62 protein-coding genes (1 of these 62 cut by a window edge) are annotated in these 54,751 nt (G+C 73.4%); 14 read left to right on the top strand and 48 right to left on the bottom strand.

Annotation, left to right across the window (positions count from 1 at the left end; all coding sequences use genetic code 11):
• The 15 genes from ACWEPX_RS30360 to ACWEPX_RS30290 all read right to left on the bottom strand — a co-directional run.
• On the bottom strand, nt 1-691 hold the 5' end (the start) of the coding sequence (locus ACWEPX_RS30360; RefSeq protein WP_451900692.1) for an NADH-quinone oxidoreductase subunit M. It extends 911 nt beyond the left edge of the window; the window shows 691 of its 1,602 coding nt (coding positions 1-691); the start codon lies at nt 689-691; its stop codon lies off the left edge, out of view.
• On the bottom strand, nt 688-2,637 hold the full coding sequence (nuoL, locus tag ACWEPX_RS30355; RefSeq protein ID WP_451900718.1) for an NADH-quinone oxidoreductase subunit L: 1,950 nt from the start codon (nt 2,635-2,637) through the stop codon (nt 688-690). The genes ACWEPX_RS30360 and nuoL overlap by 4 nt, the downstream gene beginning before the upstream one ends.
• A 16-nt stretch (nt 2,638-2,653) precedes the next feature.
• Entirely contained in the window at nt 2,654-2,953 is a 300-nt protein-coding gene (gene nuoK, locus ACWEPX_RS30350; RefSeq protein ID WP_189209429.1) for an NADH-quinone oxidoreductase subunit NuoK, read from the bottom strand.
• Nucleotides 2,950-3,780, bottom strand: a complete 831-nt coding sequence (locus ACWEPX_RS30345) for an NADH-quinone oxidoreductase subunit J (RefSeq protein ID WP_451900691.1) — start codon at nt 3,778-3,780, stop codon at nt 2,950-2,952. Before ACWEPX_RS30345 ends, nuoK begins: the two co-directional genes overlap by 4 nt.
• Nucleotides 3,777-4,301 carry an NADH-quinone oxidoreductase subunit NuoI gene (nuoI, locus tag ACWEPX_RS30340; RefSeq protein ID WP_451900690.1) on the bottom strand — a complete coding sequence of 175 codons (525 nt, stop codon included), beginning with the start codon at nt 4,299-4,301 and terminating at the stop codon, nt 3,777-3,779. Before nuoI ends, ACWEPX_RS30345 begins: the two co-directional genes overlap by 4 nt.
• On the bottom strand, nt 4,298-5,596 hold the full coding sequence (nuoH, locus tag ACWEPX_RS30335; RefSeq protein WP_451900689.1) for an NADH-quinone oxidoreductase subunit NuoH: 1,299 nt from the start codon (nt 5,594-5,596) through the stop codon (nt 4,298-4,300). Before nuoH ends, nuoI begins: the two co-directional genes overlap by 4 nt.
• On the bottom strand, nt 5,593-8,052 hold the full coding sequence (locus tag ACWEPX_RS30330) for an NADH-quinone oxidoreductase subunit G (protein ID WP_451900688.1): 2,460 nt from the start codon (nt 8,050-8,052) through the stop codon (nt 5,593-5,595). Before ACWEPX_RS30330 ends, nuoH begins: the two co-directional genes overlap by 4 nt.
• Nucleotides 8,049-9,347: an NADH-quinone oxidoreductase subunit NuoF gene (gene nuoF / locus ACWEPX_RS30325; RefSeq protein ID WP_451900687.1), complete on the bottom strand. Its 1,299-nt coding sequence runs from the start codon at nt 9,345-9,347 to the stop codon at nt 8,049-8,051. Before nuoF ends, ACWEPX_RS30330 begins: the two co-directional genes overlap by 4 nt.
• Nucleotides 9,344-10,078, bottom strand: coding sequence for an NADH-quinone oxidoreductase subunit NuoE (gene nuoE / locus ACWEPX_RS30320; protein WP_451900717.1), 735 nt, complete (start codon nt 10,076-10,078; stop codon nt 9,344-9,346). Before nuoE ends, nuoF begins: the two co-directional genes overlap by 4 nt.
• Before the next feature lie 137 nt (nt 10,079-10,215).
• The gene (locus ACWEPX_RS30315; protein WP_451900686.1) at nt 10,216-11,544 is read right to left on the bottom strand and encodes an NADH-quinone oxidoreductase subunit D; all 1,329 of its coding nucleotides are present in this window, start codon (nt 11,542-11,544) and stop codon (nt 10,216-10,218) included.
• Nucleotides 11,541-12,350, bottom strand: coding sequence for an NADH-quinone oxidoreductase subunit C (locus tag ACWEPX_RS30310; RefSeq protein WP_451900685.1), 810 nt, complete (start codon nt 12,348-12,350; stop codon nt 11,541-11,543). Before ACWEPX_RS30310 ends, ACWEPX_RS30315 begins: the two co-directional genes overlap by 4 nt.
• A 3-nt stretch (nt 12,351-12,353) precedes the next feature.
• Complete coding sequence (locus tag ACWEPX_RS30305) at nt 12,354-12,902, bottom strand: NuoB/complex I 20 kDa subunit family protein (RefSeq protein WP_451900684.1); 549 nt, start codon at nt 12,900-12,902, stop codon at nt 12,354-12,356.
• Between the two features lie 12 nt (nt 12,903-12,914).
• Nucleotides 12,915-13,313, bottom strand: coding sequence for an NADH-quinone oxidoreductase subunit A (locus ACWEPX_RS30300; protein WP_451900683.1), 399 nt, complete (start codon nt 13,311-13,313; stop codon nt 12,915-12,917).
• A 236-nt stretch (nt 13,314-13,549) separates the two neighbouring features.
• Nucleotides 13,550-14,845, bottom strand: coding sequence for a geranylgeranyl reductase family protein (locus ACWEPX_RS30295; RefSeq protein ID WP_451900682.1), 1,296 nt, complete (start codon nt 14,843-14,845; stop codon nt 13,550-13,552).
• 34 nt (nt 14,846-14,879) lie between these two features.
• Nucleotides 14,880-16,220: a peptidoglycan DD-metalloendopeptidase family protein gene (locus tag ACWEPX_RS30290; RefSeq protein WP_451900681.1), complete on the bottom strand. Its 1,341-nt coding sequence runs from the start codon at nt 16,218-16,220 to the stop codon at nt 14,880-14,882.
• A gap of 224 nt (nt 16,221-16,444) precedes the next feature.
• Between ACWEPX_RS30290 and ACWEPX_RS30285 the strand changes: the two genes are divergently transcribed.
• Nucleotides 16,445-17,374: a hypothetical protein gene (locus tag ACWEPX_RS30285; protein WP_451900680.1), complete on the top strand. Its 930-nt coding sequence runs from the start codon at nt 16,445-16,447 to the stop codon at nt 17,372-17,374.
• Here ACWEPX_RS30285 and ACWEPX_RS30280 read toward each other — a convergent pair.
• A complete protein-coding gene (locus ACWEPX_RS30280; protein ID WP_451900679.1) occupies nt 17,371-18,057 on the bottom strand; it encodes a demethylmenaquinone methyltransferase in 687 nt (228 codons plus the stop codon). The genes ACWEPX_RS30285 and ACWEPX_RS30280 overlap by 4 nt on opposite strands.
• Nucleotides 18,058-18,257: 200 nt before the next feature.
• Between ACWEPX_RS30280 and ACWEPX_RS30275 the strand changes: the two genes are divergently transcribed.
• A complete protein-coding gene (locus ACWEPX_RS30275; RefSeq protein WP_451900678.1) occupies nt 18,258-19,100 on the top strand; it encodes an inositol monophosphatase family protein in 843 nt (280 codons plus the stop codon).
• On the opposite strand, the gene ACWEPX_RS30270 is transcribed toward ACWEPX_RS30275, so the two are convergent.
• The 9 genes from ACWEPX_RS30270 to menD form a co-directional block, all read right to left on the bottom strand.
• Nucleotides 19,060-19,731 (bottom strand): DUF4328 domain-containing protein, encoded by a 672-nt coding sequence (locus ACWEPX_RS30270; RefSeq protein WP_451900677.1) that lies wholly within the window; start codon nt 19,729-19,731, stop codon nt 19,060-19,062. The two genes, ACWEPX_RS30275 and ACWEPX_RS30270, sit on opposite strands and share 41 nt — an antisense overlap.
• Before the next feature lie 82 nt (nt 19,732-19,813).
• Complete coding sequence (paaE, locus tag ACWEPX_RS30265; RefSeq protein ID WP_451900676.1) at nt 19,814-20,869, bottom strand: 1,2-phenylacetyl-CoA epoxidase subunit PaaE; 1,056 nt, start codon at nt 20,867-20,869, stop codon at nt 19,814-19,816.
• A 2-nt stretch (nt 20,870-20,871) separates the two neighbouring features.
• Nucleotides 20,872-21,360 (bottom strand): 1,2-phenylacetyl-CoA epoxidase subunit PaaD, encoded by a 489-nt coding sequence (paaD, locus tag ACWEPX_RS30260; RefSeq protein ID WP_451900675.1) that lies wholly within the window; start codon nt 21,358-21,360, stop codon nt 20,872-20,874.
• Entirely contained in the window at nt 21,354-22,229 is an 876-nt protein-coding gene (paaC, locus tag ACWEPX_RS30255; protein WP_451900674.1) for a 1,2-phenylacetyl-CoA epoxidase subunit PaaC, read from the bottom strand. The genes paaD and paaC overlap by 7 nt, the downstream gene beginning before the upstream one ends.
• Nucleotides 22,226-22,519, bottom strand: a complete 294-nt coding sequence (paaB, locus tag ACWEPX_RS30250; RefSeq protein ID WP_451900673.1) for a 1,2-phenylacetyl-CoA epoxidase subunit PaaB — start codon at nt 22,517-22,519, stop codon at nt 22,226-22,228. The genes paaC and paaB overlap by 4 nt, the downstream gene beginning before the upstream one ends.
• Nucleotides 22,516-23,457 (bottom strand): 1,2-phenylacetyl-CoA epoxidase subunit PaaA, encoded by a 942-nt coding sequence (gene paaA, locus ACWEPX_RS30245; RefSeq protein ID WP_451900672.1) that lies wholly within the window; start codon nt 23,455-23,457, stop codon nt 22,516-22,518. The genes paaB and paaA overlap by 4 nt, the downstream gene beginning before the upstream one ends.
• Nucleotides 23,458-23,481: 24 nt before the next feature.
• Nucleotides 23,482-23,943 (bottom strand): DUF3592 domain-containing protein, encoded by a 462-nt coding sequence (locus tag ACWEPX_RS30240; protein WP_451900671.1) that lies wholly within the window; start codon nt 23,941-23,943, stop codon nt 23,482-23,484.
• 10 nt (nt 23,944-23,953) lie between these two features.
• On the bottom strand, nt 23,954-24,499 hold the full coding sequence (locus ACWEPX_RS30235; RefSeq protein ID WP_451900670.1) for a TetR/AcrR family transcriptional regulator: 546 nt from the start codon (nt 24,497-24,499) through the stop codon (nt 23,954-23,956).
• A complete protein-coding gene (gene menD, locus ACWEPX_RS30230) occupies nt 24,499-26,172 on the bottom strand; it encodes a 2-succinyl-5-enolpyruvyl-6-hydroxy-3-cyclohexene-1-carboxylic-acid synthase (RefSeq protein WP_451900669.1) in 1,674 nt (557 codons plus the stop codon). The genes ACWEPX_RS30235 and menD overlap by 1 nt, the downstream gene beginning before the upstream one ends.
• Nucleotides 26,173-26,206: 34 nt before the next feature.
• Between menD and ACWEPX_RS30225 the strand changes: the two genes are divergently transcribed.
• The 5 genes from ACWEPX_RS30225 (at nt 26,207) to ACWEPX_RS30205 (ending at nt 30,150) form a co-directional block, all read left to right on the top strand.
• Nucleotides 26,207-27,118 carry a 1,4-dihydroxy-2-naphthoyl-CoA synthase gene (locus ACWEPX_RS30225; RefSeq protein WP_451900668.1) on the top strand — a complete coding sequence of 304 codons (912 nt, stop codon included), beginning with the start codon at nt 26,207-26,209 and terminating at the stop codon, nt 27,116-27,118.
• A complete protein-coding gene (gene menE, locus ACWEPX_RS30220; protein WP_451900667.1) occupies nt 27,118-28,086 on the top strand; it encodes an o-succinylbenzoate--CoA ligase in 969 nt (322 codons plus the stop codon). The genes ACWEPX_RS30225 and menE overlap by 1 nt, the downstream gene beginning before the upstream one ends.
• Before the next feature lie 10 nt (nt 28,087-28,096).
• Nucleotides 28,097-28,837 carry an N-acetyltransferase gene (locus ACWEPX_RS30215; RefSeq protein WP_451900666.1) on the top strand — a complete coding sequence of 247 codons (741 nt, stop codon included), beginning with the start codon at nt 28,097-28,099 and terminating at the stop codon, nt 28,835-28,837.
• Between the two features lie 94 nt (nt 28,838-28,931).
• Complete coding sequence (locus ACWEPX_RS30210) at nt 28,932-29,213, top strand: hypothetical protein (protein WP_451900665.1); 282 nt, start codon at nt 28,932-28,934, stop codon at nt 29,211-29,213.
• 70 nt (nt 29,214-29,283) lie between these two features.
• Entirely contained in the window at nt 29,284-30,150 is an 867-nt protein-coding gene (locus tag ACWEPX_RS30205) for a 1,4-dihydroxy-2-naphthoate polyprenyltransferase (protein WP_451900664.1), read from the top strand.
• Nucleotides 30,151-30,232: 82 nt separating this feature from the next.
• On the opposite strand, the gene ACWEPX_RS30200 is transcribed toward ACWEPX_RS30205, so the two are convergent.
• Both ACWEPX_RS30200 and ACWEPX_RS30195 read right to left on the bottom strand, forming a co-directional pair.
• The gene (locus ACWEPX_RS30200) at nt 30,233-30,424 is read right to left on the bottom strand and encodes a hypothetical protein (protein WP_451900663.1); all 192 of its coding nucleotides are present in this window, start codon (nt 30,422-30,424) and stop codon (nt 30,233-30,235) included.
• 62 nt (nt 30,425-30,486) lie between these two features.
• Nucleotides 30,487-30,690, bottom strand: coding sequence for a BldC family transcriptional regulator (locus ACWEPX_RS30195; protein WP_189209400.1), 204 nt, complete (start codon nt 30,688-30,690; stop codon nt 30,487-30,489).
• 154 nt (nt 30,691-30,844) lie between these two features.
• On the opposite strand from ACWEPX_RS30195, the gene ACWEPX_RS30190 reads away from it, so the two are divergent.
• The 4 genes from ACWEPX_RS30190 to ACWEPX_RS30175 are packed head-to-tail and all read left to right on the top strand — an operon-like array spanning nt 30,845 to nt 32,940.
• Entirely contained in the window at nt 30,845-31,306 is a 462-nt protein-coding gene (locus ACWEPX_RS30190; protein WP_451900662.1) for an Lrp/AsnC family transcriptional regulator, read from the top strand.
• A 10-nt stretch (nt 31,307-31,316) separates the two neighbouring features.
• Nucleotides 31,317-31,586, top strand: a complete 270-nt coding sequence (locus ACWEPX_RS30185) for a DUF4229 domain-containing protein (protein WP_451900661.1) — start codon at nt 31,317-31,319, stop codon at nt 31,584-31,586.
• Entirely contained in the window at nt 31,583-32,671 is a 1,089-nt protein-coding gene (locus ACWEPX_RS30180; RefSeq protein ID WP_451900660.1) for a PLP-dependent cysteine synthase family protein, read from the top strand. The genes ACWEPX_RS30185 and ACWEPX_RS30180 overlap by 4 nt, the downstream gene beginning before the upstream one ends.
• 59 nt (nt 32,672-32,730) lie before the next feature.
• Complete coding sequence (locus tag ACWEPX_RS30175; protein WP_451900659.1) at nt 32,731-32,940, top strand: hypothetical protein; 210 nt, start codon at nt 32,731-32,733, stop codon at nt 32,938-32,940.
• 8 nt (nt 32,941-32,948) lie between these two features.
• Here the strand turns inward: ACWEPX_RS30175 and ACWEPX_RS30170 are convergent, their stop codons facing one another.
• The 4 genes from ACWEPX_RS30170 to ACWEPX_RS30155 form a co-directional block, all read right to left on the bottom strand.
• Nucleotides 32,949-34,433 carry an AAA family ATPase gene (locus tag ACWEPX_RS30170; protein ID WP_451900658.1) on the bottom strand — a complete coding sequence of 495 codons (1,485 nt, stop codon included), beginning with the start codon at nt 34,431-34,433 and terminating at the stop codon, nt 32,949-32,951.
• A 76-nt stretch (nt 34,434-34,509) separates the two neighbouring features.
• A complete protein-coding gene (ccsB, locus tag ACWEPX_RS30165; RefSeq protein WP_451900657.1) occupies nt 34,510-35,460 on the bottom strand; it encodes a c-type cytochrome biogenesis protein CcsB in 951 nt (316 codons plus the stop codon).
• Between the two features lies 1 nt (nt 35,461).
• Complete coding sequence (gene resB / locus ACWEPX_RS30160; protein ID WP_451900656.1) at nt 35,462-36,991, bottom strand: cytochrome c biogenesis protein ResB; 1,530 nt, start codon at nt 36,989-36,991, stop codon at nt 35,462-35,464.
• Nucleotides 36,988-37,758 carry a cytochrome c biogenesis CcdA family protein gene (locus tag ACWEPX_RS30155; RefSeq protein WP_451900655.1) on the bottom strand — a complete coding sequence of 257 codons (771 nt, stop codon included), beginning with the start codon at nt 37,756-37,758 and terminating at the stop codon, nt 36,988-36,990. The genes resB and ACWEPX_RS30155 overlap by 4 nt, the downstream gene beginning before the upstream one ends.
• 269 nt (nt 37,759-38,027) lie before the next feature.
• Between ACWEPX_RS30155 and shbA the strand changes: the two genes are divergently transcribed.
• Nucleotides 38,028-38,594: an RNA polymerase sigma factor ShbA gene (shbA, locus tag ACWEPX_RS30150; protein WP_451900716.1), complete on the top strand. Its 567-nt coding sequence runs from the start codon at nt 38,028-38,030 to the stop codon at nt 38,592-38,594.
• Between the two features lie 13 nt (nt 38,595-38,607).
• Here the strand turns inward: shbA and ACWEPX_RS30145 are convergent, their stop codons facing one another.
• From ACWEPX_RS30145 to hemL, 3 genes are read right to left on the bottom strand one after another with little or no spacing between them, the layout of a single operon-like run.
• On the bottom strand, nt 38,608-39,171 hold the full coding sequence (locus ACWEPX_RS30145; RefSeq protein ID WP_451900654.1) for a TlpA family protein disulfide reductase: 564 nt from the start codon (nt 39,169-39,171) through the stop codon (nt 38,608-38,610).
• The gene (locus tag ACWEPX_RS30140) at nt 39,168-39,797 is read right to left on the bottom strand and encodes a histidine phosphatase family protein (RefSeq protein WP_451900653.1); all 630 of its coding nucleotides are present in this window, start codon (nt 39,795-39,797) and stop codon (nt 39,168-39,170) included. Before ACWEPX_RS30140 ends, ACWEPX_RS30145 begins: the two co-directional genes overlap by 4 nt.
• Entirely contained in the window at nt 39,794-41,110 is a 1,317-nt protein-coding gene (hemL, locus tag ACWEPX_RS30135) for a glutamate-1-semialdehyde 2,1-aminomutase (protein ID WP_451900652.1), read from the bottom strand. Before hemL ends, ACWEPX_RS30140 begins: the two co-directional genes overlap by 4 nt.
• A gap of 58 nt (nt 41,111-41,168) precedes the next feature.
• On the opposite strand from hemL, the gene ACWEPX_RS30130 reads away from it, so the two are divergent.
• Both ACWEPX_RS30130 and ACWEPX_RS30125 read left to right on the top strand, forming a co-directional pair.
• Complete coding sequence (locus ACWEPX_RS30130; RefSeq protein ID WP_451900651.1) at nt 41,169-43,076, top strand: TPM domain-containing protein; 1,908 nt, start codon at nt 41,169-41,171, stop codon at nt 43,074-43,076.
• Between the two features lie 57 nt (nt 43,077-43,133).
• Nucleotides 43,134-43,355 (top strand): hypothetical protein, encoded by a 222-nt coding sequence (locus ACWEPX_RS30125; RefSeq protein WP_451900650.1) that lies wholly within the window; start codon nt 43,134-43,136, stop codon nt 43,353-43,355.
• A gap of 7 nt (nt 43,356-43,362) precedes the next feature.
• Here the strand turns inward: ACWEPX_RS30125 and ACWEPX_RS30120 are convergent, their stop codons facing one another.
• From ACWEPX_RS30120 to ACWEPX_RS30055, 14 genes are all read right to left on the bottom strand, one after another.
• Nucleotides 43,363-43,704 carry a hypothetical protein gene (locus ACWEPX_RS30120; protein ID WP_451900649.1) on the bottom strand — a complete coding sequence of 114 codons (342 nt, stop codon included), beginning with the start codon at nt 43,702-43,704 and terminating at the stop codon, nt 43,363-43,365.
• Nucleotides 43,701-44,063: a hypothetical protein gene (locus ACWEPX_RS30115; protein ID WP_451900648.1), complete on the bottom strand. Its 363-nt coding sequence runs from the start codon at nt 44,061-44,063 to the stop codon at nt 43,701-43,703. Before ACWEPX_RS30115 ends, ACWEPX_RS30120 begins: the two co-directional genes overlap by 4 nt.
• 85 nt (nt 44,064-44,148) lie before the next feature.
• On the bottom strand, nt 44,149-44,658 hold the full coding sequence (locus ACWEPX_RS30110) for a hypothetical protein (protein WP_451900647.1): 510 nt from the start codon (nt 44,656-44,658) through the stop codon (nt 44,149-44,151).
• A gap of 18 nt (nt 44,659-44,676) precedes the next feature.
• Nucleotides 44,677-45,168, bottom strand: coding sequence for a hypothetical protein (locus ACWEPX_RS30105; RefSeq protein WP_451900646.1), 492 nt, complete (start codon nt 45,166-45,168; stop codon nt 44,677-44,679).
• A complete protein-coding gene (locus ACWEPX_RS30100) occupies nt 45,165-45,602 on the bottom strand; it encodes a hypothetical protein (RefSeq protein ID WP_451900645.1) in 438 nt (145 codons plus the stop codon). Before ACWEPX_RS30100 ends, ACWEPX_RS30105 begins: the two co-directional genes overlap by 4 nt.
• Nucleotides 45,599-46,075 carry a hypothetical protein gene (locus tag ACWEPX_RS30095; protein WP_451900644.1) on the bottom strand — a complete coding sequence of 159 codons (477 nt, stop codon included), beginning with the start codon at nt 46,073-46,075 and terminating at the stop codon, nt 45,599-45,601. The genes ACWEPX_RS30100 and ACWEPX_RS30095 overlap by 4 nt, the downstream gene beginning before the upstream one ends.
• 13 nt (nt 46,076-46,088) lie before the next feature.
• The gene (hemB, locus tag ACWEPX_RS30090) at nt 46,089-47,060 is read right to left on the bottom strand and encodes a porphobilinogen synthase (RefSeq protein ID WP_451900643.1); all 972 of its coding nucleotides are present in this window, start codon (nt 47,058-47,060) and stop codon (nt 46,089-46,091) included.
• Nucleotides 47,061-47,136: 76 nt separating this feature from the next.
• Nucleotides 47,137-48,669 carry a uroporphyrinogen-III synthase gene (locus tag ACWEPX_RS30085; RefSeq protein WP_451900642.1) on the bottom strand — a complete coding sequence of 511 codons (1,533 nt, stop codon included), beginning with the start codon at nt 48,667-48,669 and terminating at the stop codon, nt 47,137-47,139.
• A 21-nt stretch (nt 48,670-48,690) separates the two neighbouring features.
• Entirely contained in the window at nt 48,691-49,653 is a 963-nt protein-coding gene (hemC, locus tag ACWEPX_RS30080) for a hydroxymethylbilane synthase (protein WP_451900715.1), read from the bottom strand.
• On the bottom strand, nt 49,647-50,960 hold the full coding sequence (locus ACWEPX_RS30075; RefSeq protein ID WP_451900641.1) for a glutamyl-tRNA reductase: 1,314 nt from the start codon (nt 50,958-50,960) through the stop codon (nt 49,647-49,649). The genes hemC and ACWEPX_RS30075 overlap by 7 nt, the downstream gene beginning before the upstream one ends.
• A complete protein-coding gene (locus ACWEPX_RS30070) occupies nt 50,957-51,751 on the bottom strand; it encodes a redox-sensing transcriptional repressor Rex (protein ID WP_451900640.1) in 795 nt (264 codons plus the stop codon). The genes ACWEPX_RS30075 and ACWEPX_RS30070 overlap by 4 nt, the downstream gene beginning before the upstream one ends.
• Before the next feature lie 180 nt (nt 51,752-51,931).
• Nucleotides 51,932-52,594 (bottom strand): fasciclin domain-containing protein, encoded by a 663-nt coding sequence (locus tag ACWEPX_RS30065; RefSeq protein ID WP_451900639.1) that lies wholly within the window; start codon nt 52,592-52,594, stop codon nt 51,932-51,934.
• A gap of 93 nt (nt 52,595-52,687) precedes the next feature.
• Nucleotides 52,688-54,202, bottom strand: coding sequence for a molybdopterin-dependent oxidoreductase (locus ACWEPX_RS30060; protein WP_451900638.1), 1,515 nt, complete (start codon nt 54,200-54,202; stop codon nt 52,688-52,690).
• 36 nt (nt 54,203-54,238) lie between these two features.
• Nucleotides 54,239-54,457 carry a glutaredoxin family protein gene (locus ACWEPX_RS30055; RefSeq protein ID WP_451900714.1) on the bottom strand — a complete coding sequence of 73 codons (219 nt, stop codon included), beginning with the start codon at nt 54,455-54,457 and terminating at the stop codon, nt 54,239-54,241.
• Nucleotides 54,458-54,751 lie beyond the last annotated feature (294 nt).

The following is a 54,751-nucleotide window of genomic DNA, read 5'->3' as shown; positions in this document are numbered from 1 at the left end:
AGGCGATGAAGAAGCCGAAGAAGATCCAGATCTGGGTGGTCAGCGGCGCGGCCGAGACGACCGGGACCAGCTCCTCCCACAGGAAGGTGCCCTGGCCCAGGGTGTCGGCGGCCAGCGAGTAGGCCGCGATCACCGAGGCCAGCATGATCAGGCCGCCGAGGAAGGAGTACAGGAAGAACTTGACCGCGGCGTACTGGCGGTTCGCCCCGCCGTAGGACCCGATCAGGAAGTACATCGGGATCAGCATGATCTCGAACAGCACGTAGAACAGGAACACGTCGGTCGCGGCGAACACGCCGACGGTCAGCGCCTGCTCCAGCAGGATCAGCGCGAAGAACCCGCCCTTGGTGCGGCCCTCGGGCAGCCGGTCGGCCCAGCCCGCCCCGATCACGATCGGCACCAGCAGCGCGATGACGGCGATCATCACCAGCGCGATGCCGTCCACGCCCCAGGCGATGTGCACGCCGAAGGCGGGGATCCAGTCCAGCGTGGACCCCAGCTGCAGCCGCTCGCCCGCCGGGTCGTAGAGCGACCAGGCGACCCCGGCGAGCACCAGCTCGACGAGGCTGAACGCCAGCGCGGCGAGCTTGGCCGCGCGGTCGCTGCCGCGCAGGGCGACGGTGACCGCCGCGCCCACCAGCGGGACGACCAGCAGCGCCCAGAGCACCCAGGAGTCGGCCGTTGATGTCATGCGAACCTCACCATCAGCAGTGCGGCGACCACCAGGATCGATCCGCCGAGCATGGACAGCGCGTAGGAGCGCACGAAGCCCGTCTGCGTGCGGCGCAGCCTGCCCGAGCTGCCGCCCAAGCCCGCCGCGATGCCGTTGACCAGGCCGTCGACGCCGCGGTTGTCGACGAAGACCAGCGCCCGGGTCAGCCAGGTGCCCGGCTTGGCGAACAGCGCCTCGTTCAGGTGGTTGCCGTAGAGGTCGGCGCGCGCGGCGCGGACCGGCCAGGACACCCGGACCGGGCGCTCGACCGGCTGCTCACCGCGGCCGAAGAGCAGGTACGCCAGGCCTGCGCCGAGCACCATCGCAACGGTGGCCAGCACGGCGACCAGGCCGTGGGAGACCAGGCCCTCGCGCTCGACGACCGCGCCGACGCTGGGCTCCAGCCACTCCGGCAGCATCGTGGCGAGGATGCCGCCCGCCGCGACCGAGCCGAACGCCAGGATGATCATCGGGATGGTCATCGTCGACGGCGACTCGTGCGGGTGGTAGGCCGTGCCGTCCTCGCTCTTGAGGTTCTCCCAGCGCGGCTTGCCGAGGAAGACCAGGACCAGCAGGCGGGTCATGTAGAACGCGGTCAGCAGGGCGCCCAGCAGCGCCGCGCCGCCGAAGACCCAGCCGCGCCAGCCCTCCTCGCCGAAGGCGGCGTAGATGATCTCGTCCTTGGAGAAGTACCCGGACAGGAACGGGAAGCCGATCAGCGCGAGGTAGCCCAGGGCGAAGGTGGCGAAGGTGATCGGCATCTTCTTCCACAGCCCGCCCATGCGGCGGATGTCGCCCTCGTCGTTCATGCCGTGCATGACCGAGCCCGCGCCGAGGAACAGCCCGGCCTTGAAGAAGCCGTGCGTGAGCAGGTGCAGGATGCCGAAGGCGTACCCGGCCGGGCCCAGGCCCACGGCCAGCATCATGTAGCCGATCTGGCTGACCGTGGAGTACGCCAGGACCTTCTTGAAGTCGTCGTAGGCGCAGCCGATGATGCAGCCCAGCAGCAGCGTGAACGCGCCGACGCACATCACGACCAGGCGCGCGTCCGCGGCCTGCGGCAGCGAGTAGATCGGGCTGGACCGGGCGATCAGGTAGACACCGGCGGTGACCATCGTCGCGGCGTGGATGAGCGCCGAGACCGGCGTCGGACCGGCCATCGCGTCGGGCAACCACGCCTGCAGCGGGAACTGGCCGGACTTGCCGCACGCGCCGAGCAGCAGCAGCAGGCCGATGGCCACCACGACCGCGGTCGACTGCTCGCCGATCTGGTCGAACACCCCCGCGTAGGAGGTGGTGCCCATCGTCTTGAACATGATGAAGATCGCCAGGGCCAGGCCGACGTCGCCGACCCGGTTCATCAGGAACGCCTTCTTGGCGGCCGTGGCCGCGTAGCCGCGGCCCTGGTACCAGCCGATCAGCAGGTAGGACGCCAGGCCGACGCCCTCCCAGCCGAAGTACAGCGTCACGAACCCGTTGCCCAGCACCAGCAGCAGCATCGCCGCGACGAACAGGTTCAGGTACGCGAAGAACCGGCTGCGGTCGGCGCGCTCGTGGCCCATGTAGCCGATCGAGTAGATGTGGATCAGCGACCCGACACCGGTGATCAGCAGCACGAACGTCAGCGACAGCGGGTCGATCCGCAGGGCCATGTCGACGTCGAGCGAGCCCACCGGGATCCACTCGAACAGCAGCAGGTCCTGCGAGCGCTGGGCCGGGTCCAGGCCGGTGCTCTCGAAGAACAGCACCAGGCCGTAGACGAACGCGCCCAGGACGGTCGCGCTGCCGAGCAGGTGCCCCCAGCGCTCGGCCCGCCTGCGCCCGGCCAGCAGCAGCACGGCCGCGCCGAAGGCGGGCAGCGCCAGCAGGAGCCAGGCGTGCGCCGCGGCCCCGGTCGCGGGGGCGACCTCAGCAGCGAGGTTGATGCTCACCGAGTTCCCCTTAGTACTTCAGCAGGTTCGCGTCGTCGACCGACGCGGTCCGGCGGGTGCGGAAGATCGACATGATGATCGCCAGGCCGACCACGACCTCGGCGGCGGCCACGACCATCACGAAGAACGCCATCACCTGGCCGTCCAGCGACCCGTTGATCCGGGCGAAGGTGACCAGGGAGAGGTTCACGGCGTTGAGCATCAGCTCGATGCACATGAACACCACGATCGCGTTGCGCCGGACCAGCACGCCGACCGCGCCGATCGTGAACAGCAGCGCCGAGAGCAGCAAGTAGTAGGTCGGAGTCACTTCCCGTCCTCCTCACCGGGGGCCAGCGCCCGCGCGTCGGGCCCCGCGCCGGTCCCGGCGACGGCCTTGCGGTCGTCGTCGAGGGTCTCGGCGACGGTGGCGTCGATCAGGCGCGAGAGCGACTCCGGGGCGACCGAGCCGTCGGGCAGCAGCGCCGGGGTGGCCACCGAGTTGGCGGTGGCGAACACGCCGGGGCCCGGCAGCGGCGACGGGCGGTCGTGCTCGCCGCGGAAGCGGGCGATGACCAGCTCGCGCTGGGTGCGCTTGCCCGCGCGGGAGCGGTCGATGTAGCCCAGGATCATCGCGCCGACGGCCGCGGTGATCAGCAGCGCGGAGGTCAGCTCGAAGGGCAGCAGGTAGTCGGTGAAGATCAGCCTGCCCAGGCTCTCGACGTTGCCGCCGTTGGCGTTGGGCTCGCCCAGGCCCAGCGGGGTCACCTCGGTCAGCGAGCGGGCCAGCGCGCCGACGATCAGCACGGCCATGCCCACGCCCAGGACGGTGGCCCACAGCCGCTGCCCGCGCAGCACCTCGACCACCGAGTCCGACGAGTCGCGCCCGACGAGCATCAGCACGAACAGGAACAGCATCATGATCGCGCCGGTGTAGACGATGATCTGCACGAACCCGAGGAACGGGGCCTGCTGGACCATGTAGAGCACGCCCAGGCTCAGCATGGTCATCACCAGGAACAGCGCCGAGTGCACGGCGTTGCGGGCGAAGATCATGCCGAGCCCGCCCGCGAGGGCCAGCGGCCCGAGGATCCAGAACGCCACGGCCTCACCGGTGGTGACCGCCGCCGCCTCCTGGGCGAGGAGCACCGCGCTCACTTCGCCTCACCGCCCTTGGCCAGCTCCGGCCCGCGGACGTAGTAGTCCTGCTCGCTCTCGCCCAGGCGCATCGGGTGCGGCGGCTGCTCCATTCCGGGCAGCAGCGGCGCGAGCAGCTGCTCCTTGGTGTAGATCAGCCGCTGCCGGTCGTCGTCGGCCAGCTCGAACTCGGTGATCATGGTCAGCGAGCGGGTCGGGCACGCCTCGACGCACAGGCCGCAGCCGATGCACCGCAGGTAGTTGATCTGGTAGTCGGCGCCGTAGCGCTCCCCCGGGGAGTAGCGCTCCTCGTCGGTGTTGTCGCCGCCCTCGACGAAGATCGCGTCCGCCGGGCAGGCCCAGGCGCACAGCTCGCACCCGACGCACTTCTCCAGCCCGTCGGGGTGCCGGTTGAGCTGGTGGCGGCCGTGGTAGCGGGGCGCGGCCCCCGGCCAGTCCTCGGGGTACTCCTCGGTCACGACCTTCTTGAACATCGTGCCGAAGGTGACCCCGAACCCCTTGAGCGGATCCAAGATGCTCACTGGTCGGTCTCCTTCTCGGCGGGCGCGCCCACCGCGGCAGGCTGGCGGCGCTTGCGGGCGCGCACCGCCTTGGCGCTGTTCTTGTCCGGCACCTGCAGGTCCAGCGGCGGGACCGGGAAGCCGCCGCCGGTCAGCTCGACCGGCTTCGGGCCCTGCTGCACGTTCTTCTCCGGCAGCAGGAAGCTCAGGCCGATCAGCAGGAGCAGCAGCACCCCGCCCGCGACCAGGATGGTGGTCGTGCTGATCTCGCCCTCGGCGCGGAAGGCGCGGATGGCGGTCACGCCGACGATCCACACCAGGTTGGCCGGGACGAGGAACTTCCAGCCCAGGCGCATGAACTGGTCGTAGCGCAGCCGGGGCAGCGTGCCGCGCAGCCAGATGAAGACGAACAGCAGCGCCAGCGTCTTGCCGAAGAACCAGATCAGCGGCCACCAGCCGGAGTTGAACATGTTGTCGCCGATCAGCGAGATCGGCCACGGCGCCATGTACCCGCCGAGGAACAGCGTGGTGCACATCGCCGAGACGATGACCATGTTCACGTACTCGGCCAGGAAGAACAGCGCGAACTTCATCGAGCTGTACTCGGTGTGGAAGCCGCCGACCAGCTCCGACTCGGCCTCGGGGAGGTCGAACGGGGCGCGGTTGGTCTCGCCGACCATCGACACGAAGAAGATCAGGAAGCTGGGCACCAGGGTGACCGCGAACCAGATGCTCGTCTGCGCGTCCACGATGTCGCCTGTGGACAGCGACCCGGCGTGCAGGATCACCGCGACGATGGACAGGCCCAGCGCGATCTCGTAGGAGATCACCTGCGCCGCCGAGCGCAGCCCGCCGAGCAGCGGGTACGGCGAGCCGGAGGACCAGCCCGCCAGGACGATGCCGTAGACGCCCAGCGAGGAGCAGGCCAGCACGACCAGCACGCCGACCGGCAGGTCGACCAGCTGCAGCACGGTGCGCTCGCCGAAGATGCTGACCTCGGGGCCGAACGGGATCACCGAGAAGGCCAGGAACGCGGGCACCGTGGACACGATCGGCGCCAGGAAGTACACCTTCCGGTCGGCCGAGTCCGGGATGATCTGCTCCTTGAACGGCAGCTTGATCGCGTCCGCCAGGGACTGCAGCCAGCCGCCGGGGCCGACCCGGTTGGGGCCGGGCCGGTGCTGCATGCGGGCGACGACCTTGCGCTCCCAGATGATCATGAACATGGTCATCAGGGCGCCCAGCAGGAGCAGGGCGACGCACTTGATCAGGATCAGCCAGAACGGGTCATCGGCCAGGAGTTCAGCGCGGGTCATGTGTTGTCTCCCTCGGAGCCGGCCACCGCGACGACATCGCCGTGGCCCGCACCCAGCCGCGCGCGCAGCGCCGAGCCGGGTGAGTTCGCTGGCAGCCAGACCACGCCGTCGGGCAGGTCGGCCACGTGCACCGGGACGTCGACCGCCCCGCGCGGGGTGGACACCCGGGCGGTGCCGGTGACGGACACGCCCAGCGCGGTCGCCGTCGCCAGCGACATCCGGGCGTACACCGGGCGCCGGGTGCCCGCCAGGTGCGGCTCGCCGTCCTGCAGCGAGCCCTCGTCCAGCAGCATCCGCCAGGACGCGAGCACGGCCTCGCCCGGGCCCGCGGCGCGCGGCGCGGCCGCGACGTCCGGGGCGCTCGCGGTCCGCTCGACGGCGTTCGGCCCGGTCAGCTTGGCCAGGTCGGCGGCGGCGGCCTCCGGGGTCTGGGTGAACAGGTCGGCGTCCATCTCCACGGCCAGGGTGTCGAGCACCCGGCAGTCCGGCAGCTTCCCGGTGGTCTCCAGGGTGTTGCCGAACGGGCGGCTGCGGCCCTCCCAGTTGAGGAAGGTGCCCGACTTCTCCACCGCGGCCGCGACCGGCAGGACCACGTCGGCCAGCGCGGTGACCGCGCTGCGGCGCAGCTCCAGGCTGACCACGAAGCCCACCTCGGCCAGCGCCCGCAGCGCCAGCTCCGGATCGGCCAGGTCGTGCGGGTCCACCCCGCCGACCACCAGGCCGCCGAGCTGGCCCGCCGCGGCGGCGGCCAGGATCGCGTCGGTGTCGCGCCCGGGCATCGACGGCAGCGCGCCCTCGGCCAGGCCCCACACCTGCTCGACGGCGGCCCGCGCCTTGGCGTCGGACACCGCCCGCCCGCCGGGCAGCAGCGTCGGGGCGACGCCCGCGTCCAGCGCGCCGCGCTCACCGGCGCGCCGCGGGATCCAGGCGACCTTCGCCCCCGTGCTGCCCGCCAGCCGCAGGACCGCGCTGAACAGGCCGGGGATCGCCGCGGCCCGCTCGCCGACCAGGATCACCGCGCCCGGGGCGCCCAGCGCCTGGCTGACGTCCGGGGCGTGCTGGGCCAGCGCGTCCAGCGTCCGCGGCTCGTCGCCGGGGGTGCAGGCCAGCAGCGAGCCGAAGGTCTTGCTGACGCCCGGGCTGGTCCACTGCCCGACGTGGAACACCTTGGCGCGCTTGGTGCGCGCCGCCTTGCGCAGCCGCAGGAAGACGATCGGCGCCTCCTCCTCCGGCTCGAACGCCACGCACAGCACGGCGGGGGCGTTCTCGATCGCGGCGAAGGTGACCCCGTCGGCAGGCGAGGTGTTGACGATGGTCGAGGCGAGGAAGTCCAGCTCCTCGGCCGAGTGCGGCCGGGCCCGGAAGTCCACGTCGTTGGTGCCCAGGGCGATGCGGGCGAACTTGCCGTAGGCGTAGGCGTCCTCGACGGTCAGCCGACCGCCCGCCAGCACGCCGACGCCCTTGGCCTTGGCGGCCAGCAGGCCGTCGGCGGCCACCCGCAGCGCCTCGGTCCAGCTGGACTCGACCAGCTCACCGGTCTTGGCGTCGCGCACCATCGGCCGGGTGATGCGGTCGGCCGCGGTGACGTAGCGGAAGGCGAAGCGGCCCTTGTCGCAGATCCACTCCTCGTTGACCTCCGGGTCCTCGCCCGCCAGCTTGCGCATGACCTTGCCGCGGCGCCAGTCGGTGCGCTCGGCGCAGCCGGAGGAGCAGTGCTCGCACACGCTCGGGGTGGACACCAGGTCGAACGGGCGCGACCGGAACCGGTAGGCGGCGCTGGTGAGCGCGCCGACCGGGCAGATCTGGATGGTGTTGCCGGAGAAGTAGCTCTGGAAGGGCTTCTCCTCGGCGATGCCGATCTGCTGCTGCGCGCCGCGCTCCAGCAGCTCGATGAACGGGTCGCCCGCGATCTGGCTGGAGAAGCGGGTGCACCGCTGGCAGAGCACGCAGCGCTCGCGGTCGAGCAGCACCTGCGTGCTGATCGGGATCGGCTTGGCGAAGGTCCGCTTGGTCTCGACGAAGCGCGACTCGGCCCGGCCGTTGGACATCGCCTGGTTCTGCAGCGGGCACTCGCCGCCCTTGTCGCAGATCGGGCAGTCCAGCGGGTGGTTGATGAGCAGCAGCTCCATCACGCCCTGCTGGGCCTTGTCGGCGACCGGCGAGGTGTGCTGGGTCTTGACGACCATGCCGTCCGCGACCGTGATCGTGCAGCTGGCCTGCGGCTTGGGCATCGGCCTGCCGCCCATCTCGACCTCGACCAGGCACTGGCGGCAGGCGCCTGCCGGGTCGAGCAGCGGGTGGTCGCAGAACCGCGGGATCATGATCCCCAGCCGCTCCGCGGTGCGGATGACCAGCTCGCCCTTGGGCGCGTCGACCTCGATCCCGTCGATGGTCAGCCGCACGTGCCCCTCGGGCACGGGCTTGTCGGTCTTGGGGTTCTCCGGGGCGATCGTCATGACTGAACTCCAGCCATCGCGGGCTTGCGGTTCCGCTCGCACAGCGCGAGGAACTCATCGCGGAAGTACTTGATGCCGCTGGTGATCGGGCTGACCGCGCCGTCGCCGAGGGCGCAGAAGCTGCGGCCGAGGATGTTGTCGCAGATGTCGAGCAGCGTGTCGATGTCGGACTCGGTGCCCTCACCGGCGACCATCCGCTCCAGGATGCCGGTCAGCCAGTAGGTGCCCTCGCGGCACGGGGTGCACTTGCCGCAGGACTCGTGCTCGTAGAACTGGGTCCACTTCATGACCGCCCACGGCACGGAGACGGTCTCGTTGAAGACCATGACCGCGGTGGTGCCCAGCATCGAGCCCGCCTCGGCCGCGCCCTCGAAGTCCAGCGGGACGTCGAGGTGCTCGGCGGTGAACATCGGGGTCGACGAGCCGCCCGGGGTCCAGAACTTCAGCGGGATGCCGTCCTTCATCCCGCCCGCCAGCTCCAGCAGCTCGCGCAGCGTGGTGCCCAGCGGGGCCTCGTACTGGCCGGGGTTGGTCACGTGCCCGGAGATCGAGTAGATCTTCGGGCCGGGCGACTTCTCGGTGCCCATGGTGCGGAACCAGTCGCTGCCGCCGTTGACGATGAACGGCACGCTGGCGATGGTCTCGACGTTGTTCACCGTCGTCGGCGCGGCGTAGAGCCCGGCGGCGGCGGGGAACGGCGGCTTGAGCCGGGGCTGGCCGCGGCGGCCCTCCAGGGAGTCCAGCAGCGCGGTCTCCTCGCCGCAGATGTAGGCGCCCGCGCCCGCGTGCACGACGATGTCGAGGTCGTAGCCCGAGCCGAGGATGTCCTTGCCCAGGTAGCCCGCGGCGTACGCCTCGCGCACCGCGGCGTTGAGCCTGCGGATGCAGTGCAGCGCCTCACCGCGCACGTAGATGAAGCAGTGGTGCGCCCGCATCGCGTAGGAGGCGATGATGCAGCCCTCGATGAGCGAGTGCGGGTCGGCCATCATCAGCGGGATGTCCTTGCACGTGCCCGGCTCGCCCTCGTCGGCGTTGATCACCAGGTAGTGCGGCTTGTCCTCGTTGGGCGGCATGAACGACCACTTGACGCCCGCGGGGAACCCCGCGCCGCCGCGGCCGCGCAGCCCGGACGCCTTGACCAGCTCGACCAGCTGCTCGGGGGTGCCGCGCAGCGCCTTGCGGATGGCGGTGTAGCCCTCCAGCTGCTCGTAGGTCTTGATGGACCACGAGTTGGGCGACAGCCACCGCTTGGTCAGCACCGGCGTGACCGGAGCGGGCTTGTTGGGAGTGCTCACTTCTTCTGCACCTCCGGGAGCGGGGCGTCGTCCGGCATGGCGGGGGCGACCCAGCCGCGCTCGTTGGCCAGCTTCGCCCCGCGCAGGGTCTCCACCGCGGCGGACGGACCGTCCACCCCGGCGCGGTACTGCGCCTCGTCCTCGGGGAAGAACCCGGCCAGCTCCAGCTCGGCGGTGCGGAAGTCGCGCAGCGGCGCGCCGCGGGTGGGCGCGGGCCGCTCGCCGTTGCGGAGCTGGTCGACCAGGGCGACCGCGGAGTCGACGGTCTGGTTGTCGAAGTACTCGTAGTTGACCTGGATGACCGGCCCGAGGTCGCAGGCCGCCAGGCACTCGGCGTGCTCCAGGGTGATCGAGCCGGGCGCACCCGGCTCGCCCGCGGTCTCGTTGTGCCCCAGCGGCTTGCCCTCGGCGCCCAGGTGCTCGCCGAGCTTGCGGTAGATGTCGTCGCCGCCCAGCACCGCGCACAGGGTGTTGGTGCACACCGACACCAGGTGCTCGCCGCAGGTCTTGCGCTTGTACATCGTGTAGAACGTGGCCACCGCGCTGACCTCGGCGGGGGTCAGGTCCAGCTGCTGGGCGCAGAAGTGGATGCCCGCCTGGCTGACCCGGCCCTCGACCGACTGCACCAGGTGCAGCATCGGCAGCAGGGCCGAGCGCGACTGCGGGTACCGGGCGATGATCGCCTGGGCGCGCTCGACGGTGAGCGCGTCGAACACGCTCAGGTCCGGCACGCCCTCCTCGACCAGCTGCTCGGCCGGGACCGGCGCGATCTTCACCACGTCGACCTCCGGCGCGGTCTCCTGGTGGGTCGGGCCGCCGCCGACGCTGGAACCGCCGTAGGTCTTGCCGGTGCTCAGGGACTCGGCGCTCACCGGTCACAACCCCCCATCACGGGATCGATAGAGGCGATGGCCGCGATCACGTCGGCGACCATGCCGCCCTCGCTCATCGCGGGCATCGACTGCAGGTTCACGAAGCTGGGCTCGCGCACGTGCACGCGGACCGGGCGGGTGCCGCCGTCGGAGACCAGGTGGTAGCCCAGCTCGCCGCGCGGGGACTCCACCGGCACGTACACCTGGCCCGCGGGGACCTTGAAGCCCTCGGTGACCAGCTTGAAGTGGTGGATCAGCGACTCCATCGACTGGCCCATGATCTTGCGGACATGCTCGAGGGAGTTGCCCATGCCGTCGGAGCCGATGGTCAGCTTCGCGGGCCAGGCGATCTTGGCGTCCTCGACCATCACCGGGCCCGGCTCCAGCTTGCGCAGCGCCTGCTCGATGATCCGCAGCGACTGGTGCATCTCCTCCAGCCGCAGCAGGTACCGGGCGAAGGCGTCGGCGTCGGTGGAGGTGGGCACCTCGAAGTCGTAGTCCTCGTAGCCCAGGTACGGCTCGGTCTTGCGCAGGTCCCAGGCCAGCCCGGCCGAGCGCAGCACCGGGCCGGTGATGCCCAGCGCGAGGCAGGCGTCCACCGGCAGGTAGCCGACGTCCTTGAGGCGGTTGCGCCAGATCGGCTGCCCGGTGAGCAGCCGGTCGTAGTCGGGCAGCCGCTTGCGCATCACCTTGATGAAGTCGGTGACGTGCTGGTGGTAGTCGTCGGGCAGGTCCTGGGCGACGCCGCCGGGGCGGATGAAGGCGTGGTTCATCCGCAGCCCGGTCAGGTGCTCCAGCAGGTGCAGCGCCTCCTCGCGCTCGCGGAACCCGGAGGTCATCGCGGTCAGCGAGCCCAGCTCCATGCCGCCGGTGGCCAGCGCGACCAGGTGCGAGGAGATGCGGTTGATCTCCATCAGCATGACCCGGATGGTTTGCGCCCGCGGCGGGGCCTCGATGCCCAGCAGCTTCTCCACCGCCAGGCAGTAGGCGGCCTCGTTGTGCAGCGGCGCGAGGTAGTCCATGCGCGTCACGAACGTGACGCCCTGGGTCCAGGTGCGGTACTCGCAGTTCTTCTCGATGCCGGTGTGCAGGTAGCCGATGACCGAGCGGGCCTGGGTGACCGTCTCGCCCTCCAGCTCCAGCACCAGCCGCAGCACGCCGTGGGTGGACGGGTGCTGGGGGCCCATGTTGATGACGATGCGCTCGTCGTGCTGGGCGTCCTCGAGCACCTCGTCCCAGTCGCCGCCGGTGACGGTGTAGACCTTGCCCTCGGTGGTGCGGCGCTCCTCGGCGTACGCGGTCTCGTTGTCGCTGTGGGTGGTCACGAGTACGACCTCCGCTGGTCGGGCGGAGGGATCTCCGCGCCCTTGTACTCCACCGGGATGCCGCCCAGCGGGTAGTCCTTGCGCTGCGGGTGGCCGTCCCAGTCGTCCGGCATGAGGATGCGGGTCAGCGCGGGGTGGCCGTCGTAGACGATGCCGAACATGTCCCACGCCTCCCGCTCCTGCCAGTCGGCGGTCGGGTAGACCTCGACCACCGACGGGATGTGCGGGTCGTCGACGTCCACGGCGACCTCCAGGCGGATGCGCCGCCGGTAGGTCATCGACGTCAGGTGGTAGACGCTGTGCAGGCGCTGCGGGACGTCCACGCCGTAGTCCACACCGGACACCGAGCTGCACAGCTCGAAGCGCAGCGCGGGCTCGTCGCGCAGCGCCCAGCACAGCGCGACCAGGTGCTCGCGGCCGACGTAGAGGGTGATCTCGCCGCGGTCGACGGTGACCTGCTGGATGGCCTCGGCGGGGATGCCCCGGGCGGCCATCGCGGCGTGCAGGTCGTCGGCGAACTCGTCGAACCAGCCGCCGTAGGGCCGCTCGGCCGGGACCGGGCTGTAGGCGGGCAGCTGCAGGCCGCCGAAGCCGGAGGTGTCCCCGGAGCCGGAGACGTGGAACATGCCCTTGCGGGTGCGCCCGGCGACGACGGGCTCGGCGGGGACCGGCTCGCGGTGCTCGGCGGGGCGGGCGAGGCCGGTGTCGGCCTCGATGCCGGTGTCCGGCCGCGCGGCGCTGGAGCCCTCGGCGCCGACCGGCGGGGTGGCCTCGGACGCCGGGGTGGTGGGGTTCTCGTCAGGCATGGGTCACTTCTTCGCGAACTTGACCGAGGACGGGATCAGCGGGGTGCGCAGGCCCTGCTCGGCGCGGATGGCGGCGCGGGTGGCGTTGATCGGCTCGTCGGCGATCTTGGCGTGCAGCTTCAGGATCGCGTCGAGCAGCATCTCCGGGCGCGGCGGGCAGCCCGGCAGGTACATGTCGACCGGGACGATGTGGTCGACCCCCTGGACGACGGCGTAGTTGTTGAACATGCCGCCGGAGGAGGCGCAGACACCCATCGCCAGCACCCAGCGGGGCTCGGCCATCTGGTCGTAGATCTGGCGCAGCACCGGGGCCATCTTGTTGGTGACCCGGCCCGCGACGATCATCAGGTCCGCCTGGCGGGGGGAGGCGCGGAAGGCCTCCATGCCGAAGCGGGCGATGTCGTAGCGCGGGCCGCCGGTGGTCATCATCTCGATGGCGCAGCAGGCCAGCCCGAAGGTGGCGGGCCACAGCGAGTTCTTGCGGCCCCAGTTGACCAGCTTCTCCAGGCTGGCCAGCAGGATGCCGTTCGGGAGCTTCTCCTCAAGACCCATTGGTTTCTCCCGTCAGTTCCAGTCCAGGCCGCCGCGGCGCCACACGTAGGCGTAGGCGAAGCCGACGGTGGCGATGAAAAGGAAGATCTCCACCAGGCCGAACAGGCCCAGCACGTCCGCCGACACCGCGAAGGGGTAGAGGAACACCATCTCGATGTCGAACAGGATGAAGAGCATGGCGGTCAGGTAGTACGCCACCGGCACGCGACCGCCGCCGACGATCGGCTGCGGCGACGGCTCGATCCCGCACTCGTAGGCCTCGAACTTGGCCCGGTTGTACCGGGACGGCCCGACCAGCGGCCCCAGCAGCGCGGAGAAGACGGCGAAGGCCGCCGCCAGCGCGAACATGACCACCAGAGGGAGATAGATGCCCAGGTCGTTCGTCACGTCCTGGGCGAGTTGCACCGACACCCTCGCGTCCTTTCCCCGGCGTCCTCCGGCCGAACCCTAGGGGCCCGCGATCTCGCCAATGGTCATTAGGCGGACCTAACCGGACGGGTCAGCGCTTGTGAAAACGTTCACAAGCGAGACCGCTCACCTGTGAACGCCTTCACAGCACCTGGCCCAGTCTAGGACTTGGCTCACAGCCGCTTTCGCGCCCCCCTGGGCGCGCCTGAGCTGCGCTAACGCGATGCTTGCGTGAGCAATCAGACAGCCGGGGCCAGCCGCGTGGCGGCCGTGATGATCCGGTCGAAGGCGTCGCCGTCGCGCTCGTCGTAGAGGCCGGCGAGGAGCTTGAGGACCAGCTTCATGAGCGTCTTGCGCGGCAGGCCGTACTTGGTCGCCGTGCGCATGATCGTCGGGTTGCCGATCAGCTTGGAGAAGATGTTGCCCAGCCGGTAGTAGCTGCCGAGGGCGTCCCGCATCGCCGCCGGGTAGCCCTCCAGGGCGCGCTCGCGCGCCGGACCCTCCTGCCGCGCCATCGCCTGCACGACGATCTCGGCCGCGATGCTCGCCGACTCCATCGCGTAACCGATGCCCTCGCCGTTGAACGGGTTGACCATCCCGCCCGCGTCGCCGACCAGCAGCAGGCCGGGGGTGTAGTGCGGGGTGCGGTTGAAGCCCATCGGCAGGGCCGCGCCGCCGATCTTGCCCCGGGCGTTGTGCTCGCGCAGGCCCCACTCCTCGGGGGTGCCGTCCAACCAGGACCGCATGAGCTTGCGGTAGTCGGTGGTGCCGAACGCCTTGGAGGTCGAGAGGATGCCCAGCCCGGCGTTGATCGTGCCGTCGCCCATGCCGAAGATCCAGCCGTAGCCGGGCAGCAGGACGGGGTTGTCCGGGTCGGAGCGGTCCCACAGCTCCAGGTGCGACTCCAGGTAGTCGTCCTTGCTGCGCGGGGACTCGTAGTAGCGGCGCACGGCCACGCCCATCGGCCGCTTGTCGATCTTCTCAAGGCCGACGCTCAGGGCGAGCCGGGCCGAGACGCCGTCGCAGGCGAGGACCAGGGGCGCCTTGTAGGTGACGGGGACCTTGTCCGGCCCCGCCTTGGCGTTGACGCCGATCACCCGCCCGGTGGCGTCGGTGATGGCGGAGTTGACGGTGGTGTTCTCCAGCAGCCGCGCACCCGCGCGCTGCGCGGTGCGGGCCAGCATCTCGTCGAAGTCCTGCCGCGGCCGCACGACCCCGTACGGCGGGAAGGAGGCCAGGTCGGGCCAGTCGAGTTCGAGGGTGACCCCGCCGCCGACCACGCGCAGACCGCGGTTGTGCAGCCAGCCCGCCTGCTCGCGGGTGTCGATGCCGAGGTCGATCAGCTGCTTGACGCCGCGCGGGGTGAGCCCGTCGCCGCAGACCTTCTCCCGGGGGAAGGTGGACTTCTCCAGCAGCAGCACATCGAGCCCCGCCCGCGCCAGGTAGGTCGCGGCAGTGGACCCCGCAGGCCCCGCCCCCACGACGATGACCTCGGCATCCTCGCCCGCCTTGCGCCGACTGATCGACGTGCTCACAGGACCCTCCTAGCCTCCGCCTACGCGGCCGAGTCTAGAGGTGGCCCGAGTCGCTCCTCCCGTCGCCGACAACCCGCGACGACACCCGCCTCAGCCGCGCCCACCTTGTTTCCGGCACCACCATCAAGGTCGACGGAAGGCGGGTGCGCCCGCGGAGTTGATTCCCGCGGGCGCACCCTTCCCCATCCCTTAGCAGGCCGGGGCCACCGGGCCGTTCGAGCCGGTGTTGACGAAGCCGTCGCTGATCCAGGAGCCGTCGGGGAGGCGGTTCCACAGGTCGGTCGGGCCCCAGAGGACCTTCGACGGTGCCGCCGCGGGAGGTGCAGGCGATGGAGATGACCGCGCCGTCGGCGGCCTGGCCGACGACCGCGTAGTTCAGGCCGGGGCCCGAGCGCAGGTTGACGCTGGTGTTCGTGCCCGCGTCGACGGTGCCGGTCGGGTAGCCGGGGTTGCTGTCGCTGGGGCCGTAGTTGGTCACGCGGCCGTTGCCCGGGTACACGCGGGTGCCGCCGCGCTCGGCGTAGCCGCCGTAGGCGGCCGAGCCCTCGTAGAACGTCCAGCCGCCGAAGGTCTTGCCGTGCACGCTGACCTCGGTGGTGCCGCGCAGCAGCGAGAAGTGCACGTGGGCGCCGGAGCTGGAGCCGCCGCACGGCAGCTCGTTGCCGATGTTGCCCAGGTAGGTCCCGGTGTTCACCGCGCTGCCGTCGGCCAGCGTGGTCAGGTTGTACATGTGGTAGTACGTCGTGCTCCACCCGTTGTCGTGCACGACCTTCACCAGCGCGCTGCGCCCGCGCACGCAGCTCTTGTAGACCCGGCCGGGCCCCGCCGACAGCACGCGGCCGTCGCCGCCGTTGAAGTCGATGGAGTTGAACGGCCTGCTGCTGCCGCTGTGGCCGTGCGGGCCGCCGCCCATCCACCAGGCGACGCCGCGGGCCCAGGGCAGGCCGAGGCCGGTGTCGGTGGCCGCGGCGGCCTGGGAGCCCGCGTAGTTCGACGCGAACGTGCGCTTCTCGCCGTCGCTGAGCACCGGGGCCTTGCTGGCGAGCCGGACGAAGCCCTCGGTGCCGTCGAGCTCGACCTGCCAGCGCCCGCGGTCGCGGTGGGCGATGAACAGGGCCATCTTCGGCGACTGGTGCTCGTCGGTGGCCGACAGCGGGATCGTCGTGCTGCCGAACACCCAGTTGCCCGCCGACCGCGTGGGCTCGACCAGCGGCTCGCGGGCGGTGGACAGGGTGCTCGGGCCCTGGCGGTCCAGCATGGCCGTCCGGACCGCGGTCGGCAGGTCGGGCGCGGCGTTGGCCGACGGCATCGCCACCACCAGGGCGGCGCCGACGGCGGCGGCCGCGAGCGCGGCCTTGATCGGAGTTCGGGACATCTGCCCTCCATCTCGCAGGGTCGACGGCGGATGCAGGGGGACGCCGTCGCGGAGCAGATGACAACCGCGGCCGGTCTGGGCGGTCAAGGCCGCGGCCTCCGCCGCGCGCCCGACTGTGATGCCGTACGGCAATACTGTGAAGCGATACCCACCCCGTCAGGGCTTTCCGCAGCGGGGGCGCGCTCCTACTCTCTGATATTCCACAGTCGATGCTGGAGCGGCCCGTGGCGACCACCGGAACCGATGTCGACGCGCTGCTGCGCACCGGACCGTTCCACGCCGCCCTGCGCGCCGCGATCGACCGCAGCGGGCTGACCCTGGACCGGCTGCGCGAGCGGCTGGCCCGCCGCGGCATCCACGTGAGCCTGGCCAGCCTGAGCTACTGGCGGCTGGGCCGCAGCCGCCCGGAGCGCCCGGACTCGCTGCGCGCGGTGGCCGCCATCGAGGTGATCCTCGGCCTGCCGCGGCACTCGCTGGAGGCCCTGCTCGGCCCGCCCCGCCCGCGCGGGCGCTGGGTCGGCCGGGAGCCGCAGGGCAAGCGGTACGGCTCGCTGCTGGAGCCCGCCCAGTCCCTGGCCGAGACGGTCGAGGCGCTGGCCGGGCCCTCCGACGGCAAGCTGCGGCCGTGGTGGCTGGACGAGTCGGTCACCGTGGACCGCGCGGGCGCGCTGCGGCGGGTGCGGGCCCGGCAGGTGGTCCGCGCGGTCGCCGACGGCCCGGACCGCCACCTGGCGGTGTACTGCGGCGAGCCGGGCGAGGACCCGGCCGCGATCAGCTACGCCGCGCTCGCCGGGTGCAGGCTGGGCCGGGTGCGCAGGCACCGCACGGCCCCCGTGGTGGCCGCGGAGCTGCTGTTCGACCGCGTGCTGCTGGCGGGCCAGACGCACCTGTTCGAGTACGACGTGGTGATCACCGGGGGCAGGCAGGCCACCGACTACCGCAGGGCGTTCCGCTACCCGGCCGACTCCTACGTGCTCAGCGTGCGCTTCCACGGCCGCAGGCTGCCCGCGCGCTGCTCCGGGTTCGTCCAGCGCGGCGAGGACACCGCGCAGGTCAGCGACGAGGAGCTGGGGATGACCGCGGGGCACCTGGTGCACATCGCCGAGCGGGACGTGCGCCCGGGCGTGCTGGGCATCGCCTGGGAGTGGGCCTAGACCTTGACCGCGCGGTGCAGGGCGACCACGCCGAAGGTCAGGTTCAGCCACTCGACCTCGCCCCAGCCCGCCGCGGCGATCAGCTCGGCGACGGCGCGCTGGTCGGGCCAGTCCCGCATGGACTCGGCCAGGTACCGGTAGGCCTCGGGGTTGGACGAGACCGGGCGGGTGATCAGCGGCAGCCCGCGCAGCACGACGTTGCGGTAGAGCCAGCGGATGGGCCGCCACGGCGGCTGGGAGACCTCGCAGACCACCAGCCTGCCGCCGGGGCGGGTGACCCGGGCCATCTCGCGCAGCGCGGCAACCGTCGGGGCCATGTTGCGCAGGCCGAAGGAGACGGTCACCGCGTCGAAGGCGTCGTCGGCGAAGGGCAGGTGGAAGGCGTCGGCCGCCACCCGCGGCACGTCGCGGTGGGCGCCGTGGCGCAGCATCTGCAGGGAGAAGTCCGCCGCGACGCACCACGCGCCGGAGCGGGCGTACTCGACGGTGGAGACCGCGGTGCCCGCGGCCAGGTCGAGCACCTTCTCCCCGGGCGATGCGTCCAGCGCGCGGCGGGTCAGCTCCCGCCAGCGCCGGTCGAAGCCCAGGGTCATGACCGTGTTGGTGCGGTCGTAGCGCTTCGCCACCCCGTCGAACATCGATGCGATGTCGGCGGGGTCCTTGTCCAGCCCGGCGCGGCCCATGTCCGAACTGTACGACCCCACCCCCCGCGCAGCGCGGCCAGCATGCCCGCACCGGCCCCCGGCCCGCCGGGGCCTGCGCATGGCCGCCCGGCGAACACCTGCCGAACACGCGGGGCGGGGGGCAACCTTGGCCAGAAGGTGGACGGGCGGTCACCTCGCGGTTGGGTGGTGGACACCGAGCGTGGTCAATCTAGGTCGGCATGACGCTCTTGTCCTCCCGCCCCGTCGACCCGGGCCTGCTCTCCCGCGCCCTGGAGGTGGCGGGCAGGCTGGCCAACGACGCCACCGACGTGATCACCGCCACCGCGGGCCGCGGCGCCCGGCCGGGCGCCGAGGACAGCCCCTTCGACTGGGTGACCGACACCGACCGCACCCTCGAACGCCACACCCGCCGCGTGCTGACCGCCGAGTTCCCCGGCATCCCGGTCATCGGCGAGGAGTCGGGCGGCGACGCCGCGGACGCGGAGTTCCACTGGGTGGTCGACCCCGTCGACGGCACGGCGAACTACGTCGCCGGGTTGCCGTGGTGCGCCTACAGCCTGGCCCTGGTCGACGTGGCCGGCCCCGTGGTCGGGGTGGTGGCCGATCCGTACCGGGGGCAGATCTACGCCGCCGCACGGGGTCGGGGGGCGCGGGCCAACGGGCAGCGCGTGTCCCTTGTGGACCGACCCGATCTCGCCGGGGCGGTCGTGTGCACGGAGCTGTCCCCGACCGGGGCGTGGCCGGGGATGGGGGCGTTCATCGAGCAGGCCGCGGCGGCACACGCCGGGGTGCGGGTGCTCGGCTCGGCGGCGCTGGCGATCGCGCAGGTGGCCCTGGGGCACGCCGCCGCCGCGGTCCTGCACAGCTACCACGCCTGGGACGTCGCCGGTTCCCTGGCCTTCGCCCTGGAGGCGGGCGCGGTGGTCCTCGACCGCAGCGGCGGGGACGCGGCGATGCCGATGGACGGCCTGCTGGTCGCCGCGCCGGGCGTCGCCGCGCAGGTGCTGGCGTGGTGGCTGGCTACCCGACGCCCAGACGCGCCTGCTCCTGCCACCCGCTGATCCGCCCCATCACCTGGAACAGGACGGCACCGGCGGCGACCAGGAGCAGCGTCGCCACGGTGTCGACGACGACCGCCGTGCGCAAGCCGTCCAGCGACCGCACGTCGCGGAGCATCAGGACGACCAGGACGCGGTCGGCGACCACGGCGGCGATCCACAGGGCCCACCAGGTGTTGACCTGCGCGCTGCCGGGCAGCAGGTCGAGCGAGTTCACCCCGCGCGCGTCGGGCCTGCTGCCCCGCCACACGTCCCGCACGACCTGGTAGGGGAACCAGAGGTTGACCACCGGCACCAGCCAGCTCCCGACGACCCACCCCCGCCCGTGGCGGTGCGGCGCAATCGTCAGCCGCGCGGCGTTGTCCCACGCCCGCCACAGCCACCCGACGAACCCGACCCCGGCGACGACCAGCGCCCCGAAGTAGACCCACGCGAGCACCTGCGTCCGCTCGTCGCCCGCCAGCACCTCGGAGTAGGAGACCGAACGGTCCTCGAGGTAGGCCTCGACGAGGAAGTACCCCGCCCGGTGGGCCCAGGTGGACGCCACTCCCGCGGCGCAGGCCACCGCGATCAGCGCGGTGGCGGTCCACCGCGCGCCGGAAACGGGCAACAGCGCAGAGCGCACCACAGACATGCGGCAATCCCCCAGAGTCGGAACACCTGATCATCGCGGCAGGCGCCGACCCCGTTTCACCGGGCAGCGGCGGATCCCGGGCTCAGGCGTCGAAGTCGACGGTCACCTGGTCGGTCACCGGCAGGGACTGGCAGGTCAGGACGAAGCCCGCGGCCAGTTCGTGCTGTTCGAGCGCGTAGTTGCGGCGCATCGACACCTCCCCGGAGACCACCTTCGCGCGGCAGGTCCCGCAGACCCCGCCCTTGCACGCGAACGGCAGGTCGCCGCGGACCCGTTGGGCGCCGTCGAGGATCGGCTCGTCGAAGGCCAGGGCGACCTCGGTCTCCCGGCCGTCGAGCAGCACCGTCACCGACGCGACCGGTCCGTCCGGCCGTTCCTCGACCCGCTTGGGCTCCGGCGGCGGCTCGTCGACGTAGAACAGCTCGCGGTGGACGCGGTCGGCGGCCACCCCGCGCGCGGCGAGCACCCCGGTGGCCGCCTCCACCAAGCCGAACGGCCCGCACAGCCACCAGTGGTCCACGTCCTCGGCGGGCACCACGGACTCCAGCAGCGCGTTCAGCCGATCACCGTCGAGCCGCCCGGAGAACAGCTCCACATCGCCGGGTTCCCGCGACAGCACGTGGACCAGCTGCACCCGGTCCGGGTACCGGTCCTTCAGATCCGACAGCTCCTCGGCGAACATCACGGTGTCGGTGCGCCGGTTCCCGTACAGCACGGTCACCCGGTTCCCGGGCTCGGCGAGCAGGGTCGCCGCGATGGAGAGCACCGGCGTGATCCCGGACCCCGCGGCGATCATCGCGTGGTGGCCGGGCGAGTCCAGCGGCGGCGTGAAGCTCCCCAGCGGCGGCAGCACCTCCAGCACGTCCCCGGGCCGCAGCGAGTCCACCAGCTGGGCCGAGAACAGCCCGCCGTCGACCCGGCGCACGCCAATGCGCGGCGGCGCGCCGACGGGCGCGCAGATCGAGTAGGAGCGCCGCTCCTCGCGGCCCTCGACCACCTGCCGCAGGGTCAGGTACTGCCCCGCCCGGAACTGGAACTCCGGGCGCAACGCCTCGGGCACGTCGAAGGTGACCGCCACCGCGTCGGCGCAGAGGCGGTCCACCCGCGCGACCGGCAGTTCGTGGAACGTCCGCCGCAACTTCAGATCTCCTTGATGTGCTCGAACGGTTCCTTGCAGTCCTCGCAGGCCCGCAGCGCCTTGCAGGCGGTGGACCCGAACCGCGACAGCTCCCGGGTGCGCGGCGACCCGCAGCGGGGGCAGGCGACCCGGGCCGCGGGCGGCTCCAGGTTCAGCGGCACCGGGCCGCGGGCGCGGCCCAGCCGCGCGGGCGGGGCGATGCCGTGCTCGGCCAGCTTGCGCAGGCCGTCCTCGCTGATCCAGTCGGTCGTCCACGCGGGCGCGAGCACGGTCCTGACCTCCACCGAGGTGTACCCGGCCGCGGTCAGCGAGCGGGTCAGGTCGGCGCGCATCTCCTCCAGCGCCGGGCAGCCGGAGTAGGTGGGGGTGATGGTGACGACCACCCGGTCGCCGACCTCCTCCACCGAGCGCAGCACGCCGAGGTCGGCCAGGGTCAGCACCGGCAGCTCGGGGTCGAGCACCGCGGCGGCGACCTCCCGCGCGCTCACCACACCGCCCCCGGCATCGAGCGGTGGATGTGCTGCATCTCCGCCAGCAGGTAGCCCATCGCCTCGGTGTGCACGCCGTCGCGGCCGCCGGGGCCCGCGATCGGGTTGACCGACGGGCGCTCCAGCGCCGCGGCGGCGAAGACCGTGCCCAGCACCTCGTCCACCTCGTCGCGCAGCGCCGCGGAGTCCACGGCGATGCCGGGCAGCCGCTGCTCCACCGGGTGCGCGGCGAACAGCTCGTCGACGAACGGCCAGACCCGGTCCAGCCCGGCGACCATGCGCTCCCGCGAGTGGTCGGTGCCGCCCGCGAGCCGCAGCGTCCACTGGGCGGCGTGGTCGCGGTGGTAGGCGACCTCCTTGACGCCCTTGGCCGCCACCGCCGCCAGCACGGGGTCTGCAGAGTCGGTCAGCCGTTGCAGCAGCGCGAGGCGGTAGGTCGAGAAGACCAGCAGGCGGGCGATCGTGGTGGCGAAGTCGCCGCCGGGGCCGGGCCCGCAGTCGATCTCGACCAGCCGGGTGTTGCGGAACTCGTGCTCGTCGCGGGTGAAGGCCAGCGCGTCCTCGTCGCGGCCCGCGCCCTCGGCCTCGGCGGCCCTGGTCAGCAGCAGCCGGGCCTGCCCGAGCAGGTCGAGGGCGATGTTGGCCAGCGCGACGTCCTCCTCCAGCTCGGGGGCGCGCGAGCACCACTCGGCCACCCGCTGGGACAGGATGAGCGCGTCGTCGCCGAGCATCAGGCAGTAGGCGGCCAGGTCGTCGCGGTCGACCTCGGCGGGCAGCGCGCGGTCCACCCCGGACAGCGCCGCGGTGAAGCCGGTGCCGAAGGCCCAGTGGCGCTCCTCACCGGCATCGACGAGTCCTTCGTAGGCGTTCACAGGTGCGGCACGTCTTCCGGGATCGAGTAGAACGTGGGGTGGCGGTAGACCTTGTCGCCGCTGGGGGCGAAGAACGGGTCCTTCTCGTCCGGGCTGGACGCGGTGATCGCCGCGGCGGGCACCACCCAGATGCTCACGCCCTCGTTGCGCCGGGTGTAGAGGTCGCGCGCGTTGCGCAGGGCCATCTCGTCGTCCGGGGCGTGCAGCGAGCCCACGTGCACGTGGTTGAGGCCGCGCTTGCCGCGCACGAACACCTCGTACAAGGGCCACGACGACCGGGGACCGCTCACGCCACCTGCTCCTTCGCCTTCTTCGCCGCGTACGCGGCGGCCGCCTCGCGCACCCACGCGCCGTCCTCGTGCGCCTTGCGCCGGTGCGCGATGCGCTGGGCGTTGCACGGCCCGTTGCCGCCGACGACCTGCCAGAACTCGGCCCAGTCGATCTCGCCGAAGTCGTGGTGGCCGCGCTCGGGGTTCCACCGCAGCTGCGGGTCGGGCAGCGTGACGCCGAGCTTCTCGGCCTGCGGGACGGTCATGTCGACGAACTTCTGCCGCAGCTCGTCGTTGGTGTGGCGCTTGATCCGCCACTTCATCGACTGCTCGGTGTTGGTCGACTCGCTGTCCGGCGGGCCGAACATCATCAGCGACGGCCACCACCAGCGGTCCACCGCGCGCTGCACCATCTCCCGCTGCGCCTGGGTGCCGCCCATCATCGTCAGCAGCAGCTCGTAGCCCTGGCGCTGGTGGAAGGACTCCTCCTTGCAGACGCGGATCATCGCCCGCGCGTAGGGGCCGTAGGACGTGCGGCACAGCGGCACCTGGTTGACGATCGCCGCGCCGTCGACCAGCCAGCCGATCACCCCGACGTCGGCGAAGCTCAGCGTGGGGTAGTTGAAGATCGAGGAGTACTTCTGCCGACCCGCGATGAGCTTGTCGGTCAGGTCGGCGCGGTCGGCGCCCAGGGTCTCGGCCGCGGCGTAGAGGTAGAGCCCGTGGCCCGCCTCGTCCTGCACCTTGGCCAGCAGGATCGCCTTGCGCCGCAGGCTGGGCGCGCGGCTGATCCAGTTGCCCTCCGGCTGCATGCCGATGATCTCGGAGTGGGCGTGCTGGGCGATCTGGCGGATCAGCGTCTTGCGGTACCCGTCGGGCATCCAGTCCCGCGGCTCGACCCGGTGGTCGGCGGCGACGATGCGCTCGAACTCGTGCTCCACGGCACGATTGTTACACATTTCCGCCGATTTAGCGCCTGCCTGTCACACCCGCTTGACCCGGTGCGGCGGGCGCAGGTGCAGCGGCCCCGGCCTGCGCAGCCACCACAGGACCGCGCCGATGACCGCCCAGACCGCGGCGAGCAGGCTGGTCACCGGCAGGATCGTGAGCGCGGCCCCGCGGCCCGCGACGCGCACGAGGTCGGGGTTGCGCACGTCGTACTCGACCCGCACGACCTGGCCGACCTCCAGGTGCTCGGGGTAGAGCACCCCCACCGACGGCACCTGCTCCGCGCCGTCGGGGGTGGTGAACCGCACCAGCGTGCGGCGGAAGTCGACGCTGACCACCTCGGCCTCCGCCCGGCCGGTGTGGTTCTCGATCGCCACGTCCTCCACGACGGCCGCCACGATCAGCAGCACGCCGAACACGCACAGCAACCCACCGACCGCGACCAGCACCCGAGCGACCGCGCGGCGCACCCGCGCCCTGCTGTCCAGCTCAGGCACGGGGTCGAGACTAGTGGTCGGCGGTCAGCGCGCGGACGTAACCTGCGACATCGACCGCGGCGCCGATCGCCCGGTGCAGCGCGATGCCCTCGATGGCGGCCAGGACCAGCGCCGCCCGGTCGAAGGGGTTGGGGCAGCCGTGGGCGCGCAGCCAGTCGGCGAGGCGGGCGCGGACATCGGTGATCAGCGCGGCCAGGCCCGCGCGCAGGGGCGGGTGGCGCGCCGCGGCGAGGAAGATCTCGGCCATCAGCCGGTTCGCGGGCGACTCGGGCGGGTGGGCGTCGAGTTGGGAGACCAGCCGCGCGATGCCCTCGTCGGCGGTGCCCGCGCCGTCGAGCAGGTCCAGCCAGGTGGCGCCGAAGCTGTCGCAGAAGGCCAGGGCCGCCGCGGTGAGCAGGTCGGCGACGGTCGGGAAGTGGTAATGCACCAGGCCCGACCGCACGCCCGCCCGCTCGGCGACGGCGCGGGTGGTCACCGCGCCCCAGCCCACCTCGGGGATCAGCTCGGCGGCCGCGGCCAGCAGGCGGTCGCGGGTGGCCGCGCCGCGCGCGGACATCAGCGGACGGCCGCGGCGACGGCCGCGCGCAGCCGGGCGTGCAGGTCGCGCAGGCCGTCGCGCTCCGCGCGGACCTCGACCACGCGCAGGCCCGGGGCGGGCCGCAGCGCGGCGGCGAACTCCGCGGGGGTGGACGCCAGCGCGTGCGGGACGCCGTGCGCGGCGCACAGCGCGGCGATGTCGACCCCGTGCGGGGTGCCGAACACCCGCTCGAAGGCGGCCTTGTGCTCGGCGGCCCCCTGTTCGAGCAGGGTGAAGATCCCGCCGCCGTCGTCGTTGAGCACGACCGCCGTCAGGTCCGGCCGGTCCTCGCCCGGCCCGATGAGCAGGCCGTTGGTGTCGTGCAGGAACGTCAGGTCGCCGATGAGCGCGTAGCCGGGCGCGCCGGAGCCGAGCCCGACGCCGACGGCGGTGGAGAGGTTGCCGTCGATGCCCGCCACGCCGCGGTTGGCGTAGACGGTGATGTCGGCGCGGTGGTCGGCCACGAGGTCGACGTCGCGGACGGGGTTGGACGAGCCGAGGAACAGCGTCGCGCCCGAGGGCAGCGCGTCGACCAGGGCGCGGGCGATGTGCAGGCCGGTGGGCCACGGCTGCGCGCCGAGCAGCGCGTCCACCGCGCCCGCCGCGGCGCCCTCGGCGGCCAGCCAGCCCGCCAGCCACGCCGGGTCGGGGTCGGCGACGTGGCGCAGGTCGTCGTCGTCCAGCCAGCTGCGCACGTGCGTGGCGACGTACTGCGGGTCCGTCCACTGCGGATGGTCGCCGATGCCGATCACCGGCGCGCGGTCCATCAGGCCGCGCACGCCGCGGGACAGCGTCGGGCGGCCGACCACGACCACCGCGTCCGGCCGCAGGTCGGCGGGCAGCTCGCCGGCCAGCAGCAGCGGGCCGCCGCGCAGCACCCGCGCCCCGGCGGAGACCGCGGCCGCGGCGCCCACCGGCTCGGCGATCACCGGCCAGCCCGCCTTGGCCGCCACCGCGGCGGCCGCGCGGGCGCGCACCGGGTCGCCGCTGCCGACCACCATCAGCGCGCGGGCGGGCAGCGCGAAGTCGACCCGGTTGCCCGGCGGCGTGCGCTGCGCCGACCAGGTCGTCCAGCGCGCCCCGCCGGGCCGCCCGACCAGCGGGTCCGGCCAGTCGTCGGCGAAGGTCGGCACCAGCGGCTCGCGGAAGGGCACGTCGAGCTGGACCGGCCTGCCGGTCTCGGCGCGGGCCACGCCGCGGCAGACCAGGCCGCGCCACACCGGGTTGAGCCCGGCCCGGTGCTCGGCGACCGGGAAGTCCACGGCCACCGCCGCGCTGCCGAAGATCCCGCGCTGGTCGATGGTCTGGTTGGCGCCGGTGCCGTGCAGCTCCGGGGGCCGGTCGGCGGTGATGAGCAGCAGCCCGACACCGGAGTGGTGGGCCTCCAGGACCGCGGGGTGCAGGTTGGCCACCGCCGTGCCCGAGGTGCACACGACCGCGGCCGGGCGGCCGGTGGCCCGGGCCAGGCCCAGCGCCAGGAACCCGGCCGCGCGCTCGTCCACGCGCACGTGCAGGCGCAGCCGGTCGCGCGCCTCGAACAGCGCGAACGACAGCGGCGCGTTGCGCGATCCCGGGCACAGCACCACGTGGCGCACGTCGTTGCGGACGAGTTCGTCGACGATCACGGTCGCCATCGCGGTGGACGGGTTCACCCGGCCAGCCTGCCACGCCTGGCATGCTCTGGATGTGGCTGACCCCCTGGTTTCGGAGCTGTTCGACCCGGCGCAGTGGCGCGCGGTCGAGGGCTTCGACTTCACCGACATCACCTACCACCGCGCCGTGGACACCGGCGCCGTGCGGATCGCCTTCGACCGGCCCGAGGTGCGCAACGCCTTCCGCCCGCACACCGTCGACGAGCTGTACCGGGCGCTCGACCACGCCCGCATGAGCCCGGACGTGGGCGTGGTGCTGCTCACCGGCAACGGCCCGTCCCCGCGCGACGGCGGCTGGGCGTTCTGCTCCGGCGGCGACCAGCGCATCCGCGGGCGCACGGGCTACCAGTACGCCGCGGGCGAGACGGCCGAGACCGTCGACCCGGCGCGGGCGGGCAGGCTGCACATCCTGGAGTGCCAGCGGCTGATCCGGTTCATGCCCAAGGTGGTCATCGCGGTGGTCCCCGGCTGGGCCGCGGGCGGCGGGCACAGCCTGCACGTGACCTGCGACCTGACGCTGGCCTCGGCCGAGCACGCCCGGTTCAAGCAGACCGACGCCGACGTGGGCAGCTTCGACGCGGGCTACGGCTCGGCCTACCTGGCCCGCCAGATGGGCCAGAAGTTCGCCCGCGAGGTGTTCTTCCTGGGCCGGGCGTACACCGCCGAGGAGATGGTGCGCATGGGCGCGGTCAACCGGGCGGTCCCGCACGCGGAGCTGGAGGCCGAGGCGCTGGCGTGGGCGCGGGAGATCAACGGCAAGTCGCCCACCGCGCGCCGCATGCTCAAGTACGCCTTCAACCTCATCGACGACGGCCTGGTCGGCCAGCAGCTCTTCGCGGGCGAGACGACCCGGCTGGCGTACATGACCGACGAGGCCGTCGAGGGCCGCGACGCCTTCCTGGAGAAGCGCGCCCCCGACTGGTCGCCCTACCCGCACTTCTACTGATGGACCGCCTGCGCGCCGTCCTGGAGTCCGGGGGCGTGTGGACCGTGGCGACCTCCGGGTCGACGGGCACGCCGAAGACGGTCCTGCTGCCCGCGTCGTGCCTGCTGGCCTCCGCGCACGCCGCGCACGCGCGGCTGGGCGGGCCGGGCACCTGGCTGCTGGCGCTGCCGACCGAGCACATCGCGGGCGTGCAGGTCCTGGTGCGCTCGTGGGTGGCCGGGACCACGCCCGGGGTGCTCGCGGGGCCCTTCCGCGGCAAGGCGTTCGTCGAGGCCGCCGCCGACGTGCTCGCCGCCGACGGCCCGCGCTACACCGCGCTCGTCCCGACCCAGCTCACCCGGGTCCTGGCCGAGGGCGGCGCGGCGCTGGCCGCGCTGCGCTCCTTCGACGCCGTGCTGGTGGGCGGCGCCGCCCTGGCCTCCCCCGTGCTGGACGCGGCCAGGGCGGCGGGGGTGCGGGTGGTGACGACCTACGGCATGACCGAGACCGCGGGCGGCTGCGTCTACGACGGCGTGCCGCTCGACGGCGTGGCCGTGGAGCTGGTCGACGGCGTGATCCGCATCGGCGGCCCCACCGTCGCCGCGGGCTACGCGGGCGGCCCCGCCTTCGACGGCTGGTTCACCACCGCCGACCTCGGCGCGTTCGCCGACGGCAGGCTGCACGTGCTCGGCCGCGCCGACGACGTGATCAACACCGGCGGGGAGAAGGTGGCCCCCGCCGCGGTCGAGGCGGTCCTGCTGGCCCACCCCGGCGTCCGCGAGGTGTGCGTGGTCGGCGTGCCGGACCCGGAGTGGGGCCAGCGGGTGGCCGCCGCCGCGGTCGGCGAGCTGCCGGAGGCGGCGCTGGCCGCGGTGCGCGCCAAATTGGGTGCGGCCGCGGTGCCCCGTCGGGTAGTTGTGGTGGCGGCGCTGCCCGAGCGGGGGCCGGGCAAGGTGGACCGGGCCGCGGTGGCCGCGCTCTTCGCCTGAGGAGTGGTGGATGGATCTGGCGGTTGTCACCCTGGCCGAGCGGCCGGACCTGGTGGGCCTGGGCAACGACTTCCCCGGCGCGTGGCCGGAGATGATGATGCAGGACCCGGTGGCCGACCTGTACTACGGCGTGGTCGGCACGGTGTACGCCGAGTACGCGATGTACGCCTACGACCGGGACAACCCCGGCCGGGCGCTGGCCAAGGCGTACTCGGTGCCCTTCACCTGGGACCGCGACGAGCTGCCCGACGCCGGGTGGGACGAGGTCATCCGGCGCTCGGCGCTGGACCGGATCAGCGGCCGGGTCGGCGACCGGGTCTCGGCGCTGGAGATCTGCGTGCAGACCGACCTGCGCGGCACCGGGCTCTCGGCGGTCATGCTGGCGGCCATGCGCGACAACGCCCGGCGGCTGGGGCACGACGTGCTGGTCGCGCCGGTGCGGCCCAACGGCAAGACCGACCCGCACCAGCCGATGGCCGACTACGCCTTCCAGACCCGCGACGACGGCCTGCCCGTCGACCCGTGGCTGCGGGTGCACGTGCGCGCGGGCGGGCGGATCGTGCGGGTGGCCCCGCGGTCGATGACGATCAGCGGGACGCTGGCGCAGTGGCGGTCGTGGACCGGGCTGCCGTTCACCGAGCCGGGCCCGGTGGCCGTGCCGGACGCGCTGGCCCCGGTGCTCTGCGACCCGGAGCAGGACGTGGCCGTGTACATCGAACCCAATGTCTGGGTGGAGCACAGCACGGCGTAGCCCGTTCGGCGGAATTCCGCCGTCACCGTGTGACGAGTCCGTCACGGCAGGCGACAGTCCGAAGGGGAGGGCAGTCGAGACGGAGGTTTCGCCAGTGCGACCGCTCAAGGCAGGCCCGGTGCAGGCGTTCGCGGCCGAGCTGCGGGCTCTGCGCCGCCGCTGCGGCACCCCCGACCTCCCGTCGATCTCCCGCTCGACCGGCGCGTCGGTGGACGCGCTGGCGGCGGCGGTCGCCGGGGAGCAGCTCCCGGCGTGGCCGACGGTGGTCGCGTTCGTGCGCGGCTGCGGCGGGCGGGCCCCGGACTGGCGCGACCGCTGGGAGCAGGCCCGCGCCAGCCTCCTGGTGTCCATCCCCACCCAGCGCGCCCCGCGCTAGCAGGCGCTGAGCGCGATCTCACGTCCGGCCCGGTGCCCGCCCGGCCTGCCCGGGCGGCGAGACTGGGGGCATGGCGACGTTCACCCAATGGGTCACCGGGGCGCGGGTGCGCACCCTGCCGAACTCGGTGGCGCCGGTCATCGTGGGGGCGGCGGCCGCCGCCGAGGCGTTCTCCTGGCCGCGGGCCCTGCTCGCGCTGCTCGTCGCGCTGGCGCTGCAGGTGGGGGTGAACTACGCCAACGACTACTCCGACGGTGTGCGGGGCACCGACGCCGACCGGGTCGGACCGCTGCGGCTGGTCGGCTCCGGCGCGGTCGCCCCGGGCGCGGTGCGGGCGGCGGCGTTCGCGTGCTTCGGCGTGGCCGCGGTGGCCGGGCTGGCGCTGGTCGCGCTGAGCGGGCGCTGGTGGCTGCTGCTGGTCGGCCTGGCCTGCATCGCCGCGGCCTGGTTCTACACCGGCGGCTCCCGGCCCTACGGCTACTCCGGCTGGGGCGAGGCCGCCGTGTTCCTGTTCTTCGGCCTGGTCGCGGTCCTGGGCACGCAGTACGTCCTGCTGGGCGCGGTCACCTGGGCGGGCGCGGCGTGCGCGGTGGCGATGGGGTCGTTCTCGGCGGCCGTGCTGGTCGCCAACAACCTGCGGGACGTGCCGACGGACTCGGCCACCGGCAAGACGACGCTGGCCGTGCGCCTGGGCGAGGCGAACACCCGCCTGCTGTACGCGGCGCTGGTGGCGCTGCCATTTGCGATGACGCTGCTGCTGGCCGTGCCGGTCAAGCTGGCGCTGATCGGGCTGCTGTCGGCGGCCCTGCTGGTCCCGGCGCTGCGAGCGGTGGTGGGCAGGGCCACCGGGCTGGCCCTGGTGCCGGTGCTCAAGCAGACGGGCCTGGCGATGCTGGCCTGGGCGGTGCTCACCGGCGCGGCCCTGGCCCTGGGCTGACGGCCGCCGCCTGCGGCGAAAGTGCTGTTCGCCGCAGGCGGGGGGCCGGTCGGGGCGGATGTCGCCGCCCGGTAAAGCCGATCTAAAGGCCGGGCGGGGAGTCCTCATCCCGCTTGCGGCGGTTCTCGTCGAGCTTGCGCAGGAAATCGGGATCGTCGTCGGGCGCGAGCGGGGTCCGCCTGCGCTGCGCGACATCCGTGGGCTGGGGCCCGAACGCCCGCCACATCAGCACGGCGAGCGTGAGGGCGCCGACCGCGGCGAGCAGGTACACCATCGAAGCCACCTCCAAGCACTGAGGTGTTCGAGGTTAGTCCTTCCGCCGGGCAGGCGGGACGGTCATGCGGGTCCGTTCGCCTCGGTGGTCAACTCCGCGAGCAAGGTCTTCACCTCGGATTCGCGGAACCGCCGGTGGCCGCCGGGCGTGCGGATCGAGCCGATCCGGCCCGCGGTGGCCCAGCGGGTGACGGTCTTGGGGTCGACGCGGAACAGCGCGGCCACTTCCCCCGGGGTGAGCAGTCGTTCGCCAACGTGCGCGGTCACGGCTTCCCTCCTTAGTCGCCGGTGTGGAGCAAAACAGGACCATCGTGGCATCTCGCCCGCCGGGTACTCGAACGGTTGGCTGATGGTAAAGAGGTAGTAAGGGACAAATAGGTTGCATCGGACACCGGCCCCGGGGGCCGTACTCTGCACCTCCGTGGACAGTGTTGATCGCCGCATCATCGCGGCGCTGCGCACCAACGGCCGGATCACCTACGCCGACCTCGGCAGGCAGGTGGGCCTGTCGGCCTCCGCGGTGCACGAGCGCGTCGGCAAGCTGGAGTCCTCGGGGGTGATCACCGGCTACCACGCCGTGGTCGACCCGCGCGCGATCGGCCTCGACGTCACCGCGCTGGTCGGCATCCACCCGACCGACACCGCCGACGACGAGGACGTCGCCGCCGCGCTGGCCGCGCTGCCCGAGATCGAGTCGTGCTACCGGGTCGCGGGCGACGAGGCGTTCGTGGTCAAGGTGCGGGTCGCCACCGTGGACGACCTCGAACGCGCGCTCAACCGGCTGCGGCGCATCCAGGGCGTGGCGCGGACCCGGTCGACGGTGGTGCTCTCCACCCGCTTCGAGGGGCGGCCGAACTCCGCCGACCCCGAGGACGCGGGGTAGCCTGCGAGACGTGGACTCCACGCTCGGCCGCGACATCGCGTTCTACACCACCGCCCGCATCGCCCTCGTCGCCGCGGTCACAGTCGTGCTCCTGCTGTTCGACGTGCCGCTGCTGGTGAGCCTGGCGGTGGCCGTCGTCGTGGGGTTCCCGCTCGGCCTGCTGCTCTTCCGCGGCCTCAACGCCCGGGTCACCGCCGGGCTGGCCGAGCGCGGCCAGCAGCGGCAGAGCGAGCGCGACCGGCTGCGGGCGCAGCTGCGCGGGGAGGACCCCGACCGGTGACCGCCATCGACCGCTGCAGCGCCCCGGTGCGCGCATGGGTGTGCGAGGCGATCCGGATCATCGAGGCCGACGCGAACCGCAGCGCCGACACCCACCTGCTGCCGTTCCCGCTGCCCGCGTCGTGGAACATCCAGCTCTACCTCAAGGACGAGTCGACCCACCCGACGGGCTCGCTGAAGCACCGGCTGGCCCGCTCGCTGTTCCTCTACGCGCTGTGCAACGGCTGGATCCGCGAGGGCACCCCGGTGATCGAGGCGTCGTCGGGCTCCACCGCGGTCTCCGAGGCGTACTTCGCCAGGATGCTCGGGCTGCCGTTCATCGCGGTGATGCCGCGCACGACCAGCCCGGAGAAGGTCGCGCTGATCGAGCACCAGGGCGGGCGCTGCCACTTCGTCGACGCGCCCGACCAGCTCTACTCCGAGTCGCGCAGGCTGGCCGCCGAGCTGGGCGGGCACTTCATCGACCAGTTCACCCACGCCGAGCGGGCCACCGACTGGCGGGGCAACAACAACATCGCCGAGTCGATCTTCGGGCAGATGGCGCGCGAGCCGCACCCGTGCCCGGAGTGGATCGTCGTCGGCGCGGGCACCGGCGGCACCAGCGCCACCATCGGCCGCTACATCCGCTACCGCGCCCTGGAGACCCGCCTGGCCGTGGTCGACCCGGAGAACTCGGTGTTCTTCGACGCCTGGCGGGACGGCACGGCGCTGACCGGCTGCCGCGGCTCGCGCATCGAGGGCATCGGCAGGCCGCGGGTCGAGCCGTCGTTCGTCGGCTCGGTGATCGACCGGATGGTCAAGGTGCCGGACGCGGCGTCGATCGCGGTCATCCGCGAGGTCTCGGAGGTGCTGGGCAGGCGGGTCGGCGGCTCGACCGGCACCAACCTGTGGGGCGCGTTCGGCATCGTCGCCGAGATGCTGGCCGCAGGCCGCTCGGGCAGCGTGGTGACCCTGCTGTGCGACGGCGGCGAGCGCTACGGCCACACCTACTACGACGACGGGTGGATCGCCGAGCAGGGCCTGGACCTGGCCCCCTACGGCGAGGCGGTGCGCAAGTTCCTGGCGACGGGCCGCTTCGGCGGCTAGGGAACCCGGATCGGGGGTTGGTTCGTCATGTGGGGTAACCAACCACTGGGGGTTGAGCCATGAGGCCGGAACCGCGTCTCACCGACACCGACATCGAGCTGATCGCCACCCGCGCCCGCAGCGCCGCCGCGTCCCCGGCCCTGCGGGCCCTGCAGCGCCGCATCGACCGCGGCGACCTCTCCTGGCGCGACATCACGCACGGCCGCACCGCGCGCGACCAGGGCGTCTGGCACGCCGTGGACGCGGGCTTCCCGCGCTGGGAGGGCTGAGCCCGGCTTCAGCGGGTGCGGCGCAGCTCGCTGGGGAAGTCGTCGGCGACGGTGGCGGCCATCTCCAGCAGGCCGAGGCGGGTCTCCGGGAGCAGGCGGTCCAGCTCGATCTCCGCGCCCTCCTCCAGGTGCGGGTCGAACGGGATGCGGCAGACCGCGCGGCAGCGGGCGCCGAAGTGCGCGGCCAGCTTGTCCAGGTCGACCTTGCCCGAGCCCGGCCGCACGGAGTTGATCACGGCGACCGAGCGGGCGACGAGGTCGCGGTAGCCGTGCGCGTCGAGCCAGTCCAGGGTGGCCGACGCGCTGCGGGCGCCGTCGACCGAGCCGGAGGAGACGATCACCAGCGAGTCGGCCAGGTCCAGCACGCCCTTCATCGCCGAGTGCATCAGGCCGGTGCCGCAGTCGGTGAGGACGATGTTGTAGAAGTGCTCCAGCAGGGCGACCGTGCGGCGGTAGTCGTCCTCGCTGAACGCCTCCGACACCGCCGGGTCCTGCTCGCTGGCCAGCACCTCCAGCCGGGACGGGCCCTGGGAGGTGTAGGCCCGGATGTCGCTGTAGCGGCGGACGCGGTCGGCGTCGCGCAGCAGGTGGCGGACGGTGGCGGTGGTCTCCAGCGGGATCTTCTGGCTCAGCGTGCCGCGGTCGGGGTTGGCGTCCACGGCGATCACCCGGTCGCCGCGCAGCGAGCTGAACGTCGAGCCCAGGGTGGTGGTCGTGGTGGTCTTGCCGACGCCGCCCTTGAGGCTGAGCATCGCGATCTTGTAGCAGCCGCGCAGCGGCTGGTTGACCCGCGCGATCAGCTCGCGGCGGCGCACGTCGGCCGGGCTCTCGCCGGGGTTGATCAGGTGGCCGCTGGCCACGTAGACCGCCCGCCGCCAGCCCGACTGCGGCGCCCGCTTGACCTGCTTGACCAGCCGCGACGTGGACAGCTCGCCCTGGTGGGCAGGCGGGGGCGGCGGCTGCTGGTAGCCGTAGCCGGGCGGCTGGTACTGCGGGCCCGACGGGGTGGGCTCGACGTAGTAGCCCGGGTGCGGGCCGGAGTGCCCCGGCCCCACCGGGTAGGCCCCGGAGGTGGCGGGGTTGACGTGGTGCGGCCCCGACTGCCCGGGGGCGACCGCGTGCGGGCCGGACTGGGCCGGGCCGACCGGGTGCGGGCCCGACTGCCCGGCAATGTGGTGCGGACCGGATTGCCCGGCGACGTGGTGCGGGCCGGACTGCCCCGCGACGTGGTGCGGGCCCGAGTGGCCCACCGGGTGGGGGCCGGAGTGCCCGGCCACGGCGTGGGGTCCGGACTGGGCGGGGTTCACGGCGTGCGGGCCGGACTGGCCCGCGACGGCGTGCGGGCCGGACGAGCCGGGGTGCGGCGTCGAGTCGGTGCCCGCCTCCTCGGCCAGGTGCGAGTCCGCCAGGTCGGGGTTGGGGCCGAAGTCCGCGGGCTCACCGCCCGCCTGCGGCCGCCACGGCATGTCCGATTCCTCCGGGCGTCCAGTCACCCCTGCGCCCCTTCTCCCTCGCGTCGAACCCTCGGTTGCGACGGTAGTCGCTGGCCGTCGCGGCCCGCCCACTGGGTCAGGCGTAGGAGTGCAGGCCGCTGATCACGAAATTGATGAAGAACGTGTTGAACAAGATCATCACGAAGCCGACGGTGTTCACCACCGCCGCCCGGGTGCCCCGCCAGCCCGCGGTGGCCCGGGAGTGCAGGTACCCGGCGTAGACGACCCAGGCGACGAAGGCCACGGTCTCCTTGGGGTCCCAGCCCCACGGCCTGCCCCACGCCGACTCCGCCCAGATCGCCCCGGCGATGATGCCGAAGGTGTAGATCGGGAAGGCGAAGATCGTGGTCTGGTAGGCCAGCCGGTCCAGGGTGTCGGCCGGGGCCAGCCGGGCGCCGAAGCGGTTGGGCCTGCGGTCGTGCTTGACCCGGGCCAGGTACAGCAGGCTGACCACGCCGGGGATCAGCAGCAGCCCGCTGGACGAGGCCGCCGCGATGACGTGGATGACCAGCCAGTACGACTTCAGCGCGGGCTGCACGGGCGCGGCGTCGGCGTAGAGCACGGTGAAGCCGAGGAACATCAGGATGACCACCGGGGTCATCACGTACGCGCCCAGCCGCCGCACGTCGAACTTGCGCATGAGCACGAGCCAGCCGACGACGGCGACCAGCATGGTGGCCGCGCCGTACTCGTACATGTTGCCCCAGGGGGCGCGGCCGGTCGCCACGCCGCGCAGCACCAGCGACCCCAGGTGCAGCAGGGCGCCGAGCACGGTCAGCGCGACGGCCATCCGCCCGAAGCGCTCCGGCTTGGACCGGCGCGGCTCGTCGTCGAGCACCCCGATCTTGACCTCGGGCGGCGCGGGGACCGAGCCCGCGGCCACCAGCTCGCGCGCCTCGACGCGCTTGCGGGCCACCCGGCCGAACGCGCCCTCGACGGCGTAGCCGATGAGCGCGAGGAAGTAGATCAGCGTGGCGGCGGCGTAGGCCCAGTCGCTGTACTCGGCCAGGGTCTGGTCGATCGGCATGTCATCCCTTCCCGGAGCGCAGCGCGGAGACGATCCGGCCGAACTCCTCGCCGTATCCCGCCTGGTCGGTGCGCGCGAGGCCGCCGACGGACACCACGGTACGGCCATCGTCGCCGGGGCTCGCGCGCACCCACAGCCTGCGCCGCTTGACCGTCAGCGACACGCCGAGGCCGAGCAGCATCAGCACCGCGAACCCGAGCACCCACAGCTGCGTCGGGTCGTGCGAGACCTGCAGCGACACCCAGCGCTCGACGTCGCTGAAGCGCACCTTCGTGCCGTCGTCGAGGGTGATCTCCTCGCCGAGGGCGAGGTTCTCCCTGGCCACCCGCTTGAGCCGCCCGCTGTCCACCAGGGACTGGTCGACCTCGAAGATGGACTGCCCGCGGCCGGAGTCGATGCCCAGGTCGCCGCGCATGACGTCGACGGCCACACCGGGGTCGGTCAGGTCCGGGAAGCGGGAGCTGAGCACGCCGCCGTGGATGATCTGCGTCGGGGCGAACAGGCCGGTGACGGCCAGCTGCTTCTGCCTGCGCTCCTCGGGGTCGGTGACGCCGGGCGGGTCGAACTTGGTCGCGCCCTCCGACAGCAGGGTCAGCTCGTCGACCGGCCGCCACTGGATCGACTGGGTGCGGGTCTCGCCGTTGGGGAAGGTGACGGTGAACACCGGGGCGTAGCCGTGGCCGAGCAGGTAGAGCCGGTCGCCCTCGGTGCGCAGCGGCTCGTTGACCCGCAGGTCGTAGGGCCGCCAGGTGCCCGAGTCCAGGTCCGGCCCGGACTGGTAGTCGATGTCGGCGGTGAACTGGTCGGCCTGGCCCGAGGGCAGGTAGTCGGCCTGGAAGCTGTTGACCCGCACGCAGAACGGGGTGAGGTCGGTGCCGTCGACGCGCAGGCCGGGGCGGAAGGAGTCGTAGCCGAGGGTGCCCGCGTTGCAGAACTGCGAGCCGTTGGCCAGCACGATGACCTGGCCCTCGTAGTTGATCATCTTGCCGACCGCGAGCGAGACGATCAGCCCCAGCATGGCGAAGTGGAAGACCAGGTTCCCGGTCTCGCGCAGGTAGCCCTTCTCGGCGCTGATGGTGTGCGCGCCGCCCGCCTCGGTGCGCCGGGCGACCCGCCAGCCGCGCAGCAGGCCCGCCGCCGACTCGGCGACCTCGGCGGGCGGGCGGGCGTCGGCCGCGGTGTGGTGGTGCGGCAGGCGGGCGAGGTTGCGCGGGGTGAGGACGGGCTCGGCGCGCAGGGCGCGGTAGTACTCGGCGGTGCGCGGGACCAGGCAGCCCACGATCGAGATGAACAGCAGCAGGTAGACCGCGGAGAACCAGACGCTGGCGTAGATGTCGAACGCCTGCACGCCGTCGAGGAACTCGCCCCACCAGCCGTTGGCCTCGATGAAGGAGTTGACCGCGCGCAGGTTCAGCGACCGCTGCGGCAGCAGCGCCCCGGGCAGGGCGGCCAGCGCGAGCAGGAACAGCAGCACGAGCGCGGTCCGCATGGAGGTCAGACCGCGCCAGGTGTTGCGGAGGAAGGCCGTCATAGCGGCAGCCGGACGTCGGAGACCACGGTGTTGCGCAGCCAGGACACCAGCTCGCCCCACAGCCCGGTGACCAGCGCGAGCCCGACGACGATGAGCAGGCCGCCGCCGACGAGCTGGATGGTGCGGCCGTTCCTGCGCAGCCAGCCGGTGGCCCGCACGGCCCACCGCGCGCCGAGGGCGATCAGCAGGAACGGCAGCCCCAGGCCGAGGCAGTAGACGACGACCAGCAGGTACCCGCGCGCCGCCGACCCGCCGGTGGCGCTGGCCAGCGACAGCACCCCCGACAGCGTCGGCCCGATGCAGGGGGTCCAGCCCAGGCCGAACACCGCGCCCAGCACCGGCGCGCCCGCCAGGCCCATGCGCGGCGTGCGGTGGATGCGCACGTCCTTCTGCAGCGCGGGGACCAGGCCGATGAACACCAGGCCCATCGCGATGGTGACCACGCCGCCGACGCGCTGGAGGATGTCCTCGTTGATCAGCAGGGCGTCGGCGAGCCAGACCAGGCTGCCGACGGTGGCGGTGAAGACGGCGGTGAAGCCGAGGATGAACAGCGCGACCGCGCCGAGGACCCGGTACCGGCCGCGCTTGCGCTCCTCGTCCGCGCTGACCGCGGGCGCGTCCGCGCCGACGAGGGCGGCCAGGTAGGCCAGGTAGCCCGGGACGAGCGGGACGACGCAGGGGGAGGCGAAGGACACCGTCCCGGCCAGCAGCGCGACGAGACCGGCCAGCACCAGCGGGCCGGATACGGCGATCTGCGTCGGGTCCACCCGATCAGGGTAGGCAAGCGCCCATCCGGCCCCGCAGCCGGAGGTCGCACGGCGCGGGCTGGGTCACAGGCACTTTCGAGTGTTCCTCTGGTAACGGGGCTGAGCTGGGGGTTCAAACAGGAAACCCGCATTCGGCGGTACTGGATCGATTTTGCACCTTGTCGGCCTGCGACCGTATACGACGCTGCTCCTGGTCCGGAGGGAGTAGCGAGGAGGTGCGAACCGTGGCAGATCCCGTCCGTCCCGCAGTCGACGCGGTGTTCACCCGGTTGAAGTCCGCCGCGTTCCACGAGCTGGTCGACCGCGCCCGCCGCGGGGACCGGACCGCGGCCGAGACGCTGGTCGCGTGGATCCACCCGGCCATCGTCCGCTACTGCCGCGCCCGGATCGGCCGCACCGGCTCGGCGTTCGCCACCGCGGACGACGTCGCGCAGGAGATCATCCTGGGGGTGCTCAAGGCCATCCCGCGCTTCGCCGACGAGAGCTCGGCGTTCATGCCGTTCGTCTACGGCATCGCGTCCAACAAGGTGGCCGACCACTACCGCCGCGTCGCCCGCGACCGCTGCGAGTCCGTCGCCGACCTCCCCGAGCTGCCCGACACCGGCGCGAGCCCGGAGCACCTGGCCGTCCGCGGCGAGCTGACCAGCCGGATGGCCGCCCTGCTTGAGGAGATCGCGCCGCGCCAGCGCGACATCCTGATCCTGCGCATGGTCGTCGGGCTGACGGCCACCGAGATCGCCTCGACCCTCTGCATGAGCCCGACGGCGGTGCGGGTCGCCCAGCACCGGGCGCTGGGCAAGCTCCGCGGCCGCCTGCGCGCCGAGGACTGGCTCTGACGCTGCTCCGGAGCTACTCCGCGATCAGCCGGTCCAGCAGCGGTTCGAGGTCGGAGGCCAGCAGCGCGCGCATGAACGCGGCGGCGACGCGGCCCTGCTTGTCGATGACGAACGTCGCCGGGACGACCGCGCGCGGGTAGCCCTTCAGGGCCAGCAGCGAGCGGCCCGGCGGGTCGTAGATCGACGGGTAGGTCAGGTCGCGGTTGGTCATGAAGTCGCGCGGCTCGGCCTCTTGGAAGTCGCGCACGTCGATGCCGAGCACCTGCACGCCCCGCTCGCCGTAGGCGTCCTGGATCTGCTGGAGCTCGGGGGCCTCCACCCGGCACGGCGGGCACCAGGCGCCCCAGACGTTGAGGACGACGACCTTGCCGCGGTAGTCCGACAGCGCCAGCGTCTTCTCCGGCTCCATCAGCGACGGCCCGGACAGCTCCGGCAGCGGCTTGCGGTCGGCGCCCTCGTAGGTGATGTCGGTCTGCCCGCCCGGGGAGACGAACACGAACTCGGAGTTCACCGGCGAGTTGTCCGTGGTGCAGCCCGCGACCAGCAGCAGCGCCAGGACCGCGACGACCGCCCTCATGCGCCGGTGTTCTTCGGGTCGCTGGCCCCGGCAGGCTCGCTGTAGCGGATGGCGACCAGCTGCTCGTCGTCGAACACGAGGCTGGTCAGCGAGGCCAGCGAGCACTGGCGGCGGGTCGGGTTGTGCCAGAGCCGCTTGCCCTCCAGGTAGCGGCGGACCGTCCACACCGGCAGCTGGTGGGACACGCACACCGCCTCCCGGCCCTCGGCGGCCAGCCGCGCCCGGTGCACCGCGCCCAGCATCCGGTGGGCGATGCGCAGGTACGGCTCGCCCCACGACGGGGTGAACGGGTCGCGCAGGTGGGGCCAGTTGCGCGGCGAGCGCAGCGCGCCGTCGCCGACGGACACCTTGCGGCCCTCGAACACGTTCTCCGACTCGATCAGCCGCTCGTCGGTGGCCAGGTCGAGCCGGTGGGAGGCCGCGATGGGCAGCGCGGTCTGCTGCGCGCGCTCCAGCGGCGAGGCGACGACGTGGGCGATGTCGTTGCCGCTGAGGTGCTCGGCGACGGTCAGCGCCTGCCGCTCGCCGGTCGCCGAGAGCCGGTAGCCCGGGAGCCTGCCGTAGAGCACGCCGGTGGGGTTGTGCACCTCGCCGTGGCGCAGCAGGTGGACGATCGTCTGGGTCACGCTGGCTCCTTCGCGGCGGCCGCGGCGGCCGCCGCGTGCGGCAGGGCGGCGGCGATCTCCTCGAACGCCGCGTCGTCGAGGGCGGCGCTGACGAACCACGCCTCGAACGCGCTGGGCGGGGCGTAGACCCCGTGGTCGAGCAGGGTGTGGAAGAACGGGGGGAAGCGCCAGGTCTGCGCCGCCTTCGCCGAGGCGTAGTCGGTGACCTCGTCCTCGGTGAAGAACACGCTGAGCAGGTTGCCCGCGTACTGCACCCGGTGCGGCACCGACGCCGCGGTCAGCGCCTCGCCGAGCAGCGCGCCCAGCCGCTGGGAGTTGGCGTCCAGCGCCTGGTAGACCGCGGCGTCGGCGGCGCGCAGCGTGGCCAGGCCCGCGGCGACGGCCACCGGGTTCCCCGACAGCGTCCCGGCCTGGTAGACCGGCCCGGAGGGGGCCAGCTTCGCCATCACCTCGGCGCGGCCGCCGAACGCGGCGGCGGGCAGGCCGCCGGACATGACCTTGCCGAAGGTGTAGAGGTCGGCGGCGACCGGCTCGATGCCGTGCCACCCGGCCGCCGAGACCCGGAAGCCGGTCATCACCTCGTCCATGATCAGCAGCGCGCCGTGCGCGGCGGTGATCTCGCGCAGGCCCGCGTTGAAGCCCGGCCGCGGGGCGACCGCGCCCATGTTGCCCGCCGCGGCCTCGGTGATCACCGCGGCGATGCCCGGCCCGTGCTCGGCGAAGGCGGCCCGGACCGCGTCGAGGTCGTTGTAGGGCAGCACGAGGGTGTCGGCGGCCTGCGCGCCGGTCACCCCGGGCGAGGTCGGCAGGCCGAGGGTGGCCACGCCCGAGCCCGCGTCGGCGAGCAGGGCGTCGACGTGGCCGTGGTAGCAGCCCGCGAACTTGATGACCTTGGTGCGGCCGGTGAAGCCGCGGGCCAGCCGAACGGCGCTCATCGTCGCCTCGGTGCCGGAGTTGACCAGCCGGACCTGCTCGACCGGGGCGACCCGGCCGATGATCTCCTCGGCCAGGTCGATCTCGGCCGGGGTGGGCGTGCCGAAGGACAGCCCGCCCGCGGCCGCCTCCCGCACCGCGTCCACCACGGCCGGGTGGGCGTGGCCCAGGATCATCGGGCCCCAGGAGCAGACGAGGTCGACGTAGCGGTTGTCGTCGGCGTCCCACAGGTGCGGCCCGCTGCCCGCGACCATGAACCGGGGCGTCCCGCCGACGGCGCTGAACGCGCGCACCGGCGAGTTGACCCCGCCGGGGGTCGCCCGGCGGGCGCGCTCGAACAGCTCGGCCGATGCGCGCACGTGCGCTGGCTGGGAAGTCACGCTCCCAGTCTGGCAAACGGACCGGCGTGTCCGGGGTCACGGGGTTAGGGTGCGGGACGTGTGGCGTCTGTTGCTCGTGGTCGCGGCCCTGGCCTTGGCGGCCCCGCCCGCCGCGGCGGAGCCGCCGCTGCGCCTGCCCGAGCAGATCACCGACCGGGTCGACGCGCTGGCCGGGCAGCGCCCGCAGGTGCAGCGGGCCGTCGACCAGCTCTACGACGAGCACCGGCTGCGGCTCTGGGTCGTCTACGTCGACTCCTTCGACACCTCCGGGTGGGCCGAGCGGACCGCGGACCTGAGCGCGCTGGGCGAGCGGGACGTGCTGCTCGCCGTGGCCACCGGGGCGCGGGAGTACCGCATGGTCTCCCCCGGCCTGCCCGCCGAGGTCAGCAACGCCGAGCTGGACGAGATCCGCGCCGAGCGGGTGGAGCCCGCGCTGCGCCGGGCCGACTGGGCGGGCGCGGCGATCACCGCGGCGACCGGCCTCGCGGCGGCGGCCGAGCCGCGCGGATACGGGTCGCTGCTGGTCATCGCGGGCCTGGTGGTCGTCGGCGGGGTCGGCGTGTGGTGGTACTCCCGCCGCCAGCGCGGGCGCAGGCTGACCGCCGGGCTCGCGGCCGCGCGCGACCTCGACCCCGACGACACCCGGGCGCTGGCCGCCCTGCCCCCCGAGGTGCTCGACGAGCGGTCGCGGGAGCTGCTGGTCGAGGTGGACAACGCCCTGCGGGCCAGCGCCGACGAGCTGGAGCTGGCCAAGGCCGAGTTCGGCGAGGCGCGCACCCGCCCGTTCACCGACGCCTACGCGGGCGCGCGCTCGGCGCTGGACACCGCCTTCGCGCTGCGGCAGCGGCTCGACGACGACATCCCGGAGACCCCGGCGCAGCGGCGGGACATGCTGGTCGCCCTGATCAGCGGCCTGGCCAGGGCCGACCGCGACCTCGACGCCCGGGTGGCCGAGTTCGACGGCCTGCGCGACCTGCTGATCGACGCCCCGGCCCGGCTGGAGTCGCTGACCGAGCAGGTCGTCGGGATCACCGTGCGGCTGCCGAAGTCCGAGGCCGCGCTGGCCCGGTTGGCCGCGGAGTTCCCCGCGCCCGCCGTCGCCGCGGTCCGGGAGAACGTGGCGATGGCCCGGCAGCGGCTGGCCTTCGCCGAGCAGGCCATCGCCGACGGCCGCGCCGCGGTCGCCCGGCCCGCGGGCGAGCAGGGCGGCGCGGTCTCGGCGATCCGCACCGCGGAGGGCGCCATCAGCCAGGCCCGCGCGCTGCTCGACGCCGTGGACCACGCCGACGACGACATCCGCACCGCGGTAGCCGAGCTGCCCGCGGCGGTCGAGGCCCTGCGGGCCGACATCGCCGCCGCCGAGCGCTTGGGCGACCCGGCGGTCGAGCCCGCCCTGGCCGCGGCCCGCGCCGCCGTGGCCGCCGACCGGTCCAACCCGCTGGGCGCCCACGCCGCGGTGACCGCCGCCGACGCCGACCTCGACGCCGCGATCGCCGCGGCAGGCGAGCGCCAGCAGCGGGTCGACCTGCTCCAGCAGACCCTCGCCGCCGCCCGGGCCCGCATCTCCGCGGCCGAGGACTTCATCGCCACCCGCCGCGGCGCGGTCGGCGCCCAGGCCCGCACCCGGCTGGCCGAGGCCCGCCGCCACTACGCCGAAGCGGACCGCGCCGCGGACCCGCGGACCGCCCAGCCGCACGCCCAGGCCGCGCTCGACCTGGCCACCGCGGCCACCACCGCGGCCGAGTCCGACGTCTACCGCTGGGACGCCGCCCGCACGGCGGGCCAGGGCGCCGACGTGGGCGCGATGCTGGGCGGCATCCTCATCGGCAGCATGCTCGGCGGCCGCTCGCGGGGCGGCTTCGGCGGTGGGTTCGGCGGCGGGTTCGGCCGCGGCGGCGGCGTCGGCCCCGCCTCGTTCGGCGGCTCCCGGGGCACCCGCCGCTACAGCGGCGGCGGCCGGTTCTGACCGCCTGCCCGCGCCGAGCGGGCACAATGGCGGGAGAGGCCCAGGAAGGGACGACCCATGACCGAACAGCCACCGCCGGGCGACTACAGCGAGGCAGGCGTCCCCAGCTTCGACTTCGTCCGCGACAAGATCGAGTCCCGCTTCGCCACCTCGCTGGGCTCCACCGAGCTGGCCGAGGCGGGCGGCGAGGCCGCCGACATCGACCAGCGCATGGCCGACCGCGACAAGGCGGGCGCCGACCGCCTCGAGCAGATCCGCCGCTCGCTGCGGGGCGAGTAGCGGCCGGTCAGCCCGGCAGGACCGCGGGCTCGGTCGGTTCCGGGATGCGCCGGGAGCGCGGGCGCACGGCGAGGACGAGGTTGCGGATCGCGTCGACCAGGGCGAAGGCGGCGGCGGCCCCCGCGGCGACGGACAGGGCGACCAGGTCGCCCGCGTACTCGGTGAACTCCACGCCCGGCCGGTCGGCCAGCGGGGTCGTCACGACCACCCCGCGGTCCCAGAGCCACGCGGCCAGGGCGGCCAGGGCCACCGCGACGACGACCTCCACCGCGGCGGCGATCGCCCGCCGCGGCTGGTGCAGCGGTTCACCCGGTTCGGGCCAGGTCAGGTCGGCGCCCTCGGCGGTCACCCGGTCAGCCTCTCATGCCGCGCCGCCGGACCCGTGCAGAACTCGCGGACGTCGGTGCGCAGCAGCAGCGCGATGACCACCGCCCACAGCAGCGCCAGGACCGTGCCCACCACCATGTCCAGCGGCGCGGACAGCCCCACCGCCACCGCGTGCGCGGTCAGCACCCCCCACAGCGCGAACACGAACAGCACCACCCGCGCCCACGCATGCCCGGCCAGCACCGGGAACGCGACGGCCAGCGACCCCAGCGCCGCGACCGCCGCGGTCATCGCCATCCAGTCGGGCTCGCGGTCGGAGAGCACCAGCAGCACACCCACCGCACCCGCGCCCAGGACCGCTCCGCACAACGCCGCGATCACAGCAAGGGGACGCTCCGTCGAGTCGGGGTGAGACGCCATCACGGGGGATATGTAGCCGCTGCCCCCTCCGGTGTTACCGCCCTTCTCAGTAGGCGCGCCTGCGCGCCCCGAAGTACTCGTTGGAGTCGCGCACGTACATCGGCACGATGGCCGCGGCGACGAGCGCGATGATCGCGACGGCCACCCCGGCGTTGGCCCCCGCGGTGCCGAGCAGGGTCAGCAGGATCAGCAGCCCGCCGAACACGGTGAGCACGATCCGCGCCCAGTTCCGCCCGGCGCGCATGGGGAAGGCGCAGCCGACGAAGGCCACCAGGAAGATCAGCGGCAGGGCGATGGCGACCGCGACGAAGACGTCCGCGGCCTGCTTGAGCTGGTCGCCGCTGATGCCGGTGTTCGCCTCGCGCAGCGCCTGCTCCACCGACGCGCGGTCGATCGTCAGCGCGCCCGCCAGGCTGAGCAGGAGCACGGCGGACACCGCGATCCACAGCCAGAACGCGATGGTCACCGTGCGCGGGCGCGCCGCGGACGGCTCCGGACGCGCGTCCGGGGCGGCGGGCATGGGCTCGTAGGGGTTGTTGGGGCCGCTGGTAGTCATGGTGGAAACGCTATTGGGTCACCGGGGCCTGCGCATGCGGGCCTGGAAGTAGGCCGTCGACTCGCGCTGGAACAGGTACACCACGGCCGCCGAGCAGCAGGCGACGTCGGCCAGGTTCCACATCAGGCTCAGCTCGGCGTTGGTCTGCACCGCGACGCTGAGGAAGCGCGCCAGGCTGAACGCCGTCAGCCCGGCGAAGACCACCCGCGCCCAGTTGCGGCCCGCGCGGAACATCATCGCCAGCAGCGTGAACAACCCGATCGTGATCAGCACGCCGATGACCCCGGCCACCGGCACCGCGCGCGACATCATCTCGATCTCCGCCGCGGTGGCGTCGGGCGCGGCCTGGCGCACGACCTGGGCGGTGAAGTCGCCGTCGAAGACGGTGATCAGCGTGCCGACGGAGCCGACGGCCGTCCCGCCGATCGCCAGCCACGCGGCGGTGTCCACGGCCTTGGGCCGCGGCGGCGTCGAGGGCACCGGGAGCGGGGGCATGGCGGGGAAGGTCACGTCTCCTCCGATCGCGCGCCGAGTGCGGCGGTGAGCGCGGCGCGCAGCCTGCCGGGGTGCTTGGCCCAGGCCAGGACGGTGCTGCCGTCGTCGAGCGTCAAGGGGATCTCGGTGGTCTTGCGGGGCACGGCCAGCCCGCCGCCGAGCACGGGGGCGCCTGCGGCCGCCTCCTCCGGCAGGCCGGTGATGCGTGCGACGGGCACCTGCTGCTGGCCCTGCCGCAGGGTCTCGTCGGTCAGCTCGACCGCGCACACCGTGCGGCGGGCCTTGACCCAGCCCGCCGCCATGAGCGTCAGCACGACCCCGACGACGGTCCAGGCGAACCCGTGCACCGGCCCGCTCAGCGCCTCCACGCCCGCCCCGGCCAGGCAGAACGCGGGCGCCCACAGCACCGGCCACCAGGTGGCGCCCGGCTCGGCGTAGCGGGCGCTCATCGCCCGTGCGCGTCGTAGAAGCGGCGCGACGACGGGAAGTACAGCACCGCCATCGCCACGATGGTGAGCAGCGCGCAGACCAGCCCGAAGATGGTGACCCGGCCGAAGCCGTACTGGAAGAACGCGCTTAGCAGGCCGACGACGAGCAGCAGCGTCCGCGCCTTCCGCACGCCCGTGCGCGCCTGGTAGGCCAGCAGCCAGTACAGGGCGAGGAAGACCACCGAGCCCGCGATCAACCAGACCGTGAGCCCCTGGACGACCTCGTCGGCCTGGGCGGGCGGCACCGCCTGCGCCTTGGCGTAGCCCTCCACCAGCACGGCCCGGTTCGCCAGCACGACCAGCCCGCCTGCCAGCCCGATGGCCCCGGCGACGAGCCAGAGCCAGTAGGCGGCGCGCACCAGGCCCGGCGGCTGCGCGCGCGGGCCAGCGGCCTCGTCGGCCGTCGGCATGATGGGCGGTTCCTCGGTGGTCACCGCTCGACGATACTCAGCGCAGCCAGCGCGCGGCCTCGGCGGCCCAGTAGGTGAGCACCAGGTCAGCGCCCGCGCGGCGGATCGACAGCAGCGACTCCATGATCGTGCGCTGCCGGTCGAGCCAGCCCCGCTCCGCGGCGGCCTCGATCATCGCGTACTCGCCGGAGACCTGGTAGGCGGCGACGGGCACGTCGGAGACCTCGCGGACGGCCCGGATGACGTCGAGGTAGGCCAGCGCGGGCTTGACCATCACCAGGTCGGCGCCCTCCTGCAGGTCGAGCGCGACCTCGCGCAGCGACTCGCGGACGTTGGCCGGGTCCTGCTGGTAGCTGAACCGGTCGCCGGTGAGCGTGGACTCGACGGCCTCCCGGAAGGGGCCGTAGAAGGCGGAGGCGTACTTGGCCGCGTAGGCCAGGATGCCGACCCCGTTGTGGCCTGCGGCGTCGAGCGCCTCGCGCACGACCCCGACCTGCCCGTCCATCATCCCGCTCGGCCCGAGCAGGTGCGCCCCGGCCTCGGCCTGGGCGACGGCCATCTCGGCGTAGATCGTCAGGGTGGCGTCGTTGTCGACCCGCCCGTCGTCGTCGAGGACGCCGCAGTGGCCGTGGTCGGTGAACTCGTCGAGGCACAGGTCGGACATCAGCACGGTGTCGTCGCCGAGTTCGGCGCGCAGGTCCCGCAGCGCCACGTTGAGGACGCCGTCCGGGTCGACCCCGCCGGAGCCGACCGCGTCCTTGGTGGTGGGCACGCCGAAGAGCATGATCCCGCCGACCCCGGCCTGCACGGCCTCGACCGCGGCTTTGCGCAGCGAGTCCCGGGTGTGCTGCACGACCCCCGGCATGCTGGACACCGCCACCGGCTCGGTGGCGCCCTCCTTGACGAACATCGGCAGGATCAGCTGCCGCGGCGCCACCTCGGTCTCGGCCACCATGCGCCGCATGGCCGCCGTCCCCCGAAGCCTGCGCGGCCGATGGCTGGGAAACATCGTCCCAGTTTATCGCTGCCGCATGCGGCGCAGACCCCGCCCGCCAGGTGCGGCGGGCGGGGTCTGGGCGGATCGGTCAGCGGCGGGCGCGCTTGGTCTTGCGCGGGGGCGGCAGGGCGCCTTCGGCGCGCAGCCGGGCCGCGTGCTCGGCCAGGGCGTCGACCAGGGCCGGGACGGTGGCGTGCTCGGGCTGGACGTCGACGCGCAGGCCGAACTCCTTGGCCGTCTCGGCGGTCTTCGGGCCGATGCAGGCGACCAGGGTGCGGGCGTGGGGCTTGCCCGCGATGCCGACCAGGTTGCGCACCGTGGACGACGAGGTGAAGCAGACCGCGTCGAAGCCGCCGGTCTTGATCATCTCGCGGGTCTCGGCGGGCGGCGGGGCGGCGCGCACGGTGCGGTAGGCCGTCACGTCGTCGATCTCCCAGCCGCGCTCGCGCAGCCCAGCGGCCAGCGTCTCGGTGGCGATGTCGGCCCGCGGGAGCAGGACGCGCTCCACCGGGTCGAGGATGTCGTCGTAGGGCGGGAAGTCGGCCAGCAGGCCCTCGGAGGACTGCTCGCCCGAGGGCACCAGCTCGGGGTTGATCCCGAAGCCGCGCACCCGCTCGGCGGTCGCCTCGCCGACGCAGGCGATCTTGACCCCGGAGAACGCCCGGGCGTCCAGGCCGAACTCGGCGAACTTCTCCCACACCGCGCGCACCGCGTTGGTCGAGGTGAAGATCACCCACTGGTAGCGGCCGTCCACCAGGCCCTTGACCGCGCGCTCCATCTGCGCGGGCGAGCGCGGCGGCTCGACCGAGATCGTGGGGACCTCCGACGGGATGGCGCCGTGCAGGTGCAGGCGCTCGCTCATCTCCCCGGCCTGGTCCTTCGTCCGCGGCACCAGCACCCGCCAGCCGTAGAGCGCGCGGGACTCCCACCAGGACAGCTTCGCCCGCGCCCCGACGACCGCCCCCACGGTCACCACGAGCTGCCCGGACATCTCGCCCGCGTCGGCGGCCAGCGAGGCCAGCGTGGTGTCGATCGTGCGCTGGCTGGTCGCCGTGCCCTCCGCGGTCACCGCGACCGGGGTCTGGGCGGCCAGGCCGTGCTCGACCAGCGCCGAAGCGGCCTCGGCCAGGTGCGAGGCGGTCGCGTGCAGGACGATCGGGCCGGGCACGCCAGCCAGGCCCGCCCAGTCGATGTCGCCGCGGACGTCGACCTCGGTGTGCGTGGAGCCCAGGGCGATCCCGGCGTAGGCGGGCACCGCGGTGGCGGGCGAGACGCCCGGCACCACGTCGAAGGCCACGCTGGTCTTGGCCACCGCCTGCGCCTCGGCGACGACCGCGGAATGGGTCAGCGGGTCGCCTGCGACCAGGCGGACGACGACGCGACCGGCCTTGGCCTCGGCGGCGAGGTCCTTGGCCACGTCGCCGGGCTCGCCGACGGCCGGGCGGACCTCGGCGTCGGCGCGGGTGCAGGCGAGCACGCCCGCGGGTACGTCGGGATCGGTCACCACCAGTTCGGCGCGGTCGAGCAGCTCCCTGGCGCGCACGGTCAGCAGTCCGGCGTCACCGGGTCCGGAGCCCACGAACGCGACGCGACCGGGGGACTTGCGGGCACGGGTGGTCATGTCAGGCCACTTCCTCATCAACTACTGCTCGGGGCCGGAAAGCACCCCGGCGCCGAGTTCCAGCAGCTCGGCGGCCACCGCGCGGCCGAGCTGGCATGCATCGGTCAGGTCCCCCGTGGCCGAGGCCCGCAGGATGTCCACCGGCCCGGTGATCGGGTCGGTGTCGGCCGCGTGCACCGCGGCGACCCCGCGCAGCGACAGGCGCAGGACCACCTTGTCGTCGGCGTCGAGGTCCTCCACCACGTCGGCCAGCGCGCCGACCGGCGCGCTGCAACCCGCTTCGAGCGCGGTGAGCAGGGCGCGCTCGGCGGCCGCTGCCGCCCGCGTCGCCTCGTCGTCCACAGTGGAGCGGAGCAGGTGCTCGGTGTCGACGTCGTCGACCCGGCACTCCACCGCCAGCGCGCCCTGGGCGGGCGCGGGCAGCATCTGGATGGGGTCCAGCGTCTCGGTGATCTCGTCGAGCCTGCCCAGCCGGGCCAGACCCGCGCGGGCCAGCACGACGGCGTCCAGCTCGCCGTCGCGCACCTTCCTGACCCGGGTGTCCACGTTGCCGCGGATCGGCACGACCCGCAGGCCGAGGCCGAGCGCGTGCAGCTGCGCGGCCCGCCGCGGCGAGCCGGTGCCGACGGTCGACCCGGACGGCAGCTCGCCGAGGGTCAGCCCGTCGCGGGCGACCAGCGCGTCGCGCGGGTCGGCGCGCAGCGGCACCGCGGCCAGCGAGAGCCGCGGGTCCGGCGCGGTCGGCAGGTCCTTGTAGGAGTGCACCGCCACGTCGACGGTGCCGTCGGCGAGCGCGTCGCGCAGCGCCGAGGTGAACACGCCGATGCCGATCTGCGGGATCGGCGCCGACGAGAGGTCGCCGGGCGTGGCCACGGTGACGATTTCGACCCGGGCTCCCGCCTTGGCCAGCGCGTCGGCGACGGTGCCGGTCTGCGCGACGGCCAGGGCGCTGCCCCGGGTTCCGATCCGAAGTGTCCTCATGATGGGCGGCCGTCCGTTGTGGATTCGGCGGCGGTGAGGGCCGCGGGGGCCGAGGGGTCGAGCCCGAACAGCTCGCGCAGCGCCTCGGCGTACCCGGTGCCGTCCGGCCCGGAGGCCAGCTCCTTGACCCGCACCGTCGGGGTGTGCAGCAGTTTGTCGACCACCCGGCGCACGGTGCGGGCGAGTTCACCGCGCACGGTCTCGTCCAGCTCGGGCAGCCGGGTGTCCAGGCGCAGCAGTTCGGCGTCGACGACCTCGGCGGCGCGCCTGCGCAGCGCGGTGACCGTGGGGGTGACCGCGGCCGAGCGCTGCGCGGCCAGGTAGGCGCGCACCTCGTCGGCCACCATCTCGTGGGCCCGGCGGGTGTCCAGCCCGCTGGGCGCCTCGGCCAGCCGCCGCTGCAGGCTCTCCAGGTCGACCACGCGCACGCCGGGCACGCCGGCGACGCCGTCCTCGACGTCGCGGGGCAGGCCCAGGTCGCAGACGACCAGCGGGCGGGTCCGGGCGGCGACGTGCTCGGCGAGCACGACCGCGCCCATCGCGCCGGTGCAGGCCACGACGAGGTCCGCGCGGTCGATCTGCGCGGCCAGGTCGTCGAGGCCGACGGCGGAGGCGGGCACGCCCTGCTCGGACAGCGCGGCGGCCAGCCGGGCGCCGTTGGCCCTGGTCCGGTTCGCCACGGCGACCGAGCCGATGGCGGCCCGGCGCAGCGCCGCGGCGGCCAGCCCGCCCATGGAGCCCGCGCCGACGATCAGCGCGTGCCGCCCGGCCAGGCCGTCGAGCACCCGGTCGGCGTCGGCCAGCGCCTCGCTGACCACGGAGGCGCCCGCGGCGTCCAGGCCGGTGTCGGAGTGCACGCGCTTGCCGATGCGCAGCGCCTGCTGGGTCAGCTCGTGCAGGGCCCGCCCGACGGTCCCGGCCTCCTTGGCAACCTGGTAGGCCTGCCGGACCTGGCCGAGGATCTGCGCCTCGCCCACGACCATCGAGTCCAGGCCTGCGGAGACGGTGAACAGGTGCTGGGCCGCGGCGGCGGCGTAGTGCACGTACAGGTGGTCGTGCAGCTCGGCGGCGCTGAGCCCGGAGTGCCGGGCCAGCACGGCCACGACGTCGGACAGGCCCGCGTGGAAGGCGTCGACCACCGCGTAGACCTCGACCCGGTTGCAGGTCGAGACCAGCATGGCCTCGCCGACGGCCGGGCAGCCGATCAGCTCGCCGAGCAGCTTGGGCACGTCCGGGGCCGAGACCGCCACCTGCTCCAGCACGCGCAGGTCCGCCGTCCGGTGGGACATGCCGATCGCGAGGATGCTCACCTGACCACCATCCCATCCACCCGTCCATTCAGGCTCGGGTTCGCGGGAGCCTGACCGTCCGCGCGGCGGGCGACGTGGAAGGAGAGCACCTGCAGCTCGACCGCGAGGTCGACCTTGCGGACCTCGACGTGGTCGGGCACCTGCAGGACCACGGGGGCGAAGTTGAGGATGCACTGCACGCCCGCGGCGACCAGCCGGTCGCACACGCCCTGGGCGGCGGGCGGCGGGGTCGCGATGACCCCGATGGAGACCTCGCGCTCGGCGCACACGCGGGTGATGTCGTCGATGTGGTCGACCGGGATGCCGCCGACGGGCACGCCGATGAGGTCGGCGTCGATGTCGAACAGGGCGCTGACCGGGAAGCCGCGGCCGGGGAAGCCGCCGTAGTTGGCCAGCGCGTGGCCGAGGTTGCCGATGCCCACCACCGCGACGCTGTGCTTGCGGGTCAGGCCGAGGATGCGCTCGATCTCCTCGATCAGCACGCTGACCTCGTAGCCGACGCCGCGGGTGCCGTAGGAGCCGATGTAGGACAGGTCCTTGCGCAGCTTGGCCGAGTTGACCCCGGCGGCGACCGCGAGCTCCTCGCTGGACACCGTCCCCGCGCCCTGCTCCTGCAGGCCCGACAGCACGCGCAGGTAGACGGCGAGGCGGGCCACGGCGGCCTCGGGGATCGCTCGGGCGCGGTCGCGGGCCGCGGGCACATCGGCCACCCGCGGGATGGGGGCGGTGACCTCGGCGGCGCCGGGGGCGGCCGGGCCGACCCCGTTCCGCTGGCCTCGCTGTGCCGCCACGCTGCTACTCCTCGACAGACATGTCACCGGGTTGTCACCACGGTACCGCTTGTGAACGTGTGCACAAAGTCAGTGGTAGCGGGCTTGACACACACCACACTGTGCGCGTTCGGGTGCGACCGGGGCCACTTTCGCCGTGCCCGGTGCGGCGGGGGCGGGCGGCCGCCCCCGCCGACCCCCTCAGTGCTTCGGGGGCATCATCACCGCGTCGATCACGAAGACGGTCGCGTTGGCCGTCGGGATGTTGCCGCAGAGGACCTTGGCGCCGTTGACGGTCATGTCGTCGCCGGAGCCCGCGATCTTCAGCGGCGGCGCGGTCTTGTTCAGCGACGGCACGCTGCCCGCCTCCTGCAGGGCGGCGGCGTCGTAGCGCTGCGGGACGACGTGGAACTGCAGGATGGGGGCCAGCTGGTCGGGGTGGGCGGCCAGCCGCTGGAAGGTCGCCGCGCCGAGGGCCTCGAACGCCGGGTCGGCGGGGGCGAAGACGGTCAGCGCCTCGGCGCCGTTGAGGGCGTCGGCCAGGCCGTCAACCGCGCCGACGGCGGCGACGAGCTTGGTGAGCAGCGGGTTGGTGCTGGCCGCCGTGGCCACCGGCTGCGGGCCCATCGCGGTCAGGCTGCCCGGCTCGCCGTCGGCGGGCAGCTGGGCGCAGGCGGGGCCGAAGGTGTCCGCGGCCGTGGTCGCGCCCGGCGCGGCCGCCGCGGTCGTGGTGGGGGCGGCCGCGGTCGTCGTCGCGGTGGTCGCGGCGGCGCCGGGCGAGGGCTCCTCGCGGTTGGCGCACGCGCTGAGCGCGAGCGCGACCGCCGCGGTGGCGGCCAACGCGGGAACCAGCTTAGTGTTCACCAGGGATCACTCCGTTCCGAAGGGACTGTCACCGGTGCTTCGGAGCCGAGGCCGCCGCGGATGGGCGCTGATCTCTCTCAGGATGCTGATTTCTCAGGAAGCGGTGAACAGCACCGAGTGCCATCCGGTCGCGCCGTCGGGGATCGGCGGCACGCGCTCCTCGGCCTGGGTGCGGCCTGCCGCGTCGGTGGCCCGCACCTCGGCGCGGTGCTCCCCCGGCGCGACCTCCACCGCGACCCGCCACATCCGCCACGCCTGGTCGGTGACCTCGGCGGCCAGCTCGGCCCGCTGCCACCGTCCGCCGTCGACGCGCACCTCGACCCGCTCGACGCCGACCGTCTGCGCCCACGCCACCCCGGCGATCACCACCCGCCCGGCGGGCACGGTCTGGAAGGGCCGGGGCGCGTCGATGCGCGACTGGGTCTTGATGGGCGCCTCCTTCGCCCAACCGCGGTCCTGCCAGTAGAAGGTCTTCGCGCCGTCGCGGATCAGTTCGAGGTCGACCACCCACTTGGTGGCCGAGACGTAGCCGTAGAGCCCCGGGACGACGACCCGTGCGGGGAAGCCGTGCTCGATCGGCAGGGCGTCGCCGTTCATCCCGACGGCCAGCAGCGCGCCGCGCTCGGCGGACAGCACGTCGGCGACGGGGGTCGCGGTGGTCCAGCCGTCGGCGCTGGTGGCGAACACCTGCCCGGCCTCCGGCCGCACGCCCGCCCTGGCGAGCAGGTCGCGCAGGGGCACGCCGGTGAAGACCGCGGTGGAGACCAGATCGCCACCGACCTCATTGGACACGCAGGTCATCGTGACGACCTTGTCGACCAGCCCCATGCGCGTGATGTCGGCGAAGCCGAGCTCCAGCTCGTCGTCGACCAGGCCGTGGATGCGCAGCCGCCAGTCCTCGGCCCGGATCCGGGGCACGGTCAGAGCGGTGTCGATCCGGTAGAACCGGCTGTTCGGCGTGATGAACGACGGAGTCCCGTCAGCGGCGAAGTCAGCCGCAGGCACCGAGATGCGCCGCCCCGCCATCACCGCCCCCACCGCCCGCCGCGACGCCTCCACATCAACCCGCCCCCCGACCACCTGCCCCCCGAGCGCCGCGACCCCCGCACCGACCACCACACCCCCGGACCCGATCAGGAACGCCCGCCGCCCCTCATCAGTCCCGGCCCGCCGAGCCAGCCGGTGCAACCACCGGAACACCCCAGCCCCCACCACGGTCGCCACAACCGGCACGAGAATCGCCAACTGCCCAAGATCTCCCCTCCCCCACACGGCCGCCCCCACGACCACCCCCAGGGCGACCGCAACCCCGACCCCCGGCCCGACCGCCCGCCGCGACAGGGCCCCCGCCACCACCCCCAACCCGACGAGCACCGCAGCCATCCCCAGGAAGAGCAGCCGCTTGTCCCACTCCGGCCCCACCGACTTCCCGATCTCCGTCAACCACCCCGGCGACAGATCGACAACCCACGCCCCCACCGCCACCACCGGCGAAGCCCCCACCCCGACAACCCCCGCCACCAGATGCCCAGCCGCCACCCCCGCCGCCACGGCAACCACCCCGACGACCCCAGCCCGCCCCAGCGAAAGCTTCTCCACACCCCCCATTCGACGCCCACCCCACCCCGGTTTGGAACCCCCGCGCTACGCCCCCAACGCAGCCCGCAGCCGATCCTCCTCAACCCGCCAATACCCGTGCTCAACCCCATCCACCAAGATCACCGGCACCCGATCCCCGTACTCCGCCCGCAACTCGGCATCCCCATCAACATCAACAACCCGCCACCCCACCCCCAACTCCCCACAAATCCGCGCCACCTCAGCTTCAGCCACCACACAGGCCGAACACCCAACCCTGCTCATCACCTCAACACGCACCCCACCACGCTACCCCCGCCCCCGCCCCCGAGGCACCGGAGCCCACACCCCACAGCCCCATCCCACATCCCGCTGGCGAGACAGCCAACCGAAGGGCAAGCAGCCAAAGCCCACACAACCACAAACACCCAGGACATTAATTTAGTGTTCGGTGAGCACCCCAATAACGCAACGCGCCCACCCAAAGTGTCCGATGGGGTGGACTCGCATTCGCGGGGAGCGAAACGCCGCTAAACTGGCCAGGGCGTGAACGGGCTCCGCCCGCCTTCACCGCCTTCA

It is taken from the genome of Actinokineospora sp. NPDC004072 (assembly GCF_053604195.1).
Note: the sequence above shows the minus strand (reverse complement) of the source record. Positions and strands in the feature narration are given on the sequence as shown.

Bases quoted from the DNA above. Each gene is read 5' to 3' on its own strand.
- ACWEPX_RS30085 (WP_451900642.1), bottom strand. From the start codon at position 48,669: ATGACCACCCGTGCCCGCAAGTCCCCCGGTCGCGTCGCGTTCGTGGGC.
- ACWEPX_RS30055 (WP_451900714.1), bottom strand. From the start codon at position 54,457: ATGAGCAGGGTTGGGTGTTCGGCCTGTGTGGTGGCTGAAGCTGAGGTG.
- ACWEPX_RS30125 (WP_451900650.1), top strand. From the start codon at position 43,134: ATGACCGAACAGCCACCGCCGGGCGACTACAGCGAGGCAGGCGTCCCC.
- ACWEPX_RS30200 (WP_451900663.1), bottom strand. From the start codon at position 30,424: ATGGTGTACCTGCTCGCCGCGGTCGGCGCCCTCACGCTCGCCGTGCTG.
- paaA (WP_451900672.1), bottom strand. From the start codon at position 23,457: ATGTGTAACAATCGTGCCGTGGAGCACGAGTTCGAGCGCATCGTCGCC.
- ACWEPX_RS30110 (WP_451900647.1), bottom strand. From the start codon at position 44,658: ATGACTACCAGCGGCCCCAACAACCCCTACGAGCCCATGCCCGCCGCC.
- ACWEPX_RS30235 (WP_451900670.1), bottom strand. From the start codon at position 24,499: ATGTCCGCGCGCGGCGCGGCCACCCGCGACCGCCTGCTGGCCGCGGCC.
- ACWEPX_RS30310 (WP_451900685.1), bottom strand. From the start codon at position 12,350: ATGCCTGACGAGAACCCCACCACCCCGGCGTCCGAGGCCACCCCGCCG.
- ACWEPX_RS30270 (WP_451900677.1), bottom strand. From the start codon at position 19,731: ATGTCTGTGGTGCGCTCTGCGCTGTTGCCCGTTTCCGGCGCGCGGTGG.
- menE (WP_451900667.1), top strand. From the start codon at position 27,118: ATGGACCGCCTGCGCGCCGTCCTGGAGTCCGGGGGCGTGTGGACCGTG.
- resB (WP_451900656.1), bottom strand. From the start codon at position 36,991: ATGACGGCCTTCCTCCGCAACACCTGGCGCGGTCTGACCTCCATGCGG.
- nuoH (WP_451900689.1), bottom strand. From the start codon at position 5,596: ATGACCCGCGCTGAACTCCTGGCCGATGACCCGTTCTGGCTGATCCTG.
- ACWEPX_RS30175 (WP_451900659.1), top strand. From the start codon at position 32,731: ATGAGGCCGGAACCGCGTCTCACCGACACCGACATCGAGCTGATCGCC.
- ACWEPX_RS30280 (WP_451900679.1), bottom strand. From the start codon at position 18,057: ATGGGCCGCGCCGGGCTGGACAAGGACCCCGCCGACATCGCATCGATG.
- ACWEPX_RS30330 (WP_451900688.1), bottom strand. From the start codon at position 8,052: ATGACGATCGCCCCGGAGAACCCCAAGACCGACAAGCCCGTGCCCGAG.
- ACWEPX_RS30290 (WP_451900681.1), bottom strand. From the start codon at position 16,220: ATGTCCCGAACTCCGATCAAGGCCGCGCTCGCGGCCGCCGCCGTCGGC.
- ACWEPX_RS30205 (WP_451900664.1), top strand. From the start codon at position 29,284: ATGGCGACGTTCACCCAATGGGTCACCGGGGCGCGGGTGCGCACCCTG.
- ACWEPX_RS30275 (WP_451900678.1), top strand. From the start codon at position 18,258: ATGACGCTCTTGTCCTCCCGCCCCGTCGACCCGGGCCTGCTCTCCCGC.
- ACWEPX_RS30100 (WP_451900645.1), bottom strand. From the start codon at position 45,602: ATGAGCGCCCGCTACGCCGAGCCGGGCGCCACCTGGTGGCCGGTGCTG.
- ACWEPX_RS30305 (WP_451900684.1), bottom strand. From the start codon at position 12,902: ATGGGTCTTGAGGAGAAGCTCCCGAACGGCATCCTGCTGGCCAGCCTG.
- hemB (WP_451900643.1), bottom strand. From the start codon at position 47,060: ATGTTTCCCAGCCATCGGCCGCGCAGGCTTCGGGGGACGGCGGCCATG.
- ACWEPX_RS30215 (WP_451900666.1), top strand. From the start codon at position 28,097: ATGGATCTGGCGGTTGTCACCCTGGCCGAGCGGCCGGACCTGGTGGGC.
- ACWEPX_RS30145 (WP_451900654.1), bottom strand. From the start codon at position 39,171: ATGAGGGCGGTCGTCGCGGTCCTGGCGCTGCTGCTGGTCGCGGGCTGC.
- ccsB (WP_451900657.1), bottom strand. From the start codon at position 35,460: ATGCCGATCGACCAGACCCTGGCCGAGTACAGCGACTGGGCCTACGCC.
- ACWEPX_RS30060 (WP_451900638.1), bottom strand. From the start codon at position 54,202: ATGGGGGGTGTGGAGAAGCTTTCGCTGGGGCGGGCTGGGGTCGTCGGG.